This is a genomic window from Ruegeria sp. G2 (assembly GCF_056533505.1).
The window spans coordinates 55,491-110,393 of record NZ_JBQFON010000015.1 but is presented as its reverse complement, the minus strand read 5'-3'; the positions used below and the strand labels follow the sequence as shown (position 1 = coordinate 110,393).

Annotated in this window: 51 protein-coding genes; 19 read left to right on the top strand and 32 right to left on the bottom strand. The window is 56.6% G+C overall.

Features of this window, described 5'->3' with window-relative positions; translation table 11 throughout:
- The first annotated feature begins 225 nt into the window (after window positions 1–225).
- The 4 genes from ACR0DU_RS20905 (at window position 226) to ACR0DU_RS20890 (ending at window position 3,263) form a co-directional block, all read left to right on the top strand.
- The gene (locus ACR0DU_RS20905; protein ID WP_480877184.1) at window positions 226–858 is read left to right on the top strand and encodes a tyrosine-type recombinase/integrase; all 633 of its coding nucleotides are present in this window, start codon (window positions 226–228) and stop codon (window positions 856–858) included.
- Between the two features lie 232 nt (window positions 859–1,090).
- Window positions 1,091–1,774: a DUF1326 domain-containing protein gene (locus ACR0DU_RS20900; RefSeq protein ID WP_480877181.1), complete on the top strand. Its 684-nt coding sequence runs from the start codon at window positions 1,091–1,093 to the stop codon at window positions 1,772–1,774.
- A gap of 10 nt (window positions 1,775–1,784) precedes the next feature.
- Window positions 1,785–2,603, top strand: coding sequence for a DUF2182 domain-containing protein (locus ACR0DU_RS20895; RefSeq protein WP_480877178.1), 819 nt, complete (start codon window positions 1,785–1,787; stop codon window positions 2,601–2,603).
- A 24-nt stretch (window positions 2,604–2,627) separates the two neighbouring features.
- Window positions 2,628–3,263, top strand: a complete 636-nt coding sequence (locus ACR0DU_RS20890) for a DUF1326 domain-containing protein (RefSeq protein ID WP_480877175.1) — start codon at window positions 2,628–2,630, stop codon at window positions 3,261–3,263.
- A 217-nt stretch (window positions 3,264–3,480) separates the two neighbouring features.
- Here the strand turns inward: ACR0DU_RS20890 and ACR0DU_RS20885 are convergent, their stop codons facing one another.
- From ACR0DU_RS20885 to ACR0DU_RS20875, 3 genes are all read right to left on the bottom strand, one after another.
- On the bottom strand, window positions 3,481–4,518 hold the full coding sequence (locus ACR0DU_RS20885) for a hypothetical protein (RefSeq protein ID WP_480522646.1): 1,038 nt from the start codon (window positions 4,516–4,518) through the stop codon (window positions 3,481–3,483).
- Window positions 4,519–4,605: 87 nt separating this feature from the next.
- Window positions 4,606–6,459, bottom strand: a complete 1,854-nt coding sequence (locus tag ACR0DU_RS20880; RefSeq protein WP_480522645.1) for a relaxase/mobilization nuclease domain-containing protein — start codon at window positions 6,457–6,459, stop codon at window positions 4,606–4,608.
- Window positions 6,456–6,875 carry a hypothetical protein gene (locus ACR0DU_RS20875; protein ID WP_480522644.1) on the bottom strand — a complete coding sequence of 140 codons (420 nt, stop codon included), beginning with the start codon at window positions 6,873–6,875 and terminating at the stop codon, window positions 6,456–6,458. The genes ACR0DU_RS20880 and ACR0DU_RS20875 overlap by 4 nt, the downstream gene beginning before the upstream one ends.
- 182 nt (window positions 6,876–7,057) lie before the next feature.
- Here ACR0DU_RS20875 and ACR0DU_RS20870 point away from each other — a divergent pair, with 182 nt between their 5' ends.
- Entirely contained in the window at window positions 7,058–7,246 is a 189-nt protein-coding gene (locus tag ACR0DU_RS20870; protein ID WP_480522643.1) for a hypothetical protein, read from the top strand.
- 206 nt (window positions 7,247–7,452) lie between these two features.
- The gene (locus ACR0DU_RS20865; RefSeq protein ID WP_480522641.1) at window positions 7,453–7,701 is read left to right on the top strand and encodes a hypothetical protein; all 249 of its coding nucleotides are present in this window, start codon (window positions 7,453–7,455) and stop codon (window positions 7,699–7,701) included.
- 10 nt (window positions 7,702–7,711) lie between these two features.
- On the opposite strand, the gene ACR0DU_RS20860 is transcribed toward ACR0DU_RS20865, so the two are convergent.
- The 11 genes from ACR0DU_RS20860 to ACR0DU_RS20810 form a co-directional block, all read right to left on the bottom strand.
- On the bottom strand, window positions 7,712–7,870 hold the full coding sequence (locus ACR0DU_RS20860) for a hypothetical protein (protein ID WP_480522639.1): 159 nt from the start codon (window positions 7,868–7,870) through the stop codon (window positions 7,712–7,714).
- Complete coding sequence (locus tag ACR0DU_RS20855) at window positions 7,863–8,111, bottom strand: hypothetical protein (protein WP_480877171.1); 249 nt, start codon at window positions 8,109–8,111, stop codon at window positions 7,863–7,865. Before ACR0DU_RS20855 ends, ACR0DU_RS20860 begins: the two co-directional genes overlap by 8 nt.
- Window positions 8,112–8,360: a hypothetical protein gene (locus tag ACR0DU_RS20850; RefSeq protein ID WP_480522637.1), complete on the bottom strand. Its 249-nt coding sequence runs from the start codon at window positions 8,358–8,360 to the stop codon at window positions 8,112–8,114.
- Between the two features lie 41 nt (window positions 8,361–8,401).
- Entirely contained in the window at window positions 8,402–8,689 is a 288-nt protein-coding gene (locus tag ACR0DU_RS20845) for a hypothetical protein (protein ID WP_480522635.1), read from the bottom strand.
- Window positions 8,690–8,751: 62 nt separating this feature from the next.
- Window positions 8,752–9,309 carry a hypothetical protein gene (locus tag ACR0DU_RS20840; protein ID WP_480522633.1) on the bottom strand — a complete coding sequence of 186 codons (558 nt, stop codon included), beginning with the start codon at window positions 9,307–9,309 and terminating at the stop codon, window positions 8,752–8,754.
- 57 nt (window positions 9,310–9,366) lie between these two features.
- Entirely contained in the window at window positions 9,367–10,239 is an 873-nt protein-coding gene (locus ACR0DU_RS20835; RefSeq protein WP_152459999.1) for a DUF932 domain-containing protein, read from the bottom strand.
- A gap of 1,049 nt (window positions 10,240–11,288) precedes the next feature.
- Window positions 11,289–11,492 carry a hypothetical protein gene (locus tag ACR0DU_RS20830; protein ID WP_152459998.1) on the bottom strand — a complete coding sequence of 68 codons (204 nt, stop codon included), beginning with the start codon at window positions 11,490–11,492 and terminating at the stop codon, window positions 11,289–11,291.
- A gap of 791 nt (window positions 11,493–12,283) precedes the next feature.
- Window positions 12,284–12,826 carry a hypothetical protein gene (locus ACR0DU_RS20825; RefSeq protein ID WP_152459997.1) on the bottom strand — a complete coding sequence of 181 codons (543 nt, stop codon included), beginning with the start codon at window positions 12,824–12,826 and terminating at the stop codon, window positions 12,284–12,286.
- 12 nt (window positions 12,827–12,838) lie between these two features.
- Window positions 12,839–13,261, bottom strand: coding sequence for a type II toxin-antitoxin system VapC family toxin (locus tag ACR0DU_RS20820; protein WP_170514454.1), 423 nt, complete (start codon window positions 13,259–13,261; stop codon window positions 12,839–12,841).
- Entirely contained in the window at window positions 13,258–13,491 is a 234-nt protein-coding gene (locus ACR0DU_RS20815; protein ID WP_152459995.1) for a FitA-like ribbon-helix-helix domain-containing protein, read from the bottom strand. The genes ACR0DU_RS20820 and ACR0DU_RS20815 overlap by 4 nt, the downstream gene beginning before the upstream one ends.
- Window positions 13,492–13,661: 170 nt before the next feature.
- Window positions 13,662–14,069 carry a hypothetical protein gene (locus ACR0DU_RS20810; RefSeq protein ID WP_480522630.1) on the bottom strand — a complete coding sequence of 136 codons (408 nt, stop codon included), beginning with the start codon at window positions 14,067–14,069 and terminating at the stop codon, window positions 13,662–13,664.
- 533 nt (window positions 14,070–14,602) lie between these two features.
- Between ACR0DU_RS20810 and ACR0DU_RS20805 the strand changes: the two genes are divergently transcribed.
- Window positions 14,603–14,911, top strand: a complete 309-nt coding sequence (locus ACR0DU_RS20805; protein ID WP_480522628.1) for a hypothetical protein — start codon at window positions 14,603–14,605, stop codon at window positions 14,909–14,911.
- A 138-nt stretch (window positions 14,912–15,049) separates the two neighbouring features.
- On the opposite strand, the gene ACR0DU_RS20800 is transcribed toward ACR0DU_RS20805, so the two are convergent.
- Window positions 15,050–15,301, bottom strand: a complete 252-nt coding sequence (locus ACR0DU_RS20800) for a WGR domain-containing protein (RefSeq protein WP_480522626.1) — start codon at window positions 15,299–15,301, stop codon at window positions 15,050–15,052.
- Window positions 15,302–15,512: 211 nt separating this feature from the next.
- Here ACR0DU_RS20800 and ACR0DU_RS20795 point away from each other — a divergent pair, with 211 nt between their 5' ends.
- Together ACR0DU_RS20795 and ACR0DU_RS20790 are read left to right on the top strand one after the other, a co-directional pair.
- Window positions 15,513–15,749 (top strand): DUF6429 family protein, encoded by a 237-nt coding sequence (locus ACR0DU_RS20795; RefSeq protein ID WP_480522624.1) that lies wholly within the window; start codon window positions 15,513–15,515, stop codon window positions 15,747–15,749.
- Between the two features lie 115 nt (window positions 15,750–15,864).
- On the top strand, window positions 15,865–17,205 hold the full coding sequence (locus ACR0DU_RS20790; protein ID WP_480522622.1) for a DUF7986 domain-containing protein: 1,341 nt from the start codon (window positions 15,865–15,867) through the stop codon (window positions 17,203–17,205).
- Window positions 17,206–17,754: 549 nt separating this feature from the next.
- On the opposite strand, the gene ACR0DU_RS20785 is transcribed toward ACR0DU_RS20790, so the two are convergent.
- Complete coding sequence (locus ACR0DU_RS20785; RefSeq protein ID WP_170514471.1) at window positions 17,755–18,042, bottom strand: MBL fold metallo-hydrolase; 288 nt, start codon at window positions 18,040–18,042, stop codon at window positions 17,755–17,757.
- 84 nt (window positions 18,043–18,126) lie between these two features.
- Between ACR0DU_RS20785 and ACR0DU_RS20780 the strand changes: the two genes are divergently transcribed.
- From ACR0DU_RS20780 to ACR0DU_RS20770, 3 genes are all read left to right on the top strand, one after another.
- The gene (locus ACR0DU_RS20780; RefSeq protein ID WP_480522620.1) at window positions 18,127–19,038 is read left to right on the top strand and encodes a homocysteine S-methyltransferase family protein; all 912 of its coding nucleotides are present in this window, start codon (window positions 18,127–18,129) and stop codon (window positions 19,036–19,038) included.
- A 176-nt stretch (window positions 19,039–19,214) separates the two neighbouring features.
- Window positions 19,215–20,093 (top strand): alpha/beta fold hydrolase, encoded by an 879-nt coding sequence (locus ACR0DU_RS20775; protein ID WP_480588243.1) that lies wholly within the window; start codon window positions 19,215–19,217, stop codon window positions 20,091–20,093.
- A 448-nt stretch (window positions 20,094–20,541) separates the two neighbouring features.
- Window positions 20,542–22,743: a transglutaminase-like domain-containing protein gene (locus tag ACR0DU_RS20770; RefSeq protein ID WP_480522616.1), complete on the top strand. Its 2,202-nt coding sequence runs from the start codon at window positions 20,542–20,544 to the stop codon at window positions 22,741–22,743.
- A 280-nt stretch (window positions 22,744–23,023) separates the two neighbouring features.
- Here ACR0DU_RS20770 and ACR0DU_RS20765 read toward each other — a convergent pair whose 3' ends face one another.
- The 4 genes from ACR0DU_RS20765 to ACR0DU_RS20750 form a co-directional block, all read right to left on the bottom strand.
- Complete coding sequence (locus tag ACR0DU_RS20765) at window positions 23,024–26,206, bottom strand: VWA domain-containing protein (protein ID WP_480522614.1); 3,183 nt, start codon at window positions 26,204–26,206, stop codon at window positions 23,024–23,026.
- Window positions 26,203–29,451 carry an ATP-binding protein gene (locus ACR0DU_RS20760; RefSeq protein WP_480522612.1) on the bottom strand — a complete coding sequence of 1,083 codons (3,249 nt, stop codon included), beginning with the start codon at window positions 29,449–29,451 and terminating at the stop codon, window positions 26,203–26,205. Before ACR0DU_RS20760 ends, ACR0DU_RS20765 begins: the two co-directional genes overlap by 4 nt.
- Window positions 29,452–29,890: 439 nt before the next feature.
- Entirely contained in the window at window positions 29,891–30,712 is an 822-nt protein-coding gene (locus ACR0DU_RS20755; protein WP_480522610.1) for an ankyrin repeat domain-containing protein, read from the bottom strand.
- Window positions 30,713–31,163: 451 nt separating this feature from the next.
- Complete coding sequence (locus ACR0DU_RS20750; RefSeq protein ID WP_480522608.1) at window positions 31,164–32,654, bottom strand: hypothetical protein; 1,491 nt, start codon at window positions 32,652–32,654, stop codon at window positions 31,164–31,166.
- Between the two features lie 94 nt (window positions 32,655–32,748).
- Here ACR0DU_RS20750 and ACR0DU_RS20745 point away from each other — a divergent pair, with 94 nt between their 5' ends.
- On the top strand, window positions 32,749–33,666 hold the full coding sequence (locus ACR0DU_RS20745) for a LysR family transcriptional regulator (protein ID WP_480522606.1): 918 nt from the start codon (window positions 32,749–32,751) through the stop codon (window positions 33,664–33,666).
- Window positions 33,667–33,677: 11 nt separating this feature from the next.
- On the opposite strand, the gene ACR0DU_RS20740 is transcribed toward ACR0DU_RS20745, so the two are convergent.
- The 8 genes from ACR0DU_RS20740 to ACR0DU_RS20705 all read right to left on the bottom strand — a co-directional run bounded on the left by ACR0DU_RS20740 (window position 33,678) and on the right by ACR0DU_RS20705 (window position 44,583).
- On the bottom strand, window positions 33,678–33,857 hold the full coding sequence (locus ACR0DU_RS20740; protein ID WP_480522604.1) for a hypothetical protein: 180 nt from the start codon (window positions 33,855–33,857) through the stop codon (window positions 33,678–33,680).
- Window positions 33,854–37,999, bottom strand: a complete 4,146-nt coding sequence (locus ACR0DU_RS20735; protein ID WP_480522602.1) for an Eco57I restriction-modification methylase domain-containing protein — start codon at window positions 37,997–37,999, stop codon at window positions 33,854–33,856. Before ACR0DU_RS20735 ends, ACR0DU_RS20740 begins: the two co-directional genes overlap by 4 nt.
- 411 nt (window positions 38,000–38,410) lie before the next feature.
- A complete protein-coding gene (locus tag ACR0DU_RS20730; RefSeq protein ID WP_480522601.1) occupies window positions 38,411–38,953 on the bottom strand; it encodes an RES family NAD+ phosphorylase in 543 nt (180 codons plus the stop codon).
- Window positions 38,950–39,300 carry a hypothetical protein gene (locus ACR0DU_RS20725; RefSeq protein WP_480522599.1) on the bottom strand — a complete coding sequence of 117 codons (351 nt, stop codon included), beginning with the start codon at window positions 39,298–39,300 and terminating at the stop codon, window positions 38,950–38,952. The genes ACR0DU_RS20730 and ACR0DU_RS20725 overlap by 4 nt, the downstream gene beginning before the upstream one ends.
- 321 nt (window positions 39,301–39,621) lie before the next feature.
- Window positions 39,622–40,659, bottom strand: a complete 1,038-nt coding sequence (locus tag ACR0DU_RS20720; protein ID WP_480796170.1) for a helix-turn-helix domain-containing protein — start codon at window positions 40,657–40,659, stop codon at window positions 39,622–39,624.
- Window positions 40,660–40,899: 240 nt separating this feature from the next.
- Entirely contained in the window at window positions 40,900–41,913 is a 1,014-nt protein-coding gene (gene repB, locus ACR0DU_RS20715) for a plasmid partitioning protein RepB (protein WP_480522595.1), read from the bottom strand.
- The gene (repA, locus tag ACR0DU_RS20710; protein ID WP_480522593.1) at window positions 41,913–43,097 is read right to left on the bottom strand and encodes a plasmid partitioning protein RepA; all 1,185 of its coding nucleotides are present in this window, start codon (window positions 43,095–43,097) and stop codon (window positions 41,913–41,915) included. Before repA ends, repB begins: the two co-directional genes overlap by 1 nt.
- Before the next feature lie 430 nt (window positions 43,098–43,527).
- Window positions 43,528–44,583 (bottom strand): tyrosine-type recombinase/integrase, encoded by a 1,056-nt coding sequence (locus ACR0DU_RS20705; RefSeq protein WP_480522591.1) that lies wholly within the window; start codon window positions 44,581–44,583, stop codon window positions 43,528–43,530.
- A 470-nt stretch (window positions 44,584–45,053) separates the two neighbouring features.
- On the opposite strand from ACR0DU_RS20705, the gene ACR0DU_RS20700 reads away from it, so the two are divergent.
- Window positions 45,054–45,719 (top strand): hypothetical protein, encoded by a 666-nt coding sequence (locus tag ACR0DU_RS20700; RefSeq protein ID WP_050605729.1) that lies wholly within the window; start codon window positions 45,054–45,056, stop codon window positions 45,717–45,719.
- A gap of 4 nt (window positions 45,720–45,723) precedes the next feature.
- Here the strand turns inward: ACR0DU_RS20700 and ACR0DU_RS20695 are convergent, their stop codons facing one another.
- Window positions 45,724–46,833, bottom strand: coding sequence for a transporter (locus ACR0DU_RS20695; protein ID WP_170417865.1), 1,110 nt, complete (start codon window positions 46,831–46,833; stop codon window positions 45,724–45,726).
- A gap of 236 nt (window positions 46,834–47,069) precedes the next feature.
- Here ACR0DU_RS20695 and ACR0DU_RS20690 point away from each other — a divergent pair, with 236 nt between their 5' ends.
- The 5 genes from ACR0DU_RS20690 (at window position 47,070) to ACR0DU_RS20670 (ending at window position 51,841) form a co-directional block, all read left to right on the top strand.
- On the top strand, window positions 47,070–49,064 hold the full coding sequence (locus ACR0DU_RS20690) for a heme lyase CcmF/NrfE family subunit (RefSeq protein WP_170417870.1): 1,995 nt from the start codon (window positions 47,070–47,072) through the stop codon (window positions 49,062–49,064).
- 4 nt (window positions 49,065–49,068) lie between these two features.
- Window positions 49,069–49,638, top strand: a complete 570-nt coding sequence (locus ACR0DU_RS20685) for a DsbE family thiol:disulfide interchange protein (RefSeq protein WP_170417873.1) — start codon at window positions 49,069–49,071, stop codon at window positions 49,636–49,638.
- Window positions 49,635–50,123 carry a cytochrome c-type biogenesis protein gene (locus ACR0DU_RS20680; RefSeq protein WP_170417876.1) on the top strand — a complete coding sequence of 163 codons (489 nt, stop codon included), beginning with the start codon at window positions 49,635–49,637 and terminating at the stop codon, window positions 50,121–50,123. The genes ACR0DU_RS20685 and ACR0DU_RS20680 overlap by 4 nt, the downstream gene beginning before the upstream one ends.
- On the top strand, window positions 50,120–51,268 hold the full coding sequence (gene ccmI, locus ACR0DU_RS20675; RefSeq protein ID WP_170417878.1) for a c-type cytochrome biogenesis protein CcmI: 1,149 nt from the start codon (window positions 50,120–50,122) through the stop codon (window positions 51,266–51,268). The genes ACR0DU_RS20680 and ccmI overlap by 4 nt, the downstream gene beginning before the upstream one ends.
- A 114-nt stretch (window positions 51,269–51,382) precedes the next feature.
- Window positions 51,383–51,841, top strand: a complete 459-nt coding sequence (locus ACR0DU_RS20670; protein ID WP_170417881.1) for an ATPase — start codon at window positions 51,383–51,385, stop codon at window positions 51,839–51,841.
- A 9-nt stretch (window positions 51,842–51,850) separates the two neighbouring features.
- On the opposite strand, the gene ACR0DU_RS20665 is transcribed toward ACR0DU_RS20670, so the two are convergent.
- From ACR0DU_RS20665 to ACR0DU_RS20655, 3 genes are all read right to left on the bottom strand, one after another.
- Entirely contained in the window at window positions 51,851–53,947 is a 2,097-nt protein-coding gene (locus tag ACR0DU_RS20665; protein ID WP_170418009.1) for a protein-disulfide reductase DsbD family protein, read from the bottom strand.
- A 117-nt stretch (window positions 53,948–54,064) separates the two neighbouring features.
- Entirely contained in the window at window positions 54,065–54,268 is a 204-nt protein-coding gene (locus tag ACR0DU_RS20660; RefSeq protein ID WP_170602093.1) for a hypothetical protein, read from the bottom strand.
- 9 nt (window positions 54,269–54,277) lie between these two features.
- A complete protein-coding gene (locus ACR0DU_RS20655) occupies window positions 54,278–54,589 on the bottom strand; it encodes a DUF2933 domain-containing protein (protein ID WP_255612174.1) in 312 nt (103 codons plus the stop codon).
- Between the last annotated feature and the right edge of the window lie 314 nt (window positions 54,590–54,903).

Sequence of the window (54,903 nt, the reverse complement as noted above, 5' to 3'; positions counted from 1 at the left end):
CGGTCCGTACCCTCGATATATCCCGACATGCCTGCCTCCGGTCTTTGCCGAAAAGCATACAGCATCCGGAGTTTTCACACAGCCTCGGCTCGAAGCCGCCTTGTGGCGGCGCGGCATCGGTCGCTAGCAGCCCGTCACGAGACCAGTCGTTGACACTTGGCCATATGATCAATGGTCAACGCGGTGTTGATGTGTGGGCCGGGAGGGATGGATGGAGGCATAGATATGCCTAGAATCCAACTTCCCGCCGTCAATCCGAAACGCAAAGCCTGGAACAAGGGTCGCCTGATCGGTCAGAAACGCCCGCTGCTGCCAAAGCAGGTGTGGGCAATACGCGCGCGGCTCGAACTGGCGGGCAACTACCGAGATCTCGCGCTCTTCAACCTCGCCATCGACAGCAAGTTGCGCGGTTGCGACCTCGTCAAGCTAAGGGTTGGTGATCTGGTCGTCGGAGACCGCGTCCGTGAGCGGGTCACGGTCATTCAAAGCAAGACCAATCGGCCGGTTCAGTTCGAAGTGTCTGAGAACACGCGCGAAACGATCGCTGGCTGGCTCGACCAACCCGAGATGCTGGGATGCCGGTATTTGTTCCCCAGCCGTTTCCACGCCTCACCGCACATCTCGACCCGGCAGTACGCGAGGCTTGTTCGAGACTGGGTTTCAGCCATCGGCCTCGAACCGAGCGGCTACGGCACACATTCACTCCGCCGGACCAAGGCATCGGAGATCTATCGAAAGACCGGCAATCTCCGGGCGGTCCAGCTCTTGCTGGGTCACACCAAGGTCGACAGTACTGTGCGATACCTGGGCGTCGAGCTTGAAGATGCGCTGAGTATCGCCGAGAGAATCGACATCTGAACCAATGCGGCGGACGGCGCTCGCCGTTCGCCGCCCAAGACCGGTTCTTGGCCGATACGCAGTCCGAAGGTGAGATTGAGCCCACAGGAGACTTATGTATCAAGTAGATCGTCGCAGATTTCGGCATTGATGACTCGGCGTCAGTTTTCTGGTAAGCATTCCCATAGTGGCGGGGCTTTGGAACAAACAAAATGTAACGACGTCAACGGCCTCCAAACCTTCGGGCAAATGAATGCTGTGCCAGTTTTGGCGGCAGTTTATCCAAAGGGAGCGATACATGATTGATTGGGAGATAAGGGGCGAAGAGCTCGCGAATTGTAACTGTAACTTCGGATGTCCTTGTCAGTTCGGCGTCTTGCCTACAGATGGAACGTGTGAAGCAGCGGTCGTTTATAAAATTCACAAGGGGCATTATGGTGATACAACGCTCGACGGTTTGACGGCAGGCGGCGTTTACAAATGGCCGGGGCCCATCCATGAAGGCAACGGCCATATGCAGCTAATTATTGATGCCAGTGCGGATGTCGATCAGCGCGCAGCTCTCGAGGCGATTATGACCGGGGCTGACACGGAAGAAATGGCCACAATGTGGTTCGTATTCGGTGCAATGAGTCCAAACAGGCACGAAACTCTTTACGTACCGGTCTCGTTGGAAATGAATATCGAGGATCGTGTCGGCAAGGGAGTTGCGGAAGGCGTTTTCGAAATCAATGCGGAGCCAATACCTAATATCGTCACAGGTGAACCGCATCGCGTCGGTATCAGATTGCCTCACGGGTTCGAGTTTGGGTTCGCCGAAATGGCGAAAGGCCAAACCAAAACCTCGGGTGGCGATCTAGAGCTCAACAAAAACACGGGCACCCACGCACATATGGCAAGCTTGCACCTGACCGGCCAAGGCCGTCTCGCCGCCTAGAGCAAGAGCGGTGAAGACTGGTTCCGTAGGGCCCGTAGAACGGGTGATGTCGCGCGATACCTGGGTGGTGGCTGCCTCGGTTTTTGCAATCGTCCTGCTGGGCGCTTTTTACACATTTAATGGCGTTGGCATGAACATGTCGGCGCTGGACATGACGAGGATGGCCGGCCCGATCGGCGAACCTATGTCAATGGGCGGGTCACAGCCGTGGACATTTGGCTATGCGATGCTCGTCTTCCTGATGTGGTGGGTAATGATGATTGCAATGATGACGCCAAGCGCTGGACCGACGCTTCTTCTGTACACCGCATTGAAACGACATGGTTCGGAAAGTGCATCCGCAACGAAACTCAGCCTGATCTTTCTTGCTGGCTATCTACTGATTTGGGGTGGCTTCAGCCTGCTGGCGACTGGAACGCAATGGCTGACTGAAACTTTGGGCGTGGTTGACGGGCCTATGATGACGCTCGCGTCACGACCGGCTGCAGGCGCGGTGCTGATCTTGGCCGGTCTTTTTCAGTTTTCCGCTCTAAAAACGGCATGCCTGAAACAATGCAGTTCTCCCGCCGATTTTCTGACACGTCACCGCAGGAAAGGCAGCGGAGGCGCGCTTCTTATGGGAATGCATCACGGCACCTTTTGCTTTGGCTGTTGTTGGGCATTAATGGCGCTGCTCTTTGTTGGCGGAATTATGAACCTGTACTGGATTGTCGGTCTTGCTCTTTACGTGCTGGTCGAAAAGATCCTACCCAACCCCCGATTTTTTGCGAGGTTCACCGGAGCTGTTCTGATTATGTGGGGGCTTTGGTGCATTCTCACATCTCTGTAGCGACAATAAAACAAAGGACATCTCATGGCTCATAAAGATTGGTATGTCGAAGGCCCCGCATTCGGGAACTGCAATTGCGGCTACTCATGCCCCTGCCAGTTCGAAGAGGACCCGACCCACGGAAATTGCCGGGGCTTCGAAGTGATGGAGATCACCAAGGGGCACTATGAAGACCTTGACCTTTCGGGTTTGAAAGTCGCTGTTCTTTATGCCTGGCCTGGACCAATTTACAAAGGTAATGGCGAGATGCAGTTGATCATTGATCCAGCGGCATCGCCCGCTCAACGCGCTGCGCTGGAGACGGTTCTCACCGGCGGCGAAACCGACGAGGAGGCAACACACTGGTGGGTATTCCGCGCAATGTGTCCGACGTTGCATGACACTGTTTTCGAAGCCATCGACTTCACCTCAGATATGGAAGCGCGCACGGCATCGGTGAAAATTGGGGATGTGCTGACATCCTCCGGCCGCCCGATCAAGCCGCCACATGGCGACGGGGAGCATCGCGTACGCATCGACATGCCCAACGGCATCGAGTTTTCAATTGCTGAGGTGGGCAACGCATCGACCAAGGGCACGACGGCCATAGCGCTTGATTTGAAAGACAGCTACGGTCAGTGGCATTTCATGAAGCACGGGCCCCACGGCGTCATTCACTAGCGCTACTGTCACTGCTCGTCAGTTAATGTTTTCCCACTTTTGCCAGTTGTTACGTCGGCTGACGAACGGCGGCTACGTCCCGCGTCTTACCAGTTCAGGCAAGGTGCCGCGAAGGGTCGGTTTTCAACACATCCCGTTCGGCAACTTCCATACCGCCCTGTTTTGCACCAAGCCTGAAACTGGTCCTGCTGCATCAAAAGTACCTTCTGCGTAGCCCCTACAAGCTGTGCCCCTCATCTTCATGGATGTGGGTGGCCTGTTCGCGGGTATGGGCAATCTCTTGCAACACGGCGGCAATCTTGCTGGACGAAACCTGGTGCAGCTCACCGACAACGGCCTCGGCGCGCTCGTAGCTGTCCGGAACGCCTTGGCTGTTGAAGTGGGCAGCAGCGGTGGAAACATCCGCGTCTTTCCAAGTCGCCGTTGTGCCGACTGAAACGCTGTCATGATCGTTGTAGCGGGCCAGGAACTTGTTTCCATCGAGTCCGAAGCTGTTGGCGGTTGCCACAATGTCATCACGCACAGCCAGCCATTTTTCGGCTTCTGTCGGGTCCAGGTTGTCCAACTCGGCTGCATTCATGGATGTGGTGTAACTGTCATCAGCAACAGTGTACGCCTGTAGGTCGGTGTCGTATGGGCGCAGTTCAGCAACATCGCCCTTCAGCTCTCCGATCTGGACGTCCATTTTGGCGCGCAAGTGCGGATCTTCGACCTCTCGGGCAAGAGCCTCCATGTTCTCGATAGACTTCACGATGTCTTTGGTTTGTTCTTCATAATTCTCGAAACCGGCCTGCCCCAGAGCGGATTGCATATACTGAACATAGCGATCACCGGGCGACTGGTAGTCATCCGAACCCTGAAAATCCTTGTCACCACTCAGATCCGCGAGCGACGAATAGTAGGGGTGATACAGGTCATATTCCTGAGCGTCGGTCATATGACGGGAAACCAAAGCCTGCATGTCGCCCTGATTAACTGGTTCCCCTGACCTCTCGGCGGCTTCCAGTTCGATCTTCAGTTCTTCGACCAGATCAGCTTGGGCGGTGTGTTCGTCAACACGGCGGTTAGCCTGGTCCTCGATGTCAGCCAGTCGCCCACCGATGGCGGCATTGTCATACCCCAGACTCCGTTGCTCTTTCGTGATGATGTCAATCTGCTCAGAAACACGATCTTCACGCGGGGCGGATTGATCAAATTTGGAATAGGGTGCGAAGTGTTCGACTTCGTTCAAAAGATAGTCTGTACGCGAAACCATAGTTTTTCCTTTTCGAGTTGATGGATAACTCTGTGATGGTCCTGCAGATGGCGTTGGCGCGCTCATCAGGCAGACCGGGTGTAATCCTTATAAGCTGTGTCCGTCATCGTCCTCCAAGCTATGACCGGTATCGTCGCCGCGCCCTTGCAAGAGCGGGTGCGTTGCATGGGCGTGAACGTCCGAAAGTTCCTCAGAAATTGCGATGATCTTGGTAGAGGCTATTTGGTGCAGCTCATCAACAACGGCCTCGGCGCGGTCCTGGCTGTCCGGCAAACCTTGAGCCTGGAAGTGGGCCGCTGCGGTCGAAATATCGTCGCTACGCCATTCCATAGTCGTTCCCAATGTGACGTTGTGATGGTTGCCAAAACGGGCAACAAACGCCTCGCCGTCTAGGCCGTAGCTGCTGGCCGTGTCAGTGACTTCCTTGCGGATCTCGACCCATTGCTCGGCTTGCGGATAATCCAAGGTATCCATCTCAGCGGTGTCCATCAGCGTTGAATAACGCCTGTCCTCCATGATGAAGGCTTGCAGGTCAGGATCGTTGGGCCGCATATTCGCAACGTCGCCTTTCAGCTCACCTATCTGAATATCCATTGAGACGCGCAGATGGGGATCTTCAACCTCACGCGCCAGTCCTTCCATTTTCTCGATGGACTGCAGGATGTCGGCGGACTTCTTCGACCAATTGTCACTGGCATCCTCGCCCAGCGTATCGCGCATGTAGGCGTCATAGCGAACTGCTGGCGGCGAGTAGTCTTCGGAGGATTGATAGACTTTATGATCGACAATATCAGCCATCGCCGAGAGGGTTCCACCGCTCTCCGCGATATGCTGGTGATCGTCAATATGCTGGATTACACGGGCCTTCAGATCGGGGCTGATTGTTTCCTCATCGCCGCCTAATGCGATGTGCTGACGCAGCTCGTGCATCAGCTCAGGCGACTTGTATTCGGGGCCTCCCGGCTCACCGTAATCATCAAAATGATGGGCCTGATCCAGTAGATGTTCCATTCTCGATACCATAGGTTCTTCTCCTTCAATGAGCTTGATGGCAAACTCTTCGATCCTTTCGCTGATGGCGTTGGCGCGCTCATCAAACAGATCGGACATTCTTGCGATGGATAAAGTCATCACATCCGCAGCCCTGTCACGGGCCGTAACTTCGACTTCCGGGGTGCTTTCAACAAGTGACAGTCCGGCCTGAACTTTCCACGTGTCTGTCTCCACTTCCTGCCGCAAACCGCGCTCAAGGCGGGTCGTCGCGGTCAGCTCAATGCCGTATCCTTCGGCAACCTCAACCTGGATGGCGCGCTGAACGTCGATGTTCATCTCGCTGCTCATGCCCATAGCGAGCCACTGCCCATGCTCGACGCCTCGGTTGTTCACAACGATGTGGACATGGGGGTTATCGGTGTCGTTGTGGAACACTGTCAGGTAGTCCCAGGTATCGCCAAAATCTCTGCTTCCAAACAGACGGTCCGCGAACTCCAAGCCCGCCTCATGCGCGGCGTCCGGATAGGTGCCTTCGGGAAAAGAAACGATCATGTGACGGGTGTAACCGTAGTTGGTTTTCCCGTTGAAATCCTCCGCCCAGGTCTCGATCAAATCCCTGACCTGATCCGCATCAAGCGGGGTCACGCCATTGTCCCGGATGTCCAAAACACCCTCTGCCCGGACGGTCAGGTAACTGATCTGGCGGCGCAGCTCATGGGCGTTGTTCACCCCACCTTTGCGGACGTGTTTCACAACCGCCTCGGGCTTTCCGACCACAGCACCCAGCCGCGCCTTGATGGATGAGGCCCGCGAGATCATGAACTTCATGCGCTTGGCGGTCTGCAGCTGCAGGCTGATCTGCTTGGATCGATCGATACCCTTCTGCGCTTCCCGGAAGGCAAGCTCCAGGAAATCCCCTGCTGTCAGATTGCGAGCCGCGACATTCATACTTCAGATGTCCAATCATCGTCGCGCAAGATCCGGCGAATGGCGGCCTCCGGTTCTCGATTTCGGCGGGCCGCTGTGATCAGCGCTTTCAGGTCTTGCCGGTGCTGGATGATCGCACGATGGAGATTTTCGACATCGCGCCGGTCGTCATCCGTCCAGATCACCGTGCCGCGCTTGGCCGATTTCGCCAGTTGATTGAGGTTGGTGTATCCACCCTGAACCTGCCGCAAGTGCTTCTGCCAGAGACCCACAACAGCGGGGTCAGGATCGAGATACCCGATCAGACGATAGATCAGTCGTTGGATGATTTGGTTGCGGCTCTTGGCTCCGAGCGCAGTCACGGCCCCCTCCAAAAGCTCCAAGGCATCTGACGGCAATCGAACAGAAAAGACAGTGGTGTCGGCTGGCTTGCTCAATCTATACCTCAGGTTGTATTTGTGATTTGTAACACAACTACCTTATCCTGTCATAATCTCCAAGAGTAAACCGATGGGATTTTAGAAATTCGTATTTTCTCAAATCGTGATCGGAGTAACTTTGCTCTAGGAGTAAATTTCCACGCCGGGAAAAGGGTTCCGCCCCTTTTCCTTAAACAGGCGTGGGTGCCGGTGGACTGGCGCAGGGCAATCACGCAACGCGTGGGCTGCCCGAACAGCGCCCGTCACTTTCCGGCACGTTAAATGCGATCTGCATTTTCCGCGCGCCTGGGCGCGCTCAACTTCCCGACGCTTTGGCGGCGGGTGCCGACGAGTTGGCTGAACTTCAGCCGCGCGACCCGACGAGCTGACCGACCGTCGCATGTCAGGTTAGGGTCTCTCGGTCGGGATCTTAGCACAGTGGCAGTCGCGCGGCTTCGCGCTGGGTGGCGCGAGCGGGGACCGAGCGCGCGGCCTTAACGCTGGCTCTGAGCGGTCCCGTGGGATAGATGCTGAGAATGGAAAGGTTGAAGTTTTTCAGACCGCGTGACAACAGCACTACCGAGGGTTGTACGTTGTGAAGGCTTGGGATTATCCGTTTGAGCTGGTCCGGATCAACTGCAAGACCTGCGGGCGGTACGGGCAGTACCCGAAAAAGCGGTTCATTGAGCTGGTCGGTGCTGACACGCCGCTGCCCTCGGCACTGAAGATCATCGCCAAAACATGCGACCGTGAAAAGGACGGGCTGGCCCTGCACAACCGATGCGGCGCGGGCTATCCGGACCTCGCCCGGATGGTCGATGATAGCAAGAACTGGACGCGCTGAAAGGGCGGGGTCAGTCTCGCGCGACGGTCAGTCGGGCGGCACGGTCAGACTTCCAAACCTCGATAGTGGCGCGCTGTTCCACGTGCCAGCAAAACGCTGCAACTGCTGCCACCAGAAGGGCACCGGCAACAGCAATGTCGATGGTGTGATGAACACATTTCTCAAGCATCGGAATCCTCCTTTTCGTGGTTGCAGACCGGGCACGGAATGCCCCGCCGAATTTCAGTATCGGTCATGTCAAAACTCCATCCGGCGTCATGACCACACTGACCGCATATGAAGTGCCCACCCTTGGCAGTTCGCCAACCGGGCATCATATCGGGGGCTTGACCCACATCAGCCGCGTGCATCAAAACGCGCTGCTCGCGGCGCGGCTGATCGAGCCCCGGCAAGGTGAGCTGGTGGCGCACCTATCCGGCCTCGGGCAAAGGTTCGTCCATCCGGGTCTTGAACCGAATGGTGGCGTCTAAGGCCGCATCCCCGGTTTCGGCCTCCGGAACTCCGGGGATCAACCACGTGTCATTCCATGACATGCGGGCGCGTCCATCCAGTTTGCGGGCCAGCTCGTCCTCTGTTCCTTCCCCGATACAAATCCCGCCCTCGATGTCGGGATGTGCGGAAAGCTCGATGTGTCCAGAACGGAAACAATGGGCATACATTTGCCTGTCCTCTCGATTTCAGTTTTCGGGCTTCGCCCGGCTTAGTGCTGCCAGTTGTCCCGGCCGTATTTGCGGCCAAGAATGGTGATGCGATCCTGCCCGTCGATGGGCACGCTCTGGTGGACAAGCCCACCAAACGGGTTGACGCCGTAGACGGAAACATCGTCATCGCCAAACCCGTAGATCACGAATTTCCACGGTCCCCGGCCCTGCTCACGGGTTTGAAAAAACCCGTCGTAGTTCCGGCATTCCCAGGCACCGGCCCACCAGTTTGCGCCTGGTGTTCCTTTCTCGTTTGGGGCCATCGGTATCAAATCAAGCTGCTGCATTTCTGCTCTCCATCGGGCAAATGGCGGGGGCCGCTTTAGCGGCCTCCCGGCTTTGCAATGTTTCAGTGGGTGGTGGCTTCGGGCTGGTAAGGGTCGAGCTGATCAGATCCCGAATAGTCGGAATAATCGACAAACGCCTCGCGCAACGCGGCCAGCGGATGATTGTCAAAATCATCTACGCGCTGGTCTTCGTCAGGAATCTCGCTTTCGTTGGCTTCGTGGATGGCGAATGTCAGAGCCTCGGCAATCTCAATGAATTCGGTCACTGGCACGAGCTGACCGCTCTGGCGGGGAAACTGCCCATAGGCGACGTCACCAGCCAAGAAGCCCTTGCCGGTTTCCGTGGCAATCTGGCGTGCGATTTTTACAATCGCCTTGGCATCCCATGCGTCATGGACTGCCATCGCCAGAAACTCCGGCGCGTCTTTGGTGCCTTCGTTCTTCCGGCCGTAAATGCTCCAAAACTCGACCTCTCCGGCTTCGCACTGGACGGCGCACCCTTCGCTTTCATCATTTCGGCACGGCATGATTTCGAACCATTCGAATTGGTCCAGCTTGTCGCCTTTCGGCAAGTTGTTGAAACGCTCGTGTGCGGGTGTGTTGACGATTTCATTTTGCATGGTCTCTGCTCCGAGTCAGGGGGTATGCGCGGCCCGGATCGAGCCGCGCGCTGTTCTTCAGGCTGCGAGGCTTACGCCCTTCAGCTCTGCCATCTTTTCAGTGAGAGACCAGACTGCCCGGTTCAGAGCTTTGTTCTGGTCGATGCCTTTGACGCCACGGGTGCGCTGTCGGCGTGTGCGGCCATTGCCATCCTTGACGCGACCATGCAGCCCGCCCTTGATGACGTTCTCCTGCAGAACATTGCCAACGGTCCAAAGATCGGTCAGGCGGTCGGCATTGCGGCGGGTTCTCAACAGAGCGTCAGCCTGAACCGGCGCGGGCTTTCCATCTTCCTTGTGAGCCTCGGGAAAGCGCAGTTCATGCACCACTTCCGCGAACACCTTGCGCTCGGCGTCGTCCAGAGAGATACCTTTGAAGGTTTCAACCTGCTCGGCCACATGGGGCGCATCTTCCAAAACAGTGTATGCGCCTTCGATCACCTCATGAATGGCGTCACCAGAATGGCGCACCTTCACCTCGTTAAAGCTGTCGCCAACCATCAGGCCATTAGCGCAGACAAACCGAAAGAAACCCGGCACCATCTGATAGCTGCTGGTTCCATCATTGGCGTTGACCAAGATGATTTCAAAGGCTTCGCCTTCGGCATTTGTGATTGAGCGGTGGCGCAAGCGCAGCATGTGTTTGGTGAACTCGGCTTTGCCTTCAATGCGGGTGTTGGCCTGCTGAGCAAAGAATGGGTCAAACCCTTCCTTACGCAGTCCGGTCAGAACGTCGATTGTCGGCACCACAACAAAGCGGTCAGACCGGCTTTCGTGGGCTTCGGTTGCGAAGATCGAGGGCACGGCGGAGCGCAGTTGATCGTCGGTCAAGGCTTCCCCTGTGACCAGACCACCGCAGGACATTCCGCTCATATAACGATTGTAACCCATAGACTTACTTCCTTTCTTTCGTGGCGATGCGGTTGCCGGTGTTTCCCAGCTTTCCGCCAATGGGCGCGGCCTTCTGATCTGTTAGCTGATAGATGGACCACATCTATCGGCTGGCAGAACAGGAGGGCGAAGCCCTGCCTGTGGCCCGGGGCGGGACTGTCACGGGGTCGGAGTGGCGAAAAAATGGGAGGGAACCGCGCGCTTGCGCGTGGGAGGAACCGGGTTTTTTGACATGGAGACGACGCGCACCGCGCGGCGCTTGCCCCTTGACCGGCCCGACACAGGATGCGGGCGGATCGGGATGATGGGACCGGCCTGCCGGTCACAGCAGACCCACTATTGGACAATGCCAGGGCCGGGGTGAGCGCGCTTTAGCGCGTCGATCCCCTGCCCTGTCCAATAATCAATGCGAGCCGCGCGCCTCGCGCGGATCTCCCAGACCTCTTGCAAAAGCGGGCGTTACCCGAAGGGCCGAAACAAGCAAGTCCTGGCGACCATTTGGCCGCGGTTAAGCTGGCTCGCGACGAGACAGATTCACCGCATCAGGCCGAAGGGAGAAAGGGCGTGGTTGGTTCGGGGCGTAAGCCGGTCTGCCGGCTGAAGCTTAGCACGCGGTCACGCGCCCCAAGGCGCGGGATTTGCGCATAACGCCGTCATTTGTACAGCGCAGCCTACTGTACAGAGTTTTGGCGGCTTTCAATTGAAGGTGATGTTTTAGGAACCGCACCGGCCTGATCAAATGGGAGGAAGTGATCATAATTTAGCCGGAGGGAACGGCTGGTTGTGGCCGGTGCGGTCGTATTGTGAGTGGCGTCTTTGCAAGCACCGCATTTCTTATCTCAAAATGAGGCCGAAGAAAGACCTAACCGACTAGGGAACCAGGTGGATACATCTGTTTGCTGGAACTGGCCTCAAAATGAGATCAGCGACGGCCAATGACGCTGCAGGTGTGCGCCGCCAAGGCATCGGCTACGACAATCTGGGACGCTATTGCGTCCGGACCGAAGCCGGAGCAAAGGAAAGGGCGACTTGCGCCGCCCTACCCCTTTTTATTCGGTCACCTGTTCGTTGTCGTCATTGCGTTTTGGGAAGGCCACCATTTCGACGCCGGGGAACATATCGTGTTTGACCTGGATTGAGGTGATGTTGCCGTGATCGTCAGTGTTTACGAACGCGACACCGCAGCGGTTCCAGAAGTTTTTGCCATCTTTTTCACCGGCTTTGACGTTCAGCTTCAGAGTTTGAGTTGCCATTGTTTGATCCTCGTTTTTTGAGTGTTTCGATGAACATGGAAGAAGCGGGCATAATGGGGGTGTCAGCAGGTAATTTGCTCCGCGAGGAATGCGCGATCAGCGCAGGGGAAATTACCTGTTGAAGCGGAGCGCCCGGAACGGGGGCTGCGCGGCTCCCCCGACTGCCCGCTTATGTTCATCAGAGAAGAAACACGTGAACGAGGATCTTCACTGGCAACGGGATTGAGGCTGTCAGACCGAGTGAATGGCAAGAGCTTCTGGGCCCGCTGCGCCCGGAACGCTTGAACAAAGAGAAACGCGGCAACATCACCTCGATCCGACAGATGGGCATTGGGCGAATCCGCGATCTGGCCGCTTTCCCGAAACGGAATGACCTGCGGAACAAGGATTAAGGGCGCGGTGGCGGCGCAAGTCGCCGGTTCTTGCTGGCAGCGGCGCAAGAAGCATCCGCTGCTACGGGAAAGCCCTAATTTCGGCCTGCGTTTGAGTCGGTTATCAAAGTCTCAACCCTACCACTTACCGCTCACTGACGGTAATTCCCCCAGAGGCCAGCATCTACCCCCTCATGCTGGCCTCTTTCAATTCCCGAAACCATGATGAAGAAACGCGGCCTGGCCGCTGAAGCGGCCCCTTGCGCTGGAAGCGCACAGTCCTGATGGAGCGGGGTTCCAACCCCGCGCGGTCAGGACAACAAGGACATTGCACCATCAAGCCGCCGGTAAGAAAAAAGGCCCACCGAAGTGGGCCAGTATCTCTCGCCACAAGAGGAAAATGAAAGAATCTTGGTGAGGCTATCGCTTGCGCGCCCGATCGACAACGCCGTCATAGGTGATCGCGGTAATCCGGTCCTCAGTACGACGGGTCATTTCGATCCCATCACCTGTCATTGTTGTTTCCGCATGTTCGGTCCATTTGAAAATGCTGCCATCCGCTTCGACATGGGTTTCATCTTCAGCGGAACGTCGTTTGACAGACCCATCATGTCGAACCTCAATAATTGTGCCATCCGCCATTCGGACGGTTACAGAATGATCTTCGACCGCAACCCCTTGCCACCAGCTTTCTGCATCACGACGCACAACAATCCGACCGGGGTGCAGCTTGATTTGCACATCCTGAGTGTCCTCCGGGTCGGCGGCTTTGACCACAACAATGGCCTCCTGCTCGCTCGGATCGCCATGAACGGACGCGCTGCCGTACTTCGGGGGCCAGAACTTCGGCTCGCTGCGCTGCCGTTTGTTCTGGTCCTTGTGGAACGCAATATACATCTGCGCGGACTTCCAGACGCGGCGAATGGCGCTCTCTGGTGCTGTTGGGGTGGTGGCTTTGGTCATTCTTCCAGTCCCTCAATCGGATGGGTGATCCCAAGGATTCAAAACATTGACACCTAAGAACTGAAACGGCTTCACGTCTCTTGTTGCGACTGAAAAACCGTGTGTCTTTGCAATTGCCGCAATCTGCGCGTCCGCCAACTTCACGTCATAGGCTTTCGCTTCGGCTTGCATGGTTGCAAGGGCCTCCGCAGCCGCACGGTCAAATGGCAAAATCCGGTTGCCGCACAGACGGCCTAGCGTAAAGTCGAACCCCTTCCAAAGCGCAGCTTTCCGGTTGCCGTCAGGCAATAATTCGATCCCGTAACGTACCTCAAAGATGGTGATCGTCGTGGTATAAAACTGCGCGCTATGCAGCGCATTCAACCACCCAATCACCGCCTTGGAAGGGCTTTCCTTCATCGGGTCGGACAGCACGTTTGTGTCTAGAATAATCACCCGAAGTCCGCCGGTTCTGCTTTGTCGCCACTACGTTCAATATCTGGCAAGAATGCATTAAGGCCCTGCACGTATTCCACAATCACGTCGCCAACCTTCTCGGCTGGCCGTGACGCCTCATCGAGAAGTTGCCGCGCGGCTTCCTCAGTGCTGATGCCACGTTCTGCCGCGACAAACCGAACGCGACTGTGAACGTCATCAGATAGATTTCTGACTGTCAGATTTGCCATTTCATCCTCCATGTTTGATGATGACAGCATATCGCTGATATGATGGCAGTGCAAGCAAATAGCAAGTATGCTATCATTCTTTCATTGCGTTTCGGCAGTCACCTTGCGGGAATACGTCATGATTAAATCCCTGCTGGGAACAGGGCGCAATGCGCCCTGCCCTAATTGTTTTAGAAGCACTCAGGGACCCATGCGTCAATGCGGGCTTTCTGTTCGGCGGTGATGCGCAAAGCCTTTTGATGCTCTGGATCGTTGAACAGCTTGTGCAGCGCTTGGTTCTTCTCGCCCTTCTTGGACTTGCTGAACGCGCGGTAGGCATCGGTGTCCATGTGCAAATCCAGAAGGTCTTTGTACAGTTCATCCAACTGTACAGCCTTGAGCCGCTTGAAGCAGTTCGTCTCGGAAGGCGTCCAGATCGAGCGAATATCAGCATCAACATCAGCCGCGATTTCAGCCATGAAGTCGGCCTGCTGGGTTGTAAAGCGCCGCGCGAGAAACGCGGTGATTTCGCCGTTGCGGGTTTTCTTGCCCAGATCGCGGAAAGCCTTGAACGCTTCGACACTGCCTTTCCCGGCCATTTCCTGAAACTGGTTATAGGCTTCCTCTGCTGCCTCGTCCCTTTCTCCGCCAACAGGAGGGCGAAGCCCTGCCTGTGGCCTGGGGCGGGACTGTCACGGGGTCGGAGTGGCGAAAAAATGGGAGGGAACCGCGCGCTTGCGCGTGGGAGGAACCGGTTTTTTTTGACATGGAGACGACGCGCACCGCGCGGCGTTTGCCCCTTGACCGGCCCGACACAGGATGCGGGCGGATCGGGATGATGGGACCGGCCTGCCGGTCACAGCAGCCCCACTATTGGACAATGCCAGGGCCGGGGTGAGCGCGCTTTAGCGCGTCGATCCCCTGCCCTGTCAATTGATCAATGTGAACCGCGCGCCGCGCGCGGGTCTCAATTCACCGTTTGCGTGGTCTTGTCAGAAAACAAAAGCACGCGTGTTATCCTGCCTCGACGAAAACACTATATTTAGTATACTTACGTTAAGCACCCACAATATGTTTGCTTTGGAACCCCTTTTGTTCTATTCTTTTGCTAAGCTGCCAAGGGGAAAAACTTATGTCCGAAACTGCCATTTCAGAGACACAGACAGCACTGCCAGCAACGGCAAAGCAACTTGCTTATGCACGCAAGTTGGCAGAGCAACAAAACGTCGTTTTGCCCTGGGAAATCCAGCAAGATCGGCGCGCGATGAGCCAATGGATCGACACGCAGAGATCAGCACCTCGCGTTCGCGATACAAGGCCAAGCTCGAAGCAGGTGGCATTTGCGGAACGCATCGCCCGGATCAAGCGCAGCCCTGTTCCGGACGAGTGTTTTCGGGATCGCAATCTGATGTCCCGCTGGATCGATAGCAACAAGCCCTGAACACTATCACGCTTGTTTGGCATCTGTCGCGTTGTGTTGGAAGGTTGGAAGAACCATCGATGCGGTGCTCTCACACATGCCTCGCTGCACACCTTTCCTTTGAATATGGTCGCATCATCCAACCATGGGATCAAACGCCTATGCTCCAACCGGAACATAGCCTCGGCGACGTTTTTGTCTTTCAAGTATATGGAGCGCGTCAGCAGCCTGGGCTTCGTCTTCGTACGTCACCATCATAGCTTGTCCGTTTGTGCCAATACGTCCCCACGTGCGGAGAACCGAAACTTCCCCAAACAGCGTCGGCTGCAACTCTATTCCGTAGAACCGTGCCATGTTGACGTCAGGGTCTACATGGATCAGGTGGACAGGTGTGGTGTCTGTCAGCGCCATGCTCCCAGTATTGCTTGGCACAGCCCAGCTGTCCAATGACAATGCGATATCTATTCGCCGGGAGCGATTCATACCCGTGATGTGAGGTGGCACGGGTTTCACCCGGCCTTATCATTCTGGTCGCACTATAGGCTAGCTGAAGATCTTTGCATGCCCTCCATGCGCCGGATCTGGGTTGACGAGCCCGCCCTTTGTCGCGTCCGCTGTTGTTATGGACATAGATGAAAACAAAGTGGATGAGGCAGTCCTGGCGCTGCTCTGGTTGACGCTGCATGACGAGCGCCGCGCATGGAAAGGCTTTGACTGGGACGCGCTTGACCGCCTGCACCGCAAGGGGCTGATCCTGGACCCGGTTGGAAAGGCAAAATCGATTGTGCTAACCGATGAAGGCCTGCGTCGCTCCGAAGAACTTTTCGCAGAGCTTTTTGAGCGGGAGCCAAAGACATAGCATTCGCCACGACAAGACCATCCATGCAACGCAGATCTGCACAAGCCTGTGATCTGGCTGGCGGTTGCAATCTGCGCTAGATCGCCTCTGTCTGGCGAACAGGGAGAAGCTGAAGATGACAACGGGGAACGATCTTGGTGGGCTCATTCGGTTTATCACCCGTGACGAGATTTGGCACGAGCGGCTCGCGGACGTGTTGGACGAGCATTTTCTGCCAAGTCTCGAAGCCTTTGATCTCGATTTCGAGGATCTGGGCGACCTGCTGGGCGAGGATTGGCCAATGGTTCTGTGGGGCGGTGGCCTGGAAGACTTGCTGGGCAGGACATTCGGACCGGACGCCGAAAACGCTGTAGATGCCTATCTGAAAGGGAGCGGTTCCAAAGAGAGTGCGCAGACCCGCGCCTATATCGAGGGTTTGCGGGACGCGTCGGTCAGCCTTTATGAGGTGAGCGAGGTAGACCCCGGCAGATCCATGGTCTTGCGCAACATGCTTTCGGACGCAGAGCCGGTTACCGTCCGGGAACACAGCGCGACGCAGATGCTGCAGCGATGGGATCGCATCGCAGCTCGGGTTGTCGCACAGGGGGAATATAACGTGATCTCGGGGGCGCTGCTCCCCTTCGACCCCGACACCGTCGCGTTTTTTGAAGACGGGCTCCGCTCCGTGTTGAAATTGAACCCCGACGTTGAACTGAGGCTGACACAGGATCAGCTACACCGTTCCGCACCCCTCTTCACCAATGCCTGGCTCTTCGCACATCTGCCGAACCTGCTGGATCCGGAACCACCACAAATCAGCAACAGCGATGGCGACAACCTGCTCTTTCACGACATGCGCTTCCCCCTCGCCAGCAAAGTGAGGCAAAGCCAGGTATCTGAAAAGCTAACACAGTCCGCAGAACTCGTGATCTCAGGCCAGAAGGATTGGACCTGGCTTGACCTCGACACCCCGTCCGGCACCAAGCACGGCACCGGCCTCGTGTTGGACAAATCAATGTCAGGGGCCTCCGTGCTTGGGTCCCTAGATCTGAAAGGTCGGACACTCACACTTTCTGTGAACTCTACAGCGCGCGCTGAACGCGGCGAAGCCCTGGTCCGGGACCTCCTGGGCGACCTGGTGAAATCTCCGCTGACATCAATCCAGACCGCCGAACAGATGATGGCGGATGACAGCACGAGTAACGGAGTGGCAGAAGAAGAGGACATCCCCCGTGCCCTTGCCCGTCAGATGGCCCACGAATATCTCGAACAGCATTACCGCGATACGCTTGACCAGCCGATTCCTGCCCTGGATGGCAAGACCCCGCGCCAGGCCGTTCGCAGCACGGCGGGCAGGAAGAAAGTCATAGACTGGCTGAAGACAATCGAAAACCGCAGCGCGCGCCAGACCGGCTCTCCGGTGGCTGAGTATGATTTCGGCTGGATGTGGGACGAGCTTGGTCTGTCAGACTACTGAAATTGGACCAGCGATGGTTCTTGCAAAAAACCGTTCCAAAACTTCGCCTCCTGAACCCATCGACTAACCCATGTTTTCCCGGCTGCGTCTTGCAGAGATGTGGCAAGGGTTATGCTGTCGCTGCGCGTCCAGATGGTTTGCCTCGTGACAGCTGGGGCACAACAAAATTTCAGTCTCCGTGGACACACCGGTTTCATAATCGAAACAGTACTCTTGACCACATATTTCCAGCACCTCTCCACTCTTGGCCAGTTCCGAACTTGTCACCGCGCAGTGATCACAAATTCCGTCCAAGAGAGCTGATTGGAGTTCAGAAAGAACCACTGTTTTCTGAAAATTGCACACTCTGTCACTCATAACTGCTTCAGGCTTTCACAAAATGGTGAAGAGAGAAAGCTTGTGAAACAAGAATTCAAGGGAATGTGACATAGCCCAATAGGTTCGAGATTTAGTTAAGCCGATCATTGCCTGTATGCTGCGGGGCGCGTCGAACTTTCACGTCAGCCTCCATCCGACAACAGACCCGTTCACATCAAAATACAGTCTGGGCTAGTCCTCCCAGCGAAACGCGTCGTTGTCCGCCTTCACCCGACCAATAGACGGCAAAGCGAAGTGGTTTCCGAGCACAATACATCCTGTTTCGGACAGTTTCCGACGGGATGTCACGGCCATCTCAGCATCGGAATCAAACGTAAAATGCCACTCGAGATGCCCGCACTGGGCGGTTGTAGGGATTGCATCACCTGTTATCAGAGCGCACCGGTCGCCACTGGTGATTTCGACCGAGACATGACCGGGTGTATGGCCTGGCGTGGGGATCAGAGTGACGGAATACACCCTGTCGCAGTCCTAAGGTTCACAGGAGGCCCGAGACAAAGTAGGTTTCTTGTGCAGAGGTAACGGCAATAGGCGTGGATCAGAATGGCGCGGCAGCTCCCACTCGAAGGTGACAAGACCTTTCTGGTTTACGCCGGCACTGGCACCGACCTGATTTTCAATCATGGAGTTGAGCTTCCCGGTTTCGCGTCGTTTCCATTGCTGGAAGAACCTGGCACCAGGGTGATACTGGCCGGTCAAATGCAGGCACTTGTCGATCTGGCCCGTGAAATGAATGTCGGATGCATCCTTGATGCGCCCACATGGATGGCGAACGCCGACCGGGCAGCGCCCATGGGGTACGATGCAGAGCGGCTCGCCGAAGTAAACAAAGATGCGGTCAGTCTAATGGAAGACGTGCGCCAAGCTTCCGCTCGCGATGATGTACTGGTGTCGGCCTGCATCGGCCCGCGCTATGATCCTTACGCCGACATCCCGCCGGTACCCATCGAAGATGCACGTCGGTACCACGCTGCTCAAATGCAAAGCCTGAAAGACACAAGCCTCGATCTGGTCACCGCTTATACATTCAACCGCCCAAGCGAGGCAGCGGGTTGCATCCTCGCCGCCCGAGACGCTGATCTGCCGATCATCATGTCTCTGGTTGTTGAGACAGACGGGTGCCTGGCAGACGGAACCAAACTTGTGGACGGCATAGACCAAATCGACGCGGCAACCGACTCGGCGGCGATGTTTTTTATGGTCAACTGCGCTCACCCTACCCATTTCGCCAGAGCGATTGGCAACCACCCCCGGCTGAGAGGCCTTGTGGCGAACGCTTCGAGTTGCTCGCATGCGGAACTTGACGAAGCGGATGAGCTGGACGAAGGCGATCCAATTGAACTTGGTAAACAGATTGCCGCGATTGCGCAGCAGAATCCGTCGATTCAAGTATTTGGAGGATGCTGCGGTACCGACATGCGCCATCTGAAATCGACGATCAGCGAATTAGCATAGCCAACTTAGTTCAATCTGAGCGATAACGCTGAGATCTAAGGTGCTCCCGTAATTTCTTTCCACAACTTGTTAGGAGATCGGCCCAAACCTGCCGTTCATCGTGCAAAGCTGTACCTGCAGAGCGGCCGCCGAAGCTGCCGTTAACAATGGAGTTACATTGCGCTAGTCTTGAAACCATGCTCGATTTGGATGAAGCCAAGTCAGTGGAAGTGAACGGCACCGTTCTTGCGACCTTCGAAAAGGGTGAAGGCGAGCCACTGGTTTTTGTGCACGGCAGCGCCTCGGACGTGCGCACTTGGTCCCAACAGCTTGGCGTTTTCTCGGAAAATTATCGCACGATTGCCTACAGTCGACGCTATCATGTCCCGAACGCTCCGATACCAACCGATGCCAGGGACCCTATCCAGGTGCATGTGGAAGATCTGGCGGGTTTGGTCAAAGTGATGGATGCAGGGCCGGCACACGTCGTAGGGCACTCGTGGGGCGGCCTTGTTTCACTCTTAGCGGCCAAGCAGGTGCCGGAAATGTTCCGCAGCCTCGTCCTCATTGAACCGCCTGCTGTCTCAATGCACGTGAGTATTCCGCCAAAGCCTACCCAGTTGATCGGCCTTTTGTTCTCTGCGCCCCGGCTTGCGTTTGACATCATTAAGTTTGGCATAGGTACCGTAGGCCCATCTGAAAAGGCGTTTCGGATTGGCGATGATAAACTGGCCGTTGAAAAGTTTGGCCGAGGGGTTTTGGGCGACAGATATTTCGAGGCACTATCGGAGGAACGATACGCTCAAGTTTGGGACAACCGAGGCCCTGACAGAGCCCTCTCACTGTATCATGGCTTCCCCGATCTGATCGGAACATCGTTTTCGGATATCCATATTCCGGTCCTTCTTATCGGCGGGGCTGATAGTCCGCACTTGTTTAGGCTGCTAATCGATGGACTTAGCGAGCGGCTGCCTGATGCGCATGTCGAAATCATCGAAAACGGGTCACACATGATCCACGAGGACGCACCAGAAACCCTGAACGCGCGGATCAAAGAATTCCTTGCTGGCGGCTGAGGGCTGAGGCTGACTTCAAATTCACGCTTCGCTGTTCCCAGATGCGGACATAGCGGTCAAATGGTCTTCCAAACCAAGTAGCTGTTTTGATCTCACCTATGCTGCAGCGGTTGCTTCAATCTCAAACAACAATCCGGGGATGGCTATGCATGGATTGGGCCTGTTCAGCTCATTTATCAGGTCTTCCAGATGTTGTGCTTGTGGGGAGCGTTCTATTTCAGGAAGCACTAGCCTAGTCGGCAATTTCCCAGACCTCAGGAGCTCCTCCATGTAGCGTTCGAAGTCTTTCGTTTTTAGAACCGGGAGCGACGCCGTCCCACCATTGCAACCGAGATCTGCGGTGCAAGATCGATCGCTCTCAGTGGTACATTGCAATCACGGAGCCTTTTTGGTGTCTTGGTGTGATCGCGATACTTACTAACGCGCCCTCAGAACAGAGAGAACGATGATGAGAAAATTATTTCGGCAGGCCACGGCGCTAATCGTTTCTCTGGCAATTGCCAGCGCACCCTTTTCTGGAAGTTCAGCCGTTGCGGCAGATGCAGCGTCTTTCGAAAGAGTGCTAGACCAGATCGATAGCAGCATAGACGAGACACGTTTCAATGCAGCAGCTTTAGCCGAGGAGGTATGTACGGCGCCGACGTCTGAGATCGTGCAACAGATCGACAAACGCCTCGCGACGCAAATCTACGACGGAGTGATGCGAGGTGTCTCCGGAACGCTTTCAACGGGCGCCGGCAATTCGTGGGACCAGGCATTGGTATTAGAGAGCATACTGAGAACCTGCGGAGTTGAAACTCGCTTTGCGTTTACAACGCTTCCTCCGAAAGAAGCTGCTCGATTGATCGCCGCAAGCGCGCCTTCGATCCGTTCCGCGATCGTAACCGAAACCGCTGATTTGTCGGGTGCAGTGGAGGGCATGCGGGCCGCCGGTATGCTCAGTGAAGATTTAGACCGCTTTGTACAGTTTATGCAGAACCCGGCACCTGACGTACCAGCTAATGAGCAAGTGCTTGCTGTCGCGGAGGAATTAGAGCAAGTGCTCGGCGATAGAATGCCAACTGGCGTCGAATTGGACGCTATCTTCTTGGAAGAGGCGTCTCGGTACGCCTGGGTGCAGACCCGGGCACCAAACAGCGATAAGTGGGAAGACCATCATATCGCATTCGATCCTTCTACTGCCGTGACATTGCAGCGGTTTTCAGCCTCCCTCCCTCCGTCGGCATATCACAAAGTTGAAGTGGGCTTAAAAATCGAGGTTAGCGACGAAAACGACGTTAGGGACGTGTCTGTCCTCGACGGCACAACCATAACTCCTGGAAAGGACGGCGCCGGTTCGGCCTTGCTGACGATCTTGCCTGATACAGCGAGTAAAGATGGGTTCGGCGATCTGACAAAAGCCGAGAGCTTTCTTGTGCGCCTGGAGAGCGAAGACATACAGCAAATCGCGTTTGAGTGGGACGGAAGTGTATTGGATCCGATCTTTACCGATGGCGCCGGTGAGGCCAGTGCCGGCATTGCCGACGCCTTCAGCGGTCTGAGCTCAACGATCGGCGGTGCACCGATTGGCGAACCCGCAGATGCTGAACAAGTCACAGCCGTTGTTATCGAAGTCGCGCTCCAGGGGCCTTTCCAAGCGACGCCTGTCCTTGTGGAACGGCGTATCTGGGAGGCGACTGATCATCGCACGTCGGCACCTGTCGGCGTCTGGACGATCAACGCCGATGGTGCTGCCGCATCCGAGGGAGAATTGATGTCGGTGCTGATCGCGCAATTGCGCGTGGTCATGGAAAAAAAGCTCCCCCGCCCCAACAATTCCTTAGCGCGTGCGATGCTATCGCGATTGATGGACTTGGCCGCGCAATCCGTTGCAGAGGACGGATCCATTATTTGGCGCGGCGCGCCGATGACCACGATCAACGGATTTCAAGTCCAAGACGACGAAGCAAGGCTGGCGAGTTTTGATATTGTTGAGTCCGGGCTTAGAGCGATGCAGGTGAGCACGACGGGCTTTCGCGCTGCCCCAAATATTGCGCTAAGAGCTGGGGTAGCCGAGACCTGGTTGGAGGCCGGATTTGGCACGGACGCACCGCCAAGCGTCACTTTGAAGTCGTCCGCGAGCGCCTGGGCAACTCTCTCGGAGGCAGACCAGTTTCGTGTTGTGTCATCGCAGGCCGAGCTCTCGTCGCTCGGCCTGCAGGGCCAGGCTCTAGCAAACGCTGCGGCCGATATGGATCGAACGTCCTTGCTTGCGGTCGCGGGAGGACGCGACGTGTCGTGGTGGCGGATTGACCCTGCGACCGGGGCCGCAACTGGCGTAGACGATCGCGGTCGAGGCGGCGCCTTTGTGACATTACTGCTCTTGGTGGACTTTTCTCTCCTGCCTTACTTCATTGTCACGGGCATGCAGGACTGCGGCCAAAATGAAGGTTGCATGATGTCAGTGCTGATTTGGGGACTACTGGCCTTTGGGCTCAGTTTCGGTCTTGGGACTTCGATTGGAATTGCTTTGGAGGGAACGACTATTTGGGGCGCCGGTATTGTTGAAGGCATAGGAGCTTTTTTTGTTTTCTTGAACTTCTTGGGCCTGAGCCTGACAGGTTGGAATCCACTTCCTGACATCGAGATTCCCAATATTGACACGCCGTGACACGTAAGCGCACCATCCCTGGGTGTCGCTTCAATAGCCCTGTGGCTGCGTCCTTTCACCCGGTTGCAAACAATAAAAGACGGTCCAGTCTATCGCTTCGACGGTGGCATAAAGTCGGTACGTCTTCTCCAACGGGGACCATTCGCAAAAGACGGAGAAGGCTTTAATAGACGAGCTTCGGTCAATTCCGTGGTAGATGGCCCAAACAGGCCAATGCTCCAGCAACGCTACTCGTGCGTCTGTGTCGCATGCGGAACGGAGCCGCTCGGTAAAACACCATCTACCGGATCTCCGTGGTGCCAGTTGCGATGACACAGTCGAGATGCTGCTCGAGACGTACGGACACCCCAACAAGGCCGGGCAAGCCAAAGCCTGCGCTGAACGCCTCAATCCCGGCGCGGGTTGCGCGGCCTGCGAGCCCATCGGCCGGACCAACGTTGAACCCCAATGCGTTGAGCTTCTGTTGAACGCGGCGCACTCTGTCAGCTTCCGAGCCGGCAATCGCGGCAGCCCCGCAATTTGGTTCCAGGCGTGGCGGCGTGACGCCAGGCGCATAGGCCACCAATTTCGGACCGCTTGGACCTGTTTCGATGTCGACCCATGTGTCCATGTTGCCGGAGATCTCGATTGCGCCAAGAGATTTGCCCCCGCTGAGCCGTACCTCAAAGCGCCCTGACGGAACGGAGATGCCGTCTCCTCCGATACGCCCTTTTGCGACGACGATGCCCTCTTGATTGACGACGTCGACATCCGCCGAAAAAGCCGCCTGCAGTGCGTTGGCAAATGCTGCGCTGCCTCGGGCATCCACAAAAGTGCCGCCACCGGCGCGTGCAATCTCGGCGATATTCGCGCGGTCGGCGTCGGTGTTTAGGTCAAACCCGATGAGGTTCATTTCGATATCGCCAGAAGCTTGCGCTCGCACATCCCGCATGACGGCTTCTGGATTGGGAGCGCATTCTTCAATGCCATCTGTGATCACGATAATGCGTGTACCAGCTCCCGCGTGCACCGTTTTTGCGACCGCCGCGATGCTTCCAATGAGGGGGGTGGTCCCCCCGCTTGGCTCGAGCCCGGCCACCAGTCCCGAAACAACTGCCTTTTTCAACGGGCCGGGCGGAATTGGCGTTTCAATGTCGGTGCAGGCGGTGTCTTTTCCGGCACTTTCCGGGATCCGATTTCCATACACCGTAAGGCCGAACTCAATTCCTTCAGGTAGGCTTCCAAGAACCTGATTTAGGACGGCTTTTGCAGCATCGATGCGCCGCTCGCCATGCGCCATAGGGCGTGCCATCGACCCAGACATGTCAAGGATCACGTGGACGGGCGTGGCAGTTTCTGGTGATAGCACCGGGTTTGCAGCCCTTACACGCAGTGTTCCAGGAATAATGTTGAGTTCAGTGCGCAACTCATAGGGCACCGGTGCGGCCATTACCTCCCGGAGGGTGTCGTAGAACCGGGTCAGATCTTCGGCCCCTGTCGCATAAAAGCTGCGGCCACCTGTCATCACCGAGAGACCACGAAAGACGTTGCGACCCGTTCCAACGGCTTTGAACTGATATCGGTTTACCTCCTCGCCCATGGCAATGCTGTAGATTGGGATAGAGAGGTCATTGGCGCGTTGAAGAATTCGGGCGCGTGTTACCTCTTTCTTGCTGGCGGAATCGATGCCATCGCCGATCAGTAAGATGGCTTTGCTCCCGTCCTGGGCGGAGAGGATATCGAGCGCGGTATCCAAGCCCTCGTGGAGTTTCGTCGCTCCGTCGGCAATGATGCCTTCCCGTAAAGCAGCCAAAAGTCCGTCATGGCCTTGGCCGGGTGCGACGGTCACGACCTCGTCGGAAAAGCGAACCAAATGCAGTCTTTGTCCCGCTGGGGCGCTCTGGACATAGGTTTCGAGTGCGTTTTGCAACGCGCGTTCCGAGCCCTCAAGGCTCCCGGAGGTGTCATACACAATGGCCACCTGACTTGCCTGAGCCGTCAAGGACACAAAATCCGGCGCATCGGGGGGAAGGAGGGCGAAGCGTTTCGAGCCATCCGGACCTACCGCTCCGGCGACACCGCTGTGTGGTCGGCCATCGCGCCGCCAAAAGCCAAGGGACTGAACAATTTGATCTGACGACGCGACCGTGAGGATTGGAACGCCGGTATCTGCGTGCGGCAACGCAAAAATATCCGTGTCCCCACCACTTACAAGACCGCGAATCACGTCGTTTGTGTCCAGCATCTGCGCGTTTGCAAATTTGTCGTTGGGTTCGATTTCATCCGGACCGGCACGCTCTTGCGCTGGGATCTGGGCATCAAGCGTTATGGATGGTGTCGAGCGTTGCCGTAAAGAGAGCAGGTCGGACGCGCCTTCCATCACAGCGATTTTTCTGATCGCGAGCTGATCGGCCCCGCCTTCAAAGACAAGCCGAAGGTGCCTGAGTTTCTGACCAACTGGAAATCGAACCACAGGGTTCGTGGCGAGGGGCGCAAGAACGGCAATGCGTTCAAAGTCGACCCCTTGCGCTTGGTCTGACACATCAAGCGCTATCCGTCCCGGCAGCCCGGTTCCCGGAGCGAATTCGACGACAACATCGCTGACGAAAACCTGCTCATGGGGGCCAAAGGCCAGAACGACATGTTTTGGGTCTGGGCCTTTCTTGGTGATCCAGGCGCGATTGTCTTGTCCGGTGAGCGCGAACACCGGCGGGTTTTTCTCAAATCCGCTGAACGAGACAACCTGCGCCCCGGCCGACGGTTCGGCCAGATCCCACGCCTGGTCTTCGACAAGTGACGTGGGGGTCGCGTCGTCCTCCCACACTTCGATATTGGCCATGGTCGGTGGCTCATCCAAGTGCGTGCCCAAAATTTCAATCCGAACAGCCTGAGCCCGTGTCCCGGGTCTGAGCGGAATAAGGTTCCTTTGCGCCGTCTTCGGAAGCGTCACCTCCAAGATTTGCTCATAGGCCTGGCCCTCTCCGGGTTTGACCCAGACGCGAACCAGACTGGGAAACCTGAACCATGGGAAAGGTGCAGTCTTCCCAACGCGCGTGTCGAGAACGATCGCGCTGAGATCGGCGATCCGCCCGTCTCGAAATTGGACGGAAATTGCCGGGGCAGCATCCCCTTTCTCGGCACCCCACCCACAATGCACGCATTCGCGGGTGCCGATGCTTTGTTGGTATATAGAGGGCAGCCCGTCGCCGAGGTTCGCCGAAGACCAGGCATCGTTTTCTTGCGAGGAAGACGTGGTGACAACGCCACCATAGGCGCGTGTCGCGAGATCTCTGATGTGATGGGGTGCTTGCCACGTGGCATAGTCTGCACCCCATTCTGAGACGTCCGGGCCGGACCCGCCTTCGAGAACCGAGGTGGCGTCGAGAGCCTCAGGATTGGCCGAAGCAGCTCCGGCGCTTAGTGTCAAAGCGAGGCCCAAACTGGCCAGACAGCGAAACGTTGTACGGAGGAAGTTGACGCTCACAGCTGGCCCTCCGCGTAGCGACGGTTGTTCTTCAAGAGCCTACTGTCGGGAACTTCGAGAAGACCCATGTCGTAGATGCCGATCGCCTCTTGCCAGGCTTCTGCGTCAAATTTGCTCCGGGCCCATCGATCATAGATGATCGCTTTTAAGTCTGCCGAGAGCGTGTCGGCGAGCACAGGGGACACGTCATGGATGAGCGCAAGTGCGCCCTCCGGATCAGCGCGATCGACGAGGTCGGTTGCTGCGCGACCCAGCACGTTCTCTAGGACGTCTTGAAGCGATTTTGTTCCGGGAAGAATGTCCTCCATGCGCGTGACCTCGGTGACGAAGAGAGACGCGCCCCCTTCCGTCAAAGCGCTGTGTGACCACTCTTGGAAAACGAATGGTACATTGCGCTTTAGGTCCCGCGCATCGGGTGCGATGGCCAGACCGTCAGCATAGGCTGTCAGCGCCTCTTCCCAGCGCGCCTCGTCAATCGCCTTAGACGCGGACCGGACATACAAGGTCACCAAGAGCTCGCCCGCCTCTTCCTGGCTGAGCACGCGGCGCGCTTGGCCGACAGTGTTTTTGGCGGCCTCGAAGTCACCGGTTTCGACGTGTTGAGCAATCATCCGGTTGAGCGTCGTCACACCCATCCCCGCGACCTTCTTGTCTTGCGGAAATAGACGGAGGAGCTGGTCCATCGCTTCAGCGACACCCGCCGCGCTATCACGTTGCGCCGCAGAGCGGGTCCATTCTTGCGCGATGTAGGCGATATTTTGTGAAAAGAGTTTTGGATCCCCAAGTTGCATGCGACCGGCGTGGTAAATCTCAGCTGCGTCTTCCCAGTTTCCAGCATCCATTGCGTCGCGCGCTCTGTAATCAAAGATCACGGTCTGGAGCTCCTGGTATGTCTCCAGACGGGTCAAAAGTTGCGCGCTCGCAAGGATCTCTTCCGCCGAGCCAGTATCACCGGAACGCAGTGCTGCGTTTACTTGACGAATGATCTCGTCCTCACCGAACCCCGGGTCGACGGCAAAGTCTGGAAAGAGCGCCCTCAGGGTTCGTTGGACCGCCTCAAGTGCGGCGACACCGCCCTCTGCATTTGCCTGGCGCTGCCACTCTTGGGCCACGTAGCGTGCATTTCGCGCCAGGCTCTTGCTGTCCGGAACCGCTTTGCGGCCTTCCGCATAGATTTCTGCGGCAGCAGCCCAATCCTCGGCGTCGATGCGGGCATGACCATAGGCCTCAAAGGCAAATGCCGTGAGCTCATTCATTTGATTCGGGCCAACAATTTCGCCGACTTGCGCAACGTCTGCCAATGCCGCCTCTAAAGTGACCGTTTCTATCCCGGCGCGAATGTGGCGCCGCAAAAAGGTCTCCGCGATCTCGTCTAAGTTGGTGATGTCTGGCACCGCGCTTTTGACGCTTTGAAGCGCATCCAGCCCCTTGGGAAACCCCTCAGCCTTTGCCCATTCCTGCGCAAGATATCGCGTTGCACGTGCGATATTGCGATCGCCTGGATAGGCCAAAGATCCGGCCTGCAATACCTCAAGGGCGTTGGGGAAGCGGCCTGCATCCAATTCCGCGGACGCCCATCGTTGATAAACCCCGCCCCGCCATTCACGTAGATCCCCAAGGGATTGAGGATCCAAAAGCGCGTCGGCGGTTAACGTTGCATCAAGCGCCCCTTGCCAGTCGCCCGCATCGATAAAGTCTTCGGCCGGCCGCGTGAAGACCGCCGCACGCAGCCCGTCAAAGGTGTCCCGGTCGATCTCATCGGCTGCCGTCGCCAAAATGTCGAGCGCGGCTTCCGGGCGCCCCGCATGTGCCTCCGCGAACGCCCAACGTTGCCAAATGGCCTTGCGCGTTGCGGCCAGCCCGCGATCTTCCGGCGCAAGTCGGGCGCCAACAGCCGCGACCTCGGTGGCGTCTTCCCAGTTCCCAACATCTGCGAGCGACGTGCTCCATCGGCCCAACGCCGCAAGGGCATTGGTCGCCGCCGAAGCGAACTCGGGATCCAGGCTCATCGCCCGAAAGTTTGCAAAAAGCGCGTCTTGGTATCGGCCAGCGCGGAGGTGTTCAACGCCATGGTTGTAGTAGATCAATGCCGCCAAACCGGCCGCCCCGATTTCCCGGCGTTTCGATTTGTTTGACTGCGGGATGTAGCGAAACCCGGTTAGGTTCTCAAAGTCCGCGACATTTTTTCGTCGCGGGTCAAAGCCCTCGGCCGTTGTTGTCTCAACGTCCATGTGGTTGAGGCCATCGTAGACGATCGAGAACGCATGATCCGGGACCTCGATCGCGCGTATGTCAAATCCAAGACCCCCAGCGACCGCGTTATAAAGCACAGCCGACGAAACGCAGTTGAACACGCCATCGTCCAAGACCCCCGAGAGGTTCGTTTGCGCTTCGCGGTACCCGCCCTGGAAGGCGCGGGTGTGAAGCCATGTGAGGAGTTGCGCGCCGCTCTCACGACGTGGGGCAGAGAGGTCCAAGACGGATTTCGCTTCCGCTGTTAACGCGTTGACGCGCGCAATGTAGTCTGAGCGCGTGGCGCCGTCCATTACGCCGGATGCCAGAAGGGCGATCTCCATAAATTCGGCGTTGGTCAGGTTACCTTCCCCCGCACGTGCAAAAATTGCGGCTTCTTGCGCTGTGAGTTTGAGATCCGCAGCGCCGAGCGTCTGCATTTCAGCCACAATCTCGAGCGCGGTGATCGGCGTTTCACCGAAGGCATAACGGGTTTCTGGAAAGCCCTCCTTGCCGCCGATGCTGAGGTCCGCAAGCGCAATTTCTTCTGCGCCCCGTGCCGGGTAAAGCCGCACAAGCAACCAATCCGCCGCGCCACTGCCGAACCGGGCCTTTTGCACGGGCTTCAAGGGATCGATGGTCTCGGCTCTGAGGGAGGAAAAACCTGAAGAGGCTGATGCGGTTGACGCAAGGATGTCAATTCGGGCAGGGGCCGGTATTCTGGCATCGTTGGAAAGTGTCAAAGAGAATGTCTCCGGCGCCACGGTTCCGCGCTCAAAGGCAAAGAGCAAGTCGATGGGCATCCCGTCCACGGCCTCAAAGACGGCGACCGTGCCGGCGTTGCCGTCGATCAAGTTGGCAACCAGCGCCCCGGTGTCTTCTCCGGCGCGTGCCAAGCTGTTTTCGACCGTCGCCAGCGCAAGCAAGTTGGCTGGTGCTTCCGCCAACGCAAAAGTGGAGACCCCTGCAAGCAGTCCACTTAAAACAAGTACCGAATTGGCTTTGCCAAACATCTCGCGCCCTCACATTTTCCAGCTTCCAACGGAGCTGATCTTTGCCTGAAACACCGTAGCAGACGGACCTCGTCAGCGGTATCTGTCGAAAAAAAAGAAACGACATCTGAACTGTCGAAGACTTGCATTAACGTCGGTTTAGGAGAATGAGATCTCTTCGCCGCGCGATCTAGGGGTCGAGTGCGGCTGAGTGCTAAATCCCCCTTTAAGCAGTTTTTCGGTGATGCCGCCGTTCGTTTATTGCGCGGCGGATTCAAGGAGATAGCCCAACTTGCGCCTTGGATTTCTCGCTGCGTGCGCGCGCAACGCGAGATTTTCTGCAAAAGCGTAGTTTCACACGCTGTCTTGCAGCGACAAAATCGGCCATTGGTGCTGATCGCAGCGAATATCGAGCGGCCAAAGAATCGGATGCGGACGGAGCCGTCGTTCGTGCTTCGCGTCAATCAGACAAAGTTGCGAGAAACGCAACCAACGACGCGCGATCGTCTTCATTGGCAAACCCAAGCATCACTTTTTTGGTCCCCGGTACAAACTGATACGGGCTTGCCAGATAGTTGTTGAGCGCATCCGCGTCCCAAACCGTATCCAAATCGCGCAGGTAGCTTGAGTATTCAAAGGTCGGGTCTGATGCAGTGGCCTTTCCAAAGATGCTCCACAGATTTGGGCCGTTGTCACCCAACGACAGGGACCTTGAGGGGACCCCGTGGCAAATCTCGCATCCTTTTGCCAACTGTGCCCCTCTAACATGGTCGGCGCCTTCAATTGCATTTGCGATTGAGGGAAATTCAACCCGGCGTGGAGCCCCTGCTTCGACCAGTATATTGGCTATCTCCAAATTTCCGGCTCGGAGGGCTTGATGCAATGGTGTGGAAATATAAGGCTCATAACTTGCAGGGTCTGCACCCGCTGCAATAAGAACCCGAACCACCTCTGTGTGACCGTAGGCCGCTGCATGATGCAGTGCCGTTCCCACAGTATAGGCACCATTCTCTTGGTAGAAAAAGATTGTGGGGTCAGCCCCTCTCGCTAGAAGCTCCTTCACAAGATCTACGTGGCCGAATTTCGCCGCCACAAATAGAGGAGTTACGCCGGGGGCGCTGGTCATGCTGGTGCTGCGAATTTCCAGCGGGACACCTTTATCTAGCTCAGCCAGAACACCCTCAATGTTTCCATTCTTGGCATGCAGATGGATCATCTCGGCAAATGCGGGTGGTGAAAAGGCCGTAAAAATCAGGCACGCTGCAACAATTGATCGGATCATTGAAGCCTCCCGCCACAATTCTCTGACCGTAGGCGCAGAGAGGTTTCGCCGCAACCAATCCACTCAAATCGTCGACGGTTGCAAAAGGCTCACAGTCACCCGCTGCTCATACAACAAGCACCTCAGTGAAAGCGCTACGGAACCGTCCATCTGCAGATTTGGCCAAACCTCTGAGCTTGTGTCGTCTCGTTCAAAGCGCGGCCGTTCGCATCTCAGGAGCTGACGTTCGCGCCAAAAGCGGCGAAACCGGGCCGGGAGCCCCATATCTCCCGAATGGTGCGCATTGTGCGAATGGCGCCATTGAACTATTTTGCCTATACTGCGCGGGCAGCCCCGCGTGGTTTTCGCTTTGAAGCTACTTCCAGACTTTACGAGGACGTCGCTTTTGGAGCGGACCCAAAACGCGGGCCTTCAAGGTATCCAATTGGCAATTGGTCACGACCGCTCGGCTTCAGTTTCCTGATGCCTCAGCAATCCCTGCAATTGAGCGACGACGATTAGGAGAAATTGCCAAGGCAGCTTCGTAAGCGGCGACGGCCGCGTCTGTCTCACCGAGCAAACGCTGCATATCTCCGAGCTGTTCACGCACCGGCAGGACATGGCTTGGAGTGACGGGTGCCTTTCCGACCGAATCCTCCGTTTCTGCGGCAGCTTCCATCATGGAACGCGCGGCTGGATCACCGGCTTCATACGCCTGCCACGCCTTGATGGCACCACTTTGCGCATTCGCAAGAGTCACCCAGTAGTTCATCCCACGCTCGTCCATGATTGCGGTGAGATCGGAGAGCCGAGCGAGTGCGGCTTCAACCCCTGGAACGTCTCCGCTTCGCGCCGCGCCCACACCCTGCGCAAACGCAACGATGGCGAGTGCATGCGGGTATCGGCCCCATTCAAGTTCTTGATAGGGAATGTCAGGAAGTGCTGCTGCTGCCTCCCAGTCTTCCTGTTCCAACGCAAGCCGAGCCGGGGCCGCCGCTACGGCATACGCGGTTCCAAAGACATCCTGCATGTCTGGTGTATTGAGCAGCGTCGCGACCGTTTCGGTGGCCTCCTCCACCTCTCCCAACTGCAACAGCGCATAAGTCAGGTAGTCCAGCGCGTGGGGATAGTGGTCGGACACCGTCCCGTCGATCTTCGGCTGCGCAAGCACGGCGGCGGCGGATCTGCGGTTGAGGTCTGCGGCCTCATCCCATCGACCAAGCCGGGTCATGATATGCGAAGGCATATGAAGTGCATGCGGGTTTTCAGGTGCGAGTTCCAGGTATGCCTGAACGAACGGAAGGGCAGCTTCGGCCAGGGGCGGGTGATCGTAGGCGTGAACGAGATAATGCAGGACCCCGGGATGCTGAGGCACGCGTACGTTCAGGTCTTCCAATAGCGCACCGGCCTCACGCTGACGCGCTAGCGTTCGATCGCTTGGGGGCGCGACCGCCAACATGGCCAAAGCGGCAAAAGCTGCGGCATCAGGATTGTCGGGAAAGTCCGCATGGATTTGACGTTGCGCGTCTGACCAAGCGGCCTTGCGTTCGGGATAGGTGGTAAGAGCCGGATCATAGAATGTTGCGGCGGCGGCGACGTAGGCCTGTTCCAACGCGGTCCCCGCATCGAGACTTGCAGCCCGATCGATTGCCGAGAGGCCTTTTTGGAGTTCAGGAGGCGATTGGATGCCAGGCCAGAGCGGATGGAAGTTGCTCATGGCAATGCCCCATTGAGCCATTGCACAATCAGGGTCAGCTTCAGCAGCAGCCTCGAAGCGGGCGTTGGCCATGCGATACATCATGTGATGCAATAGCAAGGTGCCTTCGGTAACGGCGTCGTGCGCTGCCGAACTGCAACTCGTTGGGAAGTCAATTTCGCCCAAGCGGGATGTTTCGGCTTGCGCCATGGCGCTGGTGGCCAACGGGCCAAGGACCAGCGATGCAATCAAAATGGGGTGTCTCATAATTTGCCTCCTCGTCGCGAGGAGACAGGGTAGAGAAATCTGGCGCCACGATTTATGCTAAGATTGAATTACATTTATCAGAAAAGCCGATCAAATGGACAAACTGACTGCGATCAAGACCTTTGTGGCAATCGTCGAGCATGGCTCTCAGACTGAAGCAGCACGGCGCTTGGGTCGATCGCAACCGACAGTCGTGAGAAGCCTTGCGGAATTGGAAAAGTCCTTGGATGTAAAACTAATGGCGCGCACCACGCGGCAGTCGGTTCTGACGCTTGAGGGCGAGCAGTACTATCACGATTGCAAAAGGCTCTTGGAGGGATTGGATACTTCCGAGGAACGAATTAAGGAAATTCAGAAAAGTGCACGCGGGCAGATCAAACTCACAGCGCCAGTTGAATTTGGCAACTTGGTTTTGGCACCGACACTTCTTGCTTTGCAATCTGAGTTTCCGGAACTTCGCCTCAAAATTGATCTGACGGACCAGCCGCTTGATCTCGTAGGCGGAGGATACGATGCCGCCGTCAGGATCGGAGAGTTGCCAGATAGCGGGATGATTGCTCGAAAGGTGGGCAAAATGCCGTCTTTCGTATGTGCAGCGCCAGTCTTGGTCGAACGCCTGGGCGTACCTGAAAATCCACAATGCTTAGCCAACCTGCCATGCGTGGGGATCGACATTGCCAAAAGGCGATTTGGCCTAGAGTGGAAATTTGATGAGCTCAGGGGATCACCCGTCGTGGTGCGTCCTGACCCAGGATTTGTGTGTGATAGCGTAGCGCTAGCGCGAACTGCTTGCCGAGCGGGTTTGGGCTATGCGGCATTCTTCGGCTACCAAGTGGTCGAGGACTTGCGCGGCGGTACCTTGGTCAAGGTTATGGAAAGCGGAAACCCCGAACGCGCCGTAAATCTGCTCTGGCCTCCCCGCCAACCGATGCCAAAACGGGTGCGAGCAGTTCTGCAGCGGATTGAGATTGGAATAAGGGACGAGCTAGCAAGAATGCGGACCTATTGGTGATCTCTTAGCGGCTATCCACCCTCAAGCTCCTGCTGGTTCGACCGCTTCACCAGAATATCGACAAGCCCCTTCTCGGCTGATCCCGCTTCGATCGCCTGGATAGCATTCACGATGGTCTCGACAAGCGGGGTGTATATGTTTGTTCCCGAACGAATGTTCTCGACCGCCCGTCTGACATTGACGTTGCTCATAGCTTAATCTCCGCGTCCGGGTTTCCGGCGGCGAGCGCGTTCATGTAGGCGAGGCACAGATCACAAGAGCGGTATTTGCCGCCATAGGCGGCTTTCTCTTCACGCTCGACGATCGGGAAGGTCGAGTAGATGTAGCGGATGTCATCTCGGTCGGTGATGCCATAGAGGTGGAAGAAAACGGCATCGAGTTTGGCGCGCAACACAAGGCGGCGCTCTTTGTCCCAAGTGAAGGGTGGTTTCACGGTTCCGTCCTCGTCCACATGCCCCATGTCCCGTGCAAATGGTTCCATGTCATGGGCAGTGTAGGTGAGCTCAAGAACAGACTGCCGGACAACCTCGGCCGCGCTCTTCGCTCCGAAACGTACGCTGCCGAATTTGCTCGGTGCGATCACTGGAAGCTGTTCGACGATGTACCAGTTCAGGTGCGTGCTTTGAGCTTTCTGCCTGGTCACGTAGTCCAATGAGATCGCGCCAAGATTCCCCAGGAGAAGCGCTTTGTTTTCGGCCCGCTGTTCTTCATCATTCCAGAGGATCAGGGGGGCTGTATTCCCGACACCCGCTTTCGGGATTGCTGCTGCTATCATCGTTCGTGCATCGGTCGCCCTAGCGATATCCCGAAAGGCGATCATCCATTCAACGCCGGACGGCAGATCGGCCTCGCTTTCCGGCACCCAATATTGAGGAGTGGGAACGAAGTCCGGATCGGCCTTTTGCTCTTCAGTCACCGCTCCGCTCAGCGCCGCGTTGTGCAGATTTGACTCGTTCACTTCAACCGATGCCGCACGATGATCGAATTGATGAATCATTCGCCCGACATAAAGAGGTAGCCAATTTCCTGAAGCGCTTCCAAACGTGTTGCCGCCGAGAGGGTACGCACCCTCCTGATCATCGAGCTCCATGCGAGTGCGAAACAGGTTAGAGTCGTTCGTCATGTCTAGCATGCGCAGGTATTGCACGGGCCATGTTTTCACTTCCGTGCCGGAAGACCTATCGACCAAGGGCACAGCATTGCCATAGATGACCGTCGTCAGATCAGCATCACGCTTCGATCGGAAAATCGGCGCAGTGCCTGTGTTCGGGTTCACACGCGCGAAGTCCTCGGCGTTGAGGGAGAAGCATGTGTCTGGGTCTGCAAGCTCGCTCACCGCTTGTAGGAAAAACGCGCAGCGCGCGGCCTCTTCCGTTGGTGACGGACTTGCCACGAACGCGCAGAACTTGAAGCGGCTGTCCACGTCCTCGAAGAAAGGCTTCAAATCATAACGTGTGCGCCGGTTCTCGAAGTCATAGAGTGACTTCAGTCGCCCTTCCGTCGCCACGCCTTTGAAGAACTTGGCGGCGGTCTTGTCTGATGCGATCCCGGATGGGACGAGCAGACCAATCAGTCCGTCTTGCCTCACCACGGTCGTGGCACGCTCGACGAAGAGCGAATAGAGGTTCACGTCACCACCGGAAAGTAAGGGGTAATCCCCGCCCTTCCGCGCCATGCGTGTGCCAGCCTCTGCACGCTCTGACGCCTTAGCGTAGTCCTGTGCCAAGGGATCGCCCGCTTGTTCGAGAGCGTTGATCATCTTCTTTCTGTCAGCCGCGCGTGCGGCCATGGCGATTTCAGGGCGGCGCTCGGCAAACCACTCGACCTGTTGCAGCTTCATTCGATCCCATGGCGGGTTGCCGATCACGGCATGAAACCCGCCGGTCAGCTCGTCTTCTTCCCAATCAGACCAGATGCCCGGGAAGGTCACTTGCCAATTGAGGAAGTTTTCCTCTGCAATGAGAACCTGCGCTTGCGCAAAAATACCAGAAAACAGATCGAATTTTTCAGCGGCGCTCATGCGCCCTTTGAGGGTCTCGTCTGCAGCCTTTGCCTTGGGTCTAGTAAGTTTTTGTTTGCCCAAGACGATATCGAGGGGATCACCAAACTCGCCATCGAAGAAAGCTTGCATCGCAATCTTCTTTTCCTTGCCCCTAATGTCGAGCCAGTCGATTGCATGAATCAGTTTTAGAAGCGCATCGAGCGGCGCGGTCATGTCCTCGATCTCGGCAAACACGTCAGCCGATCGGTGCGCTTCGGCAATTTCGGCGTCTGTCAGCCCCTCGACGATCTGCATTTTGGACGCTGCCCGCAGGGCGCGCTTCATGGGCTCATGCAGCAAGAGCGGCGTGCCGTAGGTCGCGGCCTTGTCGATACCCTTCTTCACCCAAGAACCAAAGAGGCTGTCGCCACAGCGAAGATGGTGATCGAGGAAGGATAGCGGCGCTCCAACGGTGAAAGTGTGCAACCACAGCGCCACCTTGGCGAGCTCCACAGCCATCGTGTTCTTGTCCACACCGTAGATGCAGCGCTTGAGCACCATACGTCGAATGATGTGGCGATCGTCGAGCTGTTCCTCGTCGATCGTCCAATCCCGTTCGTCGGCATTGGCAAGGATGGTGTTGCGGATCGTGTCGATCCGCTCTCCTAATGGGGAAATGTAGTCGCCCCATTCCTCGGGCGTGTCGAGCTCAGCCTCGGCCATGGCGGTGATCACCTGGTCGGCCATAAAATCGACAAGACTAACAAGGAAGTGGCCGGAACCCATAGCAGGATCGCAGATTTTCAGGTCAAGAAGCGCGGTTGCAGGATCGAGACGCTTGAGCTGGCCGATCTTGCGATGGTCGGGTAAGTCCCCCTGCCCCAGCTCTGTGATCTTGTCCCGAAATGCAACCTTGCGCTCTTCGACAAGCGGCTCTAGGGTCTCGGTCAAGATGAGCTGCACCAGGTCGTCGGGTGTGTAATAGCTGCCCGATCCCTTGCGCGCGAAGATGTTCGGCTGAACGGTGATGTCTTCGCCATCGCGCGTCACCTCGTATTCGAGAAGCCGCTCATAGATCGAGCCAAGTTGTTGGACCGAAAGGTTGCGGTAGTTGATGTATTTTCGGCCCTCGGGCGTCACCTCAAACGATAGGGCGTCGATCACGCGCGCCATAACCGCATCGGAGATGCGGATGTTGGTCAAGATCGCATGCCGCTCCTGGTCGAAAAGACCGCCATTATAGGGTGGCAAGCCGATCGAGGCGTCTCCCTTGTCAATTGCAATGAACAAATCGGCCATTGCGCCCCAATAGCGCGCGGCGGTTTCCGAGAAGACATCGTTCTTGTCTTTGCGTTCTTGGACATCAAGGCGCACCTTGTTTCGTAGCCCGTAATCGTCATAGCGAGTGTCTTTGACAGGCAAGAGGTCACGGTCTTCGGCGTACAGGATAAACAAGAGACGGTAGAGCAGGATTAGTGCGGCTTCGCGCACTGCCTGTAAGTCGGCCACAGGCGCGGCCTTGACGATCGCGCGCACCAGATCCGGGAATACTTCCCCGAAAACCTTATTGGACAAGTCTTCCGCAACGCGCTGTTCGTAGAATTTCCCCTCTTCGAGCGCCTTTTCGTGGAACGTGCGAGGGTCAGCACCCGCTGGGACAAACGCCTCGCGCCGGAAGATCAGCAAAAAGACTTTCAACCAGTGAAGACGATCGGCCTCATTGAGGGCAAAGAGCCCGTCAGAGTGCCCTGGCAGGTCGAGGATCGCGGCAATGTCGAGCTCGAAGAATTGCTCAGACACAGACCGCGCACCTGAGAAGTAGAGCCGCCATTTAGAGCCGTTGGTAAGAATGCCCCAACGGAGCGTGCCACCCGTGATGTCGTCGATGCGACGCAAGTAGCGGAGCATCTGGGTTGACGGGGCGGTTTCCTCTCCACGCCGTCCAGAGCGGCGATCAAGGGGACGTGCCCATCTCTTGGATTCGACCACGGCGCGGCCGAACTCGTAGCGCTTCCACTCTTCAGGAAAGCTGTTCGCCTTGGCTTTCGTCTCTGCGCTATCGAAGAGCAAACCATCGGGCACGTCTTCGCGCCCGCGCGGTGATAGATTTTGCTGACGAAGGGATTGAGTCCAGCCAAGCGCTTCAAGGATCGGCCAGATCAAATCATCTTCGGTCTGGCTTTCATTGGGTGTCTGGGAAATCGGGAAACGCTCGAAGACTAACCGAAGAGACGCGCCGAACTGGTCGAGATCAGCATCGCTAAGGATATTCCACTCGGAAACGCCCTGAATGGTATCGGTCAAAAAATCGGATGTAAACAGGCTGCCCTGGCTTGCGATTTCACTGCTCAAATCGATACTTCCTAGTGTTTTCTCGAAGGGTAACAGTTGTTCGAATGACGTGCAGCAAGAATGTGGCTTGATCGGGTTTCAAAAGTCTGCTTTGGCCTAGCGTCGCGTTCATATCGCGAGAGCAAGAAGATCCGCGATCCTGAAGAACTGTCGCGAAACAGGACTGAACTCGTTTCGTGGCGTTGAAGGTCCGCTTTCGCGGTTTCTGAAAGCCCTCGCCGCAGAGCGGCGAATTCACACTTTCCGCCCGATTCTTTGGAAAAACAGTATGTTGCGAGCGCAGCGCAGGTACATCTACGATCTTCCAGCACGATCCGCGCCCGTTTTTTTACGCTAAGCTCTTTTCAGCCTATCAATGGAATGAGCGGGTTTTCGGGCCATAGTAAAGCTCTTGTCATTAGGGACCGAGATTCATTGCCAAGATACATCACTGTTCGGTAGATCATCACGGTGAAGGACCATCACCGCATTTGGTCGACTGGACGGCAAATCGTCAACGGCATCCCAGCCCCAAAGAACGAGGTTTATGTCATCAGGCGTCGCCCCCGACGCGAAACTGTTCACTAGGACACCTGAGTAGCCATCGCCCTTCAGTCTGTCTGCAACAACGTGGGTTGATGGAACCAACCCTTGGTGCATCTCGGATTCCCAGTTGTCATTGGCGATATCCTCCCATGAGATGCCCAATGCCTGCCTGGTATCCCGGCTGGTTAGATCCACGATATGATGGCAATCAACCGCTAGAAAATAAAATGTATAGGGTTCTTGGTTCAGGCTGAAACGCACCTCGCGCGCGGCTGTTTCATGTGACAGCGACGTATAGAGCGCTGGTTGCCCAATTGGGTTGAACCGCCCACCCCGTCTTGCAGCCCCCTCCCCCGATGTCGGCAGATACGACCAGCGCGGTTTGGCGGCACGGATGACAGTACGCTGCACCCGGATGGCATGCTTCAAGCGTAACCGCCTTCTAATCGCCGCAGAATATGGGACTTCAAAGCAGCGTTTTCTCCGTCCTTAACGATTTCCTCGGGCGTACGCCCGCCAAAACCCACAATGGGTTCAGACCGATACCAGGCATAGGCCATGAGCGAGCTTCCAACAGCCGGTGCGACGGTATTCAGAATCTCGACCAGATGACGCAAGGACGTCTGGACTGAGACAGAAGCTACGCGCTTCCGCCGAGACAAGGATTCCGGAGAAATGCCCAAAGTCTCACCAATCTCGCGTTTGGTGGTTTTCAGATGCCGGGCCAGACGATCCGGTGAGATCATCCTGTCTTCTACAAGATCACGTAATTCCATGATGGTCACTCCTGTTGCCACAATATATGGACCAATTTGTTGACAATCAAGGCTGTCAGATCCTTTGCGCAGCGTTTCGTGGAGAAAACTCAAGCTGCCTACCCGCTAAATCCTCCATAGAAACTGCATTGAAGATGCAACTCCCCTGCCCTAGTGTTTCCAATCAGTCCTGGGACCTAAGCCGTGGCCGATGCTTCGAGTATCACGTTCGAGCGATTGACTGCACTCCGACAAACCGTGTCTTAATTAGTATCGCATTTGAAGTTGCACAGCTCTTCGTAAATCCAGAGGAGATGATGGACATCTGTCCTGTAAGACGCACTACGTAGTTTTGAGATTCTTTAACCCACCCTGCCTAGTTTTTAGAGGTATTAACATTGCCGTTGGCTCCATGTCTCCCCGATCAATCTTGCTCATGATCGATGTCAGGTACGCTCTGTGGCTTTGAATTCCCTCAACACGTTGCAAGATATAACCTAAGACCATGAAGCGTATTGCTGGTCCATGTGATGATTTCATTGCATACCAGGTCTCTCCAAGCAGCATGTGGTCAGCTAACTGGTCCATCAGTTGATCACAATGCGCTTGGTCTCGTGCAAACCTCAATTCTGAACATAACCGAGGAAATGCCTGCTCCATTTGATCCTGGGTCACCTGAATCTTTGAGTAATCTTCTTTTCTACTATTATGACTCAGTAAGTGCTCTTTGTGCCCCTCAATTTCGGTGTCGCCATCCCTCAATTTGATGGCCTCGCAGGTTTCTGATGGGCAGTTTTCCACAGAAACACACTCATTGATTTCGTCCAGCAGTCCCTGGAGAACGTCCTGTTGCGGTCGACGACGAAGGATCAACCGCGCCCGAACGAGTAGGTCTTGAACACCATCTGAGATGGCGTCCTGAAGTCGGGCCAGCGCTAGTGTGCATTCATCCCGCAGAATCTGAAGGGCTTCTTGTGCACGACGATACTCGCTAGCAAGGGCTGAGAACTCCGCATGACGGGTTGCCAGTGGTAGTAGCGACAGCCCGCTGACCAGCATCACCTGCCCTGCTCCGTCTCGTCTGCACCACCTTTTGCCGTTTGCGGCGGTAACGCGTAGAATGATACCCAACTTGATCAGTTTCGAGACGTGGCGCTCCACTGTTTGAATACTCACGTGGGCTCGCTCGGCTATTGCAGCATTGCTAGCATAGGCGATGTGATGGTCATCGGCCATTTTGCTTACACGATCAGCTGACATAAACGAAAGTAATGCTCGCAAAATAGAAATGCTCGTAGCCTTCAGCCCAAGCTGTTCACGAGCTTCTTCTATAGCACGGAGCTGCATCCACTTTGGCGCACTACTTCCCTGTCCGGCCAACGACCCGACTGCTCCTGTTGGAGCGCAATTTGTTACTGTCCTCATAGCTTTTTGTCAGCAGACAAAGAAATATCGCCCACCCAAGGGTGTTTTTTCTTGTGTGGTGATTCGGGAGGAGCTAAGTTCAAGTTGCTAGACAAGATTTGGTCCTCGGGAGCATCACCGCTTTCGGGGGCTATTTCTTTCTACCTTTTCTCCTTTGCTCGCTTGCCTTTGATTTTGTTCACAGCTGTGAACTCCTTACTTCCGTCCGCTTACTGCCTCAAAGCGGTCTCGGAATTCTTTCATTAGTGTTTCAATGTTCTCATCCAACCAATCTGAGAAGCCGGGGGCTGCACTGTCGTTAATACTGATGTTCAGCCCTGTGGCCCCTTGTTTAACAGTTGCTAGGCCTTCTCCGACGATTCTGGGGTTTGGTCTGGGTGTTTCGGATTTCCTCTTTATGTCATCAAGTAGTGCCAAGAGACGTTCATCTGAAGAGGAGCTGGGAGGTAGCTTCTCCAGTTCCCGGAGTGCGTTGCGAGGTGTGATCAACTTTTGATCCAAAGCATCAACCAAGATCATCCACTTGGTGCGACCGAAGCCCGGCGCAGCCCCAATAGCATCACCCAGTTCGCGCGGTATTGACTTCGTAATGCGCTCTAGGTTGGACAACCCAGACTTTGTCAGAGACATGATTGTTATGACCTCTGACCTATTTTTACCTGAAGCAATGATGTCGGTAGCAAAGCGCGCGCGCTCATAGAATGTGAGGTCCTTCCTGGACGCATTTTCAAGGGCTTTGGCGATCAGGGCCTTGTCATCATCGAGGTCGACAACGTTAGCCTTAATCTTAATGTTTTCATCCGGGTAGGTTTCTTTTAGGTAGCGGCAGGCAGCCAGTCGACGTCGACCAAAAATGATCTGGTAGCGCCCGGTTCGACCAGGTTCATGACGCACCTGAATTGGCACTTGCTGACCGTTCTCTCGTATGCTGTCCGCCAGTTGCTCAAGTGAATGGTTTGGGACGTCACTGTCGTCGTCAGTTCTAGAGTTCACAGCTGTGAACTTCTCAAGCCGGTCCTCCACTCCCCAGTCATCGATAAGATCGGGGTCTATCTCATCAATAGCGTTATACGTGTCCTCAATGAATTGCAGACCCGGCGTGATTGGTCGGGCAGGGGAGGGGGTCGCGTCTTTGACCTCAATAGTAGCTTGCTCTGCGATTTCCATCATGCTGGAATGACGCTTTCTTGCTCTACGCTCCTTCGCCATCAGATGCGCCCCCATGCTTCAAGAACCATGTTTTCTACTTCTTTACCGACGGCATCCATCGAGGTCTTGGCTCGGTCGTAAGTTGCTCGTGTCAGGTCAGACCTGTTCAGCTCATAGATTGATTGCTGAAGCATGGCTGCATCACTAATGGCGGTACTTTTTAGGCTGGTCGCAGTCATTACTCGCTCTTGAAAGAGGGCACGCATGAACGCAACAATTGTTTGAGATGGTGTATCAACAGGCTCGTCCCGCGTAACCAAGAGACGGTAGTTATCATAAACAAGTTTTGCTCCGCTTCTTTCAATTACCTCCATGTACGAGGAAGTCATTTTGAGAAACTGCGCGGTGGACGCGACATCGAGCATCGAAGGAGTTAGTGGTACAATCACTGACGTTGCGGCCGCCATACCACCCATTGTGATAAAACCAAGGCTGGGGGGGCTATCGATCAGAACCACATCGTAATCGGTCTCCACCGACATGATGGCGTCGTGAAGGCGCGCAAAGAAGGGGTGCTGCTTGCTGTTTAGCTTTGCCGACTCTGCCTCAAACTCAGACAGCATCAGCCCGCCTGGCGCGATCGAAAGGCCAGGAAAGTAAGTTTCTCGGATGACTTCCTTCATCGAAATCGGATCATGGTAAGTGATCGCGTCGTAGACGGTATCAATACTCTCATCCAGCTCGGTTTGAAGGCCGCACATTGCTGAAAGCGAAGCTTGAGGATCGAGGTCAACACAAAGTACCCTGAAGCCTTGCAGTGCGAGGTAATGCGCAAGGTGAATACATGTCGTGGACTTGCTGGAGCCACCCTTGAAGTTCATCACCTGAATTCGCTGCAGTGACTCGCCTTCGCGACGCCGCGGAACGTATCGTCCTGGAGTTTTACTGCGGGCTTCTAAAAGCTGCCGCAGTTCCCAAACTTCCAGACCTGTATAATACCTGCGACCGTGATTGATTTCACTGGCCTCGGGAACGGCGCCTTCCACAGTCGCTTTGCGAAGATACTGGTGGCTGATGCCAATCAGATCGCAAACTTCTTGAGCTGGGAAAAGGCGCAGCTGCTTTGTTGAGTCTGGAGCATAGGCCGCAAGAAGGTGTTCTTTGATTGCGAGATTCAGTCGACTACTGATCTCGCTGCTGATATCAACTGGGGAAGTTGATGCAATGGGTGTGGTTGGTATCATGGTTACATCTGTATGCTCGAATTGGCGATTTACGCTCTACCACCACAGAGACCTGATGAAATGATTCAAGTCAACCTTTTTTTATATGTAGAGTAGGGGGATGTGAGTCCTACTACATGTTGACATGAAAGTTCACAGCTGTGAACTTTTTGCCGTGAGACGAATTGCATGCCTTTTTTGAATGACCACGTCGCATCCCGTGTTCTCGAGAGCCTGTCAGATTAAGGACCAGTGGAGTGCAGAGTGACTCCATAAACTCTGGAAAAGTTGGAAGCCCCGTCAGCTAGTGGATTGGTCTGGGGACTCATCGCGATGTGTCGAGATATGTTTCCGCACTGGCCACACTAACGGATGGGGTAGGGGACAAGACATAGGCATTGCAACCAGAGTATCCCTCAAGCCTGGACTTCTTCGAACAATCAGTAAGCATTCACCCCAACAGATCCGCCGCCGGGTTCTCTGCTATATCGACATCATCGTAATATTTCTGCGCCTGCGCCATGGAGCGGTGCAGCGAGAGGCGCATGGCGGCTTGGATCGGGGCGCCGTCCAGCGCGGCCTGGGTCAGAAAGCCCGAGCGTAATCCATGCGGTGAGGCAAACCCCTGAGGCAGCCCGGCCAGTTTCAGGCGGTGTTTGACGATCTGCGCAATCGCATCCGGGCTGAGGCGACGTTTCAGCACCCGGTCGGCTTTGGAGATGGGGCGGAACAGGGGGCCATCCTCGATCCCGCCAACCTCGATCCAATGCACCAAGGCTTGCGCGGCGCGGCCCTTTAGCACCAGTCGCGGGGTTTCGCCCTTGGCTGTGGTCTTGGTCTCCACCAGCGAGAGCCAGACCAAACCTTCTTTTTCGAACGCTTTCAGGCTGACATCCTCGCGCATCAGCGCCGTGATTTCCGACCGCCGCCGCCCACCGCTGGCCCAGCCCAACATCAGGATTGCCCGATCTCGACAATCACGGCGCGAGCCGCGACAGGTGGTTAGCAACTGTTCCAGCACATCGCGGGTGATCGGATGTTGCGATTTTGGAGTAGGGGGCCGGGCGGCGGCGCGTCGCGCCTTGGCGCGGGCCTGTTTCACCTGTGGCGCGTCGAAGGGGGAAGGGAGGTTCTTCATCCGGTGAAAGGCCAACCAGGAGGCGATGCGCCGGTCCAGCGTTGACGGGGCCGGACAGGCCAACGACTTGCGCAGCCCTTGCGCGATCAGTGCCTCTGCCACCTGTCGTGCAGTGTCGTCTTCCGGGGCATCGTTCAAATCGCGGGCGTGATCGAGAATGAAGGCGAGGGCGGTGGCCTCGGATTCCGGCCAGTCCAACGCCGCACCGAACCGCGCAGACTTCCAGGCGGTGACATAGAGCAAGTCGCGCTCATAAGCGCGGAGCGTGTTTTCCGGCGTGCCGCGCACATAGAGATCGGTGAGCGCGTCCTGGTCTGTCTGTGACAGGGCAGGGGAGACAGTGGGGAGGTATGGGGCAGGGGGCTTCATGTGTCGATTTTCCCTAACCTGTAGACTGCTCATGCTTGTTTTCACCATGTTCCATGGTTGGCCTTATGCTGTGTTGGTTTTTTACGAGTAGACTCGGACTGAATTTGTGCCGGTACATATTTACAAAATTGCAGGTTACGGTGCTGCATCTACTTAGGTTTGCTGCCGGTGCGGGGCAGAGGTCTACGGGTTACGGACCAATGCCGATGCGAGTCCAGTGGTTAAGGAAAACCGACACATGAACTGTATTCTGCGCTGATTCCGCGGCAAAGTCAATCACATCTGATAAGGGATACTTATCGAGTGTAACTTGAAACTGATAGCGCAACAAAAGTAACGAGCAAAAGTAACAGATTTTGCGCGTAAAGTAGGTAGAGGGCTTGCGGAATAATAAAATCGGAGGTTCTGTCGCAGGTCTGTAAACCAATTGGCATCGACATTGCGCTGGAACCGTTGGCAAACTAAATGAAATGAACAGATATTTTGCCACTGAATTGCCTTTCTGGAAGTTTGCCAGAAACACGCTGATCGTCAGTTGCCTTGCGTTGTTTCCGCTGTTGGCCATCTTCGTTTTGCGCACGCCGGGCTTTGCGACGCACCTCCTGAACAGTGGTCCCGCGTTTGTTCGGTTTTTGCGTCAGGTGGTGACGAATGGGTTGCCGGTCGTTTTCCTTTTAAATTATCTCAGCTTTTTTCTTTTCGCCGTTGGGGTAAGGGCGCGGGGCAGGGGGGCCATCCCGGCCCGGTATCTGCTAATTGACCTGCTGCTACGGGCCGTCCTGTTCATCGCGCTGCACGCGCTGATCTACGCGCTTTCGGCAGACTGGTTCGGGTCTTTCGGCGGTGATCCCGTAGTGGCGTTGCGGGTAGTCGGTCCGACGCTGGTACGCTCCGCCTACTTCGAGAACATCTCAGGCGTTTACCTGTACGCCACGCTGGTCGGAGCGCTGCCGCTATACCTATCCGTCGTTCAGAGCCAGATCGCCCACGGTACTGGATTTGCAGCCCAACTGGCACGTCGCGTACCTGGGCGCGGCGGACCTGTGACATTGGCCCTGCTACTGATGGCGGTGTCAGTGGTCGTTCTGACCACCGCGGCGGCGCTGATTGTCCGTTTACAGTCGGTTTGGGGCTGAAGGGTCAGAACGCCCTGCGTATCGCGAAGGAGACTGCGTAATCGCGTTCAAGCTGGGGCCCATCCAGATCTTGATACACAGGGATCACGCCCTCGATACCCAGGCGCGTGCCCGCCAAAACGCCCGACCCCGGCACAAGGTAATTCACTCCGATTCCGATACTCAGAAACTGGCCGCCGCGCAGGGTCGGATCAGCGGTGGGCACCATGCCTGGGTTCAGGCGCGCATCCGACCCGTCAATGTTTTCCACGATGTCGCCGACCACCCGCAACGAGGAGCTGAACTGGTCATTCCAGCGCCGTGCACCCCAAACTGTTGCTGAATAGACGTCACCCAAGGTGTAACCGGCATCATTCTCACCCATCCGGATCACGGCGGCCAGCTGGGCGCCCCAAGACCAATCCGCGTTCTGGCCCGTATAGGTGACGCCCGGCAGCAGGTCGTAGGTGCCTGAACCCAGTTGCATGGGGTAGGGCAGCAGCTGGTCCGGCCCAGCTGGCGTGGTGTCGGTCTCGTCTATCGAGCCAGTCGGCAGACTGAGGCCAAGAGATAGTTCCAGCACCTGCCCGTCGGATTTGTAGATATCATATCCGCCGATGATCTTCAGATCGCCAAACCCCTGTGCCCTGGTCTTAAAGGTCTGGCCCATGCGGGTCTGGTGCTTCATCGTCTTGCGGGTATAGGGCAGCATCGCCATCACCGAGATCTCGTCGGTCACACCGTACATCAGGCCGACCATCGCCATGTTCATGCTCATGCTGAGCGGCGCGATCGGATACTGCGACAGAACGTTCGAGGTAGACAGCGACTGCGTTCCGGTACGATTTCCGTCCATCTCCATGTTCATGTAAGAGAACACAGGCATCAAAACACCCTCGGGTGGATGCATACCGCCAACGACACCCGTTGGCGGCACCGCGTCGGGGCGCATCATCCTGGACATGCTTCCCATACCTGACATGTTGCTGGAGGCTTGCGGGTTCATCGCCACGTTGTCAGCCGGACGGGTTTCCGGTTGGGCCATGGCAGTTGACCCAAGGCTCAGCCCCCCAGCCAGTATTACAGCCTGGAGGCGTTGCCAGACGCACGTAATCTTGCTGTTGCTCCGTGTCATGATGCCCTCGTGTTCGTTTGTTTCCTGAGTCCCTGCCCTGAAAACAAAGTGTTCGGTACGTCCATCGGTGAAGTCGAAATGGTGGGGGTCTCCAGCGCTGGAAGGTCAAGGCCGCCGGCCAGATTTGCGCTCGTCAAGCATGCATCAGCCGAAGGGGGTGCGGCAATAATGCGCTTGACCCTCCAGCGCTGGATTGTCGGACAAGGCCGCAAAACCGGAAATCCGGAGGGATTGGAATGATACCGGAAATCGGGCAGTTCGCCCTGGCGCTTGCCCTGGCCGTGTCCTTGGTGCAAAGCGTATTTCCCTTGATTGGAGCAGCACGGAACAATGTCATGTGGATGCGATCGGCATCTGCGACCTCGGTCCTACTGACAGCGCTGGTTGCTATCGCCTTCGCCGCTCTGATGTGGTCCTTCGTGGTCAGCGATTTCACTGTGCTAAATGTGGCCAGCAATTCTCATTCGCTGAAACCGATGCTTTTCAAGGTGGCTGCGACCTGGGGTAGCCACGAAGGGTCGCTGCTGTTGTGGATTCTGATATTGGTGATTTTCGGGCTGGGTGTGTCTCTGTTGGCTCGGAACATCCCACTGAAACTCAAGGCGCGCACTCTGGCAGTGCAGGCCTGGATCAGCGCGGGGTTCCTGTCATTCATGCTGTTCACCTCGAACCCGTTTGACCGGGTGTTTCCGGCACCGCTGGATGGTCAGGATTTAAATCCGCTGTTGCAGGATGTCGGCCTGGCTATGCACCCGCCGTTCCTATACCTGGGTTACGTCGGCTTCTCTATCGTATTTTCTTTCGCCGTGGCTGCCCTGATTGAGGGGCGGGTCGATCCGGCATGGGCGCGGTGGGTCCGACCCTGGACATTGGCGGCCTGGGTGTTTCTGACACTTGGTATCGTTCTGGGCAGCTGGTGGGCCTATTACGAACTGGGTTGGGGCGGCTGGTGGTTCTGGGATCCGGTCGAGAATGTCTCGTTTATGCCCTGGCTTGCTGGCACAGCGCTGTTCCATTCGGCCATTGTGACCGAAAAGCGCGGCAGCTTCAAAAGTTGGACGATCCTACTGGCCGTTTTGACCTTCTCGTTGTCCTTGTTGGGGACATTCATTGTCCGCTCAGGCTTGCTTACATCGGTCCATGCGTTTTCGGTCGATCCCGAACGCGGCATTTACATCTTGGCGCTGTTGGCTGTCGCGATCGGTGGTTCATTGACGCTGTTTGCCATACGCGCACCGGAGATGGAGGGCGGCGGTCTTTTTGCCCCGATCAGCCGCGAGGCCGGTTTGCTTATTAACAACCTGCTGCTGGCCACCGCAACGGCGACGGTTCTATTCGGTACGCTTTATCCGCTTTTGCTTGAGGCTGTGACAGGTGAAAAGATTTCGGTTGGACCACCTTATTACAACGCCAGTTTCGTGCCGATCATGCTGGTTCTAGTCGTTGTAATGGGGATTGGGCCGCTGTTGTCATGGAAGCGGGCGGATTTGCGCGGTGTTCTGTCCCGGCTCAAATGGGTGGCCGGGGTTAGCCTGCTCGTAGCGTTGCTTGTGTGGTATCTGGATACCGGCGGCCCAGCCTTGGCGGTAGTGTCGATCGGCCTTGCGGTTTGGTTGCTGGGCGCTGTGCTGACAGAGTGGGCCAGCCGAATTAAGCTGGGTGAGGCACCGTTGGCCGAGTCCCTGCGTCGGGCCCGCAGCCTACCGCGTTCTCATTACGGCATGGTCGTGGCCCATGCGGGGTTGGCTGTCTGTATGATCGGCTTTATCGGGTCCAGCGCTTGGAAATCCGAGGTCGTGACTTTTGCCGAGCCCGGAACACAGATTGAGATAGCAGGGTTCGACGTGCGTTTTGACGGTGTGGAACAGCTTCGCGGTCCGAACTATCTGTCTCGCGCGGCCACACTGACGGTATTTCGCGATGGCGCTTATGTCACCACGCTTCAACCCGAGCGCAGGGCCTATCTCGTGGCGGGTACCAGTACGACCGAGTCAGCAATTCGAACGACGTTGGCAGGGGACCTTTACGCCTCAATATCGGAACCGGCGGCGGAATCAGAACAGAGCAAATGGACCCTGCGTATCTTGTATGAGCCATTGGTGGTCTGGATCTGGATAGGTTCAGGATTGTTAGCATTTGGTGGTGTCTTGTCACTCTCCGATCGGCGTCTACGCGTCGGTGCACCACGAAAACGGACTGGGCAGAGCTCCGTTGCGGTGGCGGCGGAGTAGGGCAATGAAACGTCTATTTGCACTGTTCCCAATTACGATTGCCGGCATCCTGGGTGCCTTCCTGCTATGGGGACTGAATCCCGATCGCGATCCAAACGAAATCCCGTCTGTTTTGATCTCGCAGCCGGTGCCTGAGTTCGACTTGCCGCCGGTCGAAGGGCTGGATACCCACGGGCTGTCCAGTACCGATCTGGTGGAAAATGACGGGTCAGCTCCGATCGTGGTCAACGTGTTTGCGTCCTGGTGCGTGCCCTGCCGGGCCGAACATGCGGTGCTGACGCGTATGGTACGCGATGAGGGCATTCGCCTGATGGGCATTAACTACAAAGACAAGCCGCAGGACGCGCGGAAATGGCTCGACGATCTGGGCAACCCTTATGAGCGCATCGGTTCCGACCTGGACGGCCGAGCCGGGATCGAATGGGGGATTTCCGGCGTGCCGGAGACCTTTGTGATTGATGGCGCGGGCAAGGTCGTATTCCGTTTTGTCGGCCCGGTGCTGGGCGACGAGGCAATTTCAAAGATGCGCACCGCGCTGGATCAGGCGCGGGCGGCCGGAGGAGAGGCGTCATGATACGTCGCATTGTAATTACCGCGGTCACTCTGGCGATGCTGGTGTCGCAGCCGGCATTCGCGGTTGAGCCCGACGAGATACTTGCAGATCCGGTATTGGAAGAGCGGGCCCGGGCGATTTCGAAACAGGTGCGATGCGTGGTGTGCCAGAACCAAGACATCGACAGTTCTAACGCTGGCGTGGCGCGCGACCTTCGTCTGCTTGTGCGCGAACGGCTGGTGGCAGGCGACACGGACCAGCAGGTTATGGACTTTCTGGTTGCGCGTTATGGCGACTATGTTCTGTTCAACCCGCCATGGAAGCCATCAACTTACATTCTGTGGGTTGCGCCTATCGTCATCCTGGGGCTGGGTGGTATCGCGACTGCAGCGGTATTGACCCAAAATGCGCGCCGATATCGGAAGTCGCGAAAACAAGAGACGGAACGCGGCGCGAGCGAAGAACGGAATCCCGAAAACCATTCACTCACGGAGCCGCACGCATGATCTGGATTATCTTTTCATTCATGGCCGTGGCGGTGTTTCTGACGCTCGCCCTCTCCGGCCTGGGGCGCAAGACCTCGGACTTGTCGAGACGCGAAAGCGCCTCTGCCATCTTTTCCGACCAGATCGGCGAAGTGGAGAAGGACCTGGAACGAGGAATTATCTCAGCCGAAGAGGCCAAGGCCGCCAGAGCCGAGATAGAACGTCGCCTGAAGGCGATTGACCGGCAATCGGACGACAAAGCGATAATGGGCCATTCCGGGCGTGCGCTGATTTTACTTGCCGCGCTGGTAGTTCCAGCGCTCGGAGCCGGTCTTTATTGGCAACTGGGTAGTCCCTACATCCCCAGCCAGCCATTTGCCCAACGCGAGGGGGAGCAGGCCGAAGCCCGTGAAATCGCCGACCTTGCCGTGCGCCTGAAGTCGCGGCTTGAGGCGGATGAAACCGGCGGGCCAACCGAGGGATGGGTGTTGTTGGCTCAGACCTATATGCGTATGGGACGCTTTGGAGATGCCGCAGACGCGTTCGAGGGGTTGCTGGACCGACCCAATGCGAATTCAGCGCTGGTGTCGCAATATGGCGAGGCGTTGGTCTATGCCGATGACGGTGTCGTTACGCCCAAGGCCGATCGGGCGTTTGAACGAGCCTTGGAACTGGACCCATCGAACCCAGCAGCGACATTCTACAAAGCCATTGGTCTGGAGCAGGCTGGATCGCCTGATAAGGCCTATGACCTACTGAAGACGCGGATGGACGCCGAAGAGGAGTTCCGGCCATGGATGGAGAGTTTTGTGGCCCAGCTTAACCGCATCGCCCCGTCGATCGGACGGGCTCCGGTGAATCTGGCGGCTTTTGCCCCTTCCATGCCCGGCCCAACTGCCGATCAGGTGGCGGCGGCCGAGGAGATGTCAGACGAAGACCGGCAGGCCTTCATCCGCTCGATGGTCGAACGGCTTGCGAGCCGGATGCAGGAAAACCCAGGCGATCTGGACGGCTGGATGCGGCTGGGCAACGCCTATTCGGTGCTGGGCGAGACCGACGGCGCCCGGAACGCCTATGGCAGGGCAAGGGATCTGGCGGATGACCTGCCGCAGGGGGATCCGCGCAAGGTGGCAATCGACCGGGCATTGCTGGAACTGGGGGGTTGATTCCCGCAGCCCGGCGTGGATCGGGCCGGCGCCGACTTCGCGCTGATGCCCAGTGAGCCATCTGGAAAATTCCGGTTTAGGCTATCGCATGCCGATCTTTAGGAGGTTGAGACCATGAAAGTTGAAACGTTTTCTGATCTAATTGTCTGGACGCGGGAAATGCATCATTGGCTCGCCGAATGTTTGGCCCACTGTTCGACACAGTCAGAGCAGGAGCTGGCCAGGATGTTGCTTACCTACCTCGCCGATCATGAGGCTGCTCTGGAGAAAATCGTCGATGGTTTCGTGAAACGAGCCGATCCCAAAGCGCTCAACACCTGGGTATATGACTATTTGGGCAATGAGCCGATCGACCCACATCGCGCCTGCGACAGGCCGTTCGCACAGATGAGCGTCGATGAGATCTGCGAAGCGGTCTTCGATCTTCACAATCAGGTGATCGACTTATATCGGTATTTGCACGGGCGTGCCGAGATACCCGAGGCACGCGAACTCTTTCAGGCGATACTGGATATGGAAGAGCACGAGACCATGCGTTTAGCGCAGCAGAGCAACCGCGTCCGGGATATGTGAACTCCGGGGTCAGGATCCGCTTTCCACGGCTCCGCCCGCAATCGGCGCGGCCTGTTCCATCGCGTCGAGAATGGCGTTCGTGGTCAAGATCTCTGGCAGGGCGATGCCTTCGGGGGCCGACGGGCCGTAGACGATGTTGAAGGGGATCCCGAACCGTCCATTGTCCTCAAGGAAACGGGCGATCACATCGTCGGGGCGGGTCCAGTCGGCCTGCATCGGAATTGCTTTGTCCGATTGCAGTGTTGCCAGAACCTCGCCGCGTTCCAGCACCAGCGCTTTGTTGGCCTTGCAGGTCAGACACCAGTCGGCTGTGACATCGACGAAAACCACCTCGCCGCGCGACACAAGGCGGGCGATTTCGGGGCGGCTGAAGGTAATCCAAGGGATCTCTCCGGCTGGTTCAAGCAGCCTGGACCGGTCTTTGCCGGCAATCGCAACCGGTGCGGCAAACGCTGCGGTCAGCGTCAGCAACAGGGCTGTCCAGCGCAAAACGGGTGGCATCATCGTACTTTTCCAGATCAACAGGACCAGAACAGTTGCAGCCAGCACGGTAGCAGTTGCAGCAGTGTCTCCGGCCACCCCGACCATCACCCAGACCAACCAGCCGATCGTGGTCAGCAGTGCCGCCGACAGGGCCCATTTTAATCCCACCATCCAACGCCCCGGTTTAGGCAGAGCGGCGGTAAGTTTCGGGTGCACTGCAACCAGCAGGTAAGGAATGGCCAGCCCGACCCCCATTGCGGTGAAGATCGCCACGATATCCACCGGTCGGCCGGTCAGGGCAAAGGCCACCGCCGTGCCGAGGAAGGGGGCCGAGCAGGGCGTCGCCAGAACTGCTGAGAAGGCTCCGGTCAGGAAATCCCCGACCAGCGACACGCGGCCCTTTTCGACATGGGCAAGCCGGGTGTTCAGCGACTGCGGCAGCGTGATCTCGAACAAGCCCGCGAGGCTGGTTGCAAAAACCGCCAGCACCACGATCATCACCGCAAGGAAAAGCGGATTCTGGAACTGGATGCCCCAGCCGACGGAATAGCCCAGCGACCGCGCCGCAATGGTGATAGCCGCCAACAGCCACATGAATGTCAGGATTCCGGCTGCCGAAGCCAGGAACCCGGCGCGAATCTGAGCCGCAGAGCGGTCGCGAGCCTTTACCGCCGAGGAAAGCTTGATCGAAAGCACTGGCAGTACGCAGGGCATGACATTCAGAATCAACCCGCCGCCCACCGCCAGCAAAATGATCCAGACCAGCGCGCTGGCTGAAGTTTCGGCGGCCGCGATCTCATATGGTGGCGGGGTAGGGGGAGCGTCGGTACGGGGCGAAAACTCGGCCACGCGGTTGGTGTCGGTAACCGTGACGGACAAGGCGGGGGGGTCCTGTGCCAGAGCGAGGACCGGGAACTGCACCCATAGCTGACGCCTGTCGCCAGCGAGCCGGATGTCGGGTGCACCAAACGCGGTGTCACGTCCCATGTCGGGAAAGACATCAGGCGCATCAAAGGGCAGGTCGCTGGTGAAATTCAGCGTCAGCATCTCGGACTCGGTATCCAGGGTCGCGGCGTCGGACTTCATTCCGCTTGTGTTTCCCGTGGTTGGCACCCGCGACAGAAAGGCATTTATAAGCCGGGCCGAGTCCTGATCCCGACCCGTTCCCTGAGTCAGCGACAAGTCCAGCGAAAACTCGACCGGCACACAGATATCGGAACAGATCAGCGTTGTCACAGCGGCCTTCAAGTCAACTGGCGCTCCGGGGTTCTCGAGTGTGACGGTCAGCGGAAAGACCACTTCGTCCTTGTACCCGAAATTCTCGATCCCGAAGGCGCGAAAACGGATCGGCGCGGGCCAGTGAAACTGTACGTCGCTGACGTTTTGCGAGCCGTTCCAAGTGATCTTGGGCGGAATTCCCACCTCACCAGGCGACTTCCAGTAGGTTTTCCAATCTTCGCCCAGTTTCAGATGCAGTCCTGCAGTGATCGTCTTGACGTCAGGCGCGATCCCGTCCTGCGCGGTAATTATGTGTGCGACCAGGGGCTCTGATTCATACGCTTGGGATGTAGCTGCAAGGCTTGTCCCGGCGGAAGTCTGGCCAAAGATTAACCCCAAGATCATAATACATAAATTTAGGAGTGTTCTTGCCATTGCGCGTTGCCATCGGTTGTTTTGCACCCGTCTCTGCCAGATTCCAGCGCTGGAGGGTCAACGAGCCGGAATGTCACATCCCCACGATCAGCTCACGAAACCTTCGCGCCCGTCTTCGCAGATGAAATAGGCCCCGCCATCCGCGCCCTCCCATTGAACCCGGCAACCTTGGGGCAGGGCGTATTCAGGCTGCGGCGGTTGCAGCGGGCATAGTTTAGGGCGTGGTGCGCAAGCCGCCAGCGAAAGAGCGGCCAGCGACATGGCGGCCAACCTTGAGCACCAAAGCTTCATGATTGAAGATTATTGCCGGTGTACTGGGTTCGGTCCGACCGCGGCGTCTGTTGCCTTTGGTCTTTCCGATTCAGATTTGTTCGAATGACAGGATTTTTCCATCGCCTTGTGCATAAAGAAATGGGCTCCGAGGCACAGGATCAACGGTGCGAAAAGACCCAAGGAGTCAGAAAGCCCACCAACCGTCCCGCCGGCGATCAAGTAGAGAGCGATCGGCGTTATCATGGCAATGCAACATACCATCATGCCCCATTTCATTATCTTGCCGCCGCTAACCGGTACTGACGCCTGCGGCGCGTTTGCAGTCTGTTTTTCTTTCACATTCAACTCCAAAATTTGGATTGGAGACCTCTGCTAACGCCTTCCCACGATGGAAGGTCAAGCTGTTTTGGCGCGAAGCGAATTTGACGCTGTCAAACCAGTCCAGCATTTGCTTGGGCCTTACTTGGTGCATAGACACGGCCGGAACAGGGAAGTTTTTAGGGGTATGAACAGCAGGCATTGTCGTCCCGACGCCTGGTGAAGTTTCAGGTTAAACACGAAGCTGCCTAGGTCACTTTAAGCCTTGAAAACTCGCGGGTGGGTCGAAGCGATATCGAACGAATAATTGAATGGACAAATCTTCCCCCGTCGCG

Coding starts and splice junctions, on each gene's coding strand:
- ACR0DU_RS20695 (WP_170417865.1), bottom strand. CDS start 46,833: ATGACACGGAGCAACAGCAAGATTACGTGCGTCTGGCAACGCCTCCAG.
- ACR0DU_RS20795 (WP_480522624.1), top strand. CDS start 15,513: ATGGACATAGATGAAAACAAAGTGGATGAGGCAGTCCTGGCGCTGCTC.
- ACR0DU_RS20775 (WP_480588243.1), top strand. CDS start 19,215: ATGCTCGATTTGGATGAAGCCAAGTCAGTGGAAGTGAACGGCACCGTT.
- ACR0DU_RS20890 (WP_480877175.1), top strand. CDS start 2,628: ATGGCTCATAAAGATTGGTATGTCGAAGGCCCCGCATTCGGGAACTGC.
- ACR0DU_RS20805 (WP_480522628.1), top strand. CDS start 14,603: ATGTCCGAAACTGCCATTTCAGAGACACAGACAGCACTGCCAGCAACG.
- ACR0DU_RS20860 (WP_480522639.1), bottom strand. CDS start 7,870: ATGCTTGAGAAATGTGTTCATCACACCATCGACATTGCTGTTGCCGGT.
- ACR0DU_RS20830 (WP_152459998.1), bottom strand. CDS start 11,492: ATGGCAACTCAAACTCTGAAGCTGAACGTCAAAGCCGGTGAAAAAGAT.
- ACR0DU_RS20845 (WP_480522635.1), bottom strand. CDS start 8,689: ATGCAGCAGCTTGATTTGATACCGATGGCCCCAAACGAGAAAGGAACA.
- ACR0DU_RS20835 (WP_152459999.1), bottom strand. CDS start 10,239: ATGGGTTACAATCGTTATATGAGCGGAATGTCCTGCGGTGGTCTGGTC.
- ccmI (WP_170417878.1), top strand. CDS start 50,120: ATGATCTGGATTATCTTTTCATTCATGGCCGTGGCGGTGTTTCTGACG.
- ACR0DU_RS20660 (WP_170602093.1), bottom strand. CDS start 54,268: ATGAAGCTTTGGTGCTCAAGGTTGGCCGCCATGTCGCTGGCCGCTCTT.
- ACR0DU_RS20745 (WP_480522606.1), top strand. CDS start 32,749: ATGGACAAACTGACTGCGATCAAGACCTTTGTGGCAATCGTCGAGCAT.
- ACR0DU_RS20680 (WP_170417876.1), top strand. CDS start 49,635: ATGATACGTCGCATTGTAATTACCGCGGTCACTCTGGCGATGCTGGTG.
- ACR0DU_RS20705 (WP_480522591.1), bottom strand. CDS start 44,583: ATGAAGCCCCCTGCCCCATACCTCCCCACTGTCTCCCCTGCCCTGTCA.
- ACR0DU_RS20815 (WP_152459995.1), bottom strand. CDS start 13,491: ATGGCAAATCTGACAGTCAGAAATCTATCTGATGACGTTCACAGTCGC.
- ACR0DU_RS20840 (WP_480522633.1), bottom strand. CDS start 9,309: ATGCAAAATGAAATCGTCAACACACCCGCACACGAGCGTTTCAACAAC.
- ACR0DU_RS20790 (WP_480522622.1), top strand. CDS start 15,865: ATGACAACGGGGAACGATCTTGGTGGGCTCATTCGGTTTATCACCCGT.
- ACR0DU_RS20725 (WP_480522599.1), bottom strand. CDS start 39,300: ATGGAATTACGTGATCTTGTAGAAGACAGGATGATCTCACCGGATCGT.
- ACR0DU_RS20755 (WP_480522610.1), bottom strand. CDS start 30,712: ATGATCCGATCAATTGTTGCAGCGTGCCTGATTTTTACGGCCTTTTCA.
- repB (WP_480522595.1), bottom strand. CDS start 41,913: ATGGCGAAGGAGCGTAGAGCAAGAAAGCGTCATTCCAGCATGATGGAA.
- ACR0DU_RS20700 (WP_050605729.1), top strand. CDS start 45,054: ATGAACAGATATTTTGCCACTGAATTGCCTTTCTGGAAGTTTGCCAGA.
- ACR0DU_RS20905 (WP_480877184.1), top strand. CDS start 226: ATGCCTAGAATCCAACTTCCCGCCGTCAATCCGAAACGCAAAGCCTGG.
- repA (WP_480522593.1), bottom strand. CDS start 43,097: ATGATACCAACCACACCCATTGCATCAACTTCCCCAGTTGATATCAGC.
- ACR0DU_RS20690 (WP_170417870.1), top strand. CDS start 47,070: ATGATACCGGAAATCGGGCAGTTCGCCCTGGCGCTTGCCCTGGCCGTG.
- ACR0DU_RS20780 (WP_480522620.1), top strand. CDS start 18,127: ATGGCGCGGCAGCTCCCACTCGAAGGTGACAAGACCTTTCTGGTTTAC.
- ACR0DU_RS20685 (WP_170417873.1), top strand. CDS start 49,069: ATGAAACGTCTATTTGCACTGTTCCCAATTACGATTGCCGGCATCCTG.
- ACR0DU_RS20740 (WP_480522604.1), bottom strand. CDS start 33,857: ATGAGCAACGTCAATGTCAGACGGGCGGTCGAGAACATTCGTTCGGGA.
- ACR0DU_RS20670 (WP_170417881.1), top strand. CDS start 51,383: ATGAAAGTTGAAACGTTTTCTGATCTAATTGTCTGGACGCGGGAAATG.
- ACR0DU_RS20665 (WP_170418009.1), bottom strand. CDS start 53,947: ATGATCTTGGGGTTAATCTTTGGCCAGACTTCCGCCGGGACAAGCCTT.
- ACR0DU_RS20770 (WP_480522616.1), top strand. CDS start 20,542: ATGAGAAAATTATTTCGGCAGGCCACGGCGCTAATCGTTTCTCTGGCA.
- ACR0DU_RS20825 (WP_152459997.1), bottom strand. CDS start 12,826: ATGACCAAAGCCACCACCCCAACAGCACCAGAGAGCGCCATTCGCCGC.
- ACR0DU_RS20850 (WP_480522637.1), bottom strand. CDS start 8,360: ATGTATGCCCATTGTTTCCGTTCTGGACACATCGAGCTTTCCGCACAT.
- ACR0DU_RS20750 (WP_480522608.1), bottom strand. CDS start 32,654: ATGAGACACCCCATTTTGATTGCATCGCTGGTCCTTGGCCCGTTGGCC.
- ACR0DU_RS20880 (WP_480522645.1), bottom strand. CDS start 6,459: ATGAATGTCGCGGCTCGCAATCTGACAGCAGGGGATTTCCTGGAGCTT.
- ACR0DU_RS20900 (WP_480877181.1), top strand. CDS start 1,091: ATGCTGTGCCAGTTTTGGCGGCAGTTTATCCAAAGGGAGCGATACATG.
- ACR0DU_RS20810 (WP_480522630.1), bottom strand. CDS start 14,069: ATGGCCGGGAAAGGCAGTGTCGAAGCGTTCAAGGCTTTCCGCGATCTG.
- ACR0DU_RS20800 (WP_480522626.1), bottom strand. CDS start 15,301: ATGGCGCTGACAGACACCACACCTGTCCACCTGATCCATGTAGACCCT.
- ACR0DU_RS20760 (WP_480522612.1), bottom strand. CDS start 29,451: ATGTTTGGCAAAGCCAATTCGGTACTTGTTTTAAGTGGACTGCTTGCA.
- ACR0DU_RS20885 (WP_480522646.1), bottom strand. CDS start 4,518: ATGGTTTCGCGTACAGACTATCTTTTGAACGAAGTCGAACACTTCGCA.